Raw genomic sequence first — 54,964 nt, forward strand, 5'->3', positions numbered from 1 at the left:
ACCGTGCAGAACAGCAAGGTCACGGCGAACACCGCCGACCCGTGCGCGGGCGTCAAGCCGGACACCACCGCGCCGAGCGTGCCGGGCTCGGTGAACGCCTCCGCCACCGACACGTCCATCGTGCTGACCTGGGAGCCGTCCACCGACGACACCCGGGTGACGGGCTACCAGATCACCCGCACCGGCGGCACCATGGGCACCTCGGTGATCACCGCCGGCTCGACGGTCTACTCCGACACCGGCCTGGAGGCGCGCACCGTCTACACCTACACGGTGAAGGCCCTGGACGCCGCCGGGAACGTCTCGGCGGCCTCGGCCGCCGCGGTCGCCACCACCGGTGACGCCCCGCCGCCCGCCAAGGCCGGCGAGATGATCGGGACCGACCCGCGCAAGGACCCGATCTACTTCGTGCTGACCGCCCGGTTCTACGACGGCGACACGTCCAACGACCGGGGCGGCAACCAGAACGTCGCCTCCGGCAACGCGGCGAACAACGACCCGATGTTCCGCGGCGACTTCAAGGGCCTCGTCCAGAAGCTCGACTACATCAAGGGCCTCGGCTTCTCCGCGATCTGGATCACCCCGGTCGTGCTGAACCGCTCCGACTACGACTACCACGGCTACCACGGCTACGACTTCTACAAGGTCGACCCGCGCCTGGAGTCCGCCGGGGCGTCCTACCAGGACCTGATCAACGCCGCCCACGCCAAGGGCGTCAAGATCTACCAGGACGTGGTCTACAACCACAGCTCCCGCTGGGGCGCCAAGGGCCTGTTCGTCCCGACCGTCTACGGCGTCCGGGACTCCCAGTGGTCCTGGTACTACGACGAGAAGGAGGACGGCTTCGAGTACGACGGCCTGACCATCGACCCGAGGACCGGCAAGTCGTACTACAACGGCGACCTCTGGTCCTCCACCCAGCCCGCCGGCCAGACCTGCGTCGGCTGGGGCACCCCGACGCAGTACAAGGGCCCCGAGGGCTACACCATCTACAACTGCCAGTGGCCGAACCCCACTTCGGGCATGTTCCCGTCCAAGTACTACCACCAGTGCTGGATCGGCAACTGGGAGGGCGAGGACTCGCGCTCCTGCTGGCTGGCGGACGACCTCGCGGACTTCGACACCGAGAACGCCGAGGTCCAGAACTACCTGATCGGCGCGTACAACAAGTACATCGACATGGGCGTCGACGGCTTCCGCGTCGACACCGCCGTGCACGTCCCGCGGGTCACCTGGAACCGGCGCTTCCTGCCGGCCATCCAGCAGCGCGTCACGCAGGACTGGGGGCCGGCCAAGGCGCAGAACTTCTTCGTCTTCGGCGAGGTCGCCGCGTTCGTCAACGACAAGTGGAACCGCGGCTCGGTCAACCACTCCGCGCAGTTCTACACCTGGAAGGAGCGCAAGGACTACACCAGCAACGACGTGCAGGCCGCCCTCGACCAGTACACCTACGAGGAGCAGCTCGGCACCGGCAACCAGCCGACGTCCACCAACGCCTTCCTGGACGGCAACACCTACCATGCGCCCGACCACGCGAAGTTCTCCGGCATGAACATCATCGACATGCGGATGCACATGAACTTCGGTGACGCGCACAACGCCTTCAACAACGGCAAGGACTCCGACGACTCCACCAACGACGCGACCTACAACGTGGTGTACGTCGACAGCCACGACTACGGACCCAACAAGTCCAGCGTCCGGTACACCGGCGGCACCGACGCCTGGGCCGAGGACATGGCCCTGATGTGGACCTTCCGCGGCATCCCGACCCTGTACTACGGCTCCGAGATCGAGTTCCAGGCCGGCAAGCAGATCGACTGCGGCCCGTCCTGCCCGCTCGCCACCACCGGCCGGGCCTACTACGGCGACCACGTCGAGGGCAGCGTCACCGCCTCCGACTTCTCGGTGGTGTCGAGTGCGAGCGGAGCGGTGGCCACCACGCTGCAGCAGCCGCTGGTCAAGCAGGTCCAGCGGCTCAACCAGATCCGCCGGGCGGTCCCCGCCCTGCAGATGGGCCAGTACTCCACCGAGGGTGTCAACGGCGGCGGCATGTCCTTCAAGCGCCGCTACACCGACGCCACCAGCGGGGTCGACTCCTTCGCCCTGGTCTCCGTCACCGACGGCGCCACCTTCACCGGCATCCCCAACGGCACCTACAAGGACGCCGTCTCCGGCGACGTCAAGGTCGTCGCCGACGGCACCATGGCGATCGCCGCCCCCGGGAAGGGCAACCTGCGGGTCTACGTCCTCGACCTGGGCGGCAAGAACGCCGCCCCGGGCAAGATCGGCACCGACGGTCCCTACCTGAAGTAGGGGAGGGCCGAGGCAACGCTCCACCAGCTGTGGCCGCCGGGTCTCCCGGCGGCCACAGCCTGCTTCGCGGCCCGGTGGCGCCCGGTGGGGGAGCGACGTCAGTGGCAGGTGACGCCGCTGCTCTGCCAGGTGGTGGCGTTGACCATGGTGGTGGGGGCGAAGGCCTCGGCGGGCATGTCCTTGCCGTTCTTGAGCTTGTCGTACAGAGTCTGGACGGCCAGGGCGCCGACGTCCCTGCCGTTGATGAACAGGGCGGCCTTCATGCCGGTGGGCCTGCCGCCGGTCCAGTTCTTGCAGGCGAGGTAGGCGCCGAGGCCCACCCCGATGACCCGGTCGGGGCCGATGCCGGCGTTCTCCAGCGCGGTGACGCCGCCCTGGACGTTCTCGTCGTTGCAGCCCCAGACGACCCAGTTCTTCACCCCGGGGTTCGCGGTCACGGTCGCGGCGATCCTGTCCTGGGCGCCGGTCGGGGTGTTGTCGGTGGCGACGTCGATGTTCTGGACACCGGCGCTGGCGCCGGCGGCGAAGGCCTCCTTGGCCGCCTTGACGCGGTCGGTGCAGACGGTGACGTCCTGCTTCCAGGCGGAGATGGTGCGGGTCTCGGCCGGGTTCCAGCCGGCCTTCCTGAACTCCTCGGCGGCCCGCTTGCCGACCTCTCCGCCCATCTGGGCGCCGGAGAAGCCGATCCGGGGCACCAGGTTCTGCTTCGCGCAGGTGGAGGGGTCGGGGCCGGTGGCGCAGATCTGGTCGTCGGAGGTGAGCAGCGCGACCTTGGCGTCCCGCGTGGCCTGGACCACCTGCGGGCCAACCGCCGGGTCGGGGACGACGACGATCAGGCCGTTGCTCTTCTGCGCGATGGCGGACCGGACTTCGCTGACGGTCCTGTTGGCGTCGCCGCCGAGGTTGACGATCCTGAGGCCGACGCCGAGCTCGGCCGCTTTGGCCTTGGCGCCCTCGGCCTCGCCGACGAAGTACTCCTGGTCGCCCTGCTTCTGGAGGTAGGTCATGGAGATCTTCCCGCTGACCGGAGCGATCGGGGCGTCCGCCCCCGAGGCCGAGGTGGACTCCTGGCCGGTGGAACAGGCACTGCTCAGACCGAAGGTGAGCAGGAGGCCGGTGGCGGCCACGGCTCGGCGTTGGGGCGTGGTGAACATGACGGCTCCAGTGGGGGACGCGCGACTCTGCGCGGAAGGAAGGGTGCGTCGCAGGCCGGTAGGGCGGCCGGGCTGCTGGTGGTGATCGGGAAGTCACGGCGACGGGGGTAGGTGGCCGGACCCGAGGACCGGGGACGAGAGGTGCCCGGCGGAGGGGTGGGTGCCGGGCGCACACAGACGGAACCATGACAACAGAAGGAAACGAAATGCAACAGGTTCCGACGTGCAGTGACATGGAAGACCCTCATGCCGACAACCGTCAAGAGATCGGACGTGAAAGAGATCGCTTTGACATTCCCTCACGGTCTGTCGGGGGATGCTTCCGGGGGGCCTGGCGGGGGCGGCCCGACCGAGCCGTAGGATCCCCGCGCGCACCGGCACGATTCCCCCGAGTGCCGCCCCACCAGCGGAAAGCCGACAGCCCGGTGGGCCCTTGACCGACGGCCCACCGGGCTGCTGCTCTGCTCCTCTGCTCACCAGGAGGCCCGGCACCGGCGAGCACAACACGCCGGGCCGGCGTCCTTCCAGACGCGCTGCACCGCGGAGAGGCTCCGAGGGCGGCCTCCACCGCGTCCCCCCGGATGCTCACGGGCGGATGTTCGGTTTCACCACACGATCCCCCGTGAACGAACGTGTCACCGCCACGCCCTGGCAGCCGAAGCAGCGGAACCTCTCACCGTCGACGGCGACGACACGCTCCCGTACATCTCGCGCGCACCCGTCACGCGGTGGCGCTGGGCACCTTGAGGGGGTCGCGGGTGGCGGACTTCTTCGCCTCCTCCAGCTGTTCGCCGAGTTCGACCAGGCGGTTGCGGCCCATCGCCTTGCGGACCTCGGGGAACCACTCCTTCTCCTCCTCCTCGACATGGTGGCGGACGTTCTCCATCAGCACCGTCATCTTCGCGTCGAACCGCTCGTCCTCCGGGTCCATGCCGGCCAGCTCGGAGAGCATCCACACGACGACGTGGTGCTCCTCGACGCTCTCCAGCACGTGGTCCTTCGTGTCGGGCGCGGCCTCGCGGGCGGCCGGGTAGAAGACCTCCTCCTCGATGACGGCGTGCACCGTCAGCTCCTCGATCACCTGGTCGGCGATCCGGCGCTTCTCGGCGAAGGCCCGGTCGCCGGCCTTCTCGAAGGCCTTGAACAGGCTCTCGACGGTCTTGTGGTCTTCCTTCAGCAGCACGATCGCGTCCATGCGCGTTCCTTTCCGGGGTAGACGGCCCGTGGTCGGGCGCACGTGTACCCCGTGCGCCGCCGCGGACACCCGGGCGGCGCACGGACCACCCGCACGGCCCGTCCCACCGCGCGAACGGCCCCGCGCGGGGCCAGACTCGCCCCGAACCCGACGCACCCACTCCGAAGGAGCACCGGATCCGCCGTGATGAGCGACCAGCACACCCCTCAGGACCCCACCTCCCAGCAGCCGCAGCCGCCGTTCCCCGAGCAGTCCCAGCCCCACCCGGGCAGCGGTGAGACCATGCGCCCCAGCCCCGACCACGGGGAGGACAGCTACCGCGGCGCCGGCCGGCTGGCCGGCCGCGTCGCGCTGATCACCGGCGGCGACTCCGGCATCGGCCGCGCCGTCGCCCTCGCCTTCGCCCGCGAGGGCGCCGACGTCGCCTTCTGCCACCTCCCCGAGGAGGAGGCCGACGCGGCGGAGACCACCCGGCTGGTCGAGGACGCCGGGCGGCGCGCCCTCGCCGTCGCGGGCGACCTGCGCGACGAGGACTTCTGCGCCGAGCTGGTGGCCCGCTGCGTCGACGTGTTCGGCCGCCTCGACATCCTGGTCAACAACGCCGCCTACCAGATGTCCCAGCCCGACGGCCTCGCCGCGATCACCACCGACCAGTTCGACCGGGTGATGAGGACCAACCTGTACGGGATGTTCTGGATGACCCGGGCCGCCCTGCCCCACCTGCGCGAAGGCGCCTCGATCATCAACACCGCCTCCGTCCAGGCGTACAAGCCCAGCCCCCACCTCCTGGACTACGCCATGACCAAGGCCGCGATCGTCGCGTTCACCCAGGGCCTGGCCGGGCAGCTCGCGCCCGACGGCATCCGGGTGAACGCCGTCGCGCCCGGCCCGGTGTGGACGCCGCTGATCCCGGCGACGATGGACGAGGAGAAGGTCGCGCACTTCGGCGAGCAGTCCCCGCTCGGTCGCGCCGCCCAGCCCGCCGAGATGGCCCCCGCCTACGTCTTCCTCGCCTCCCAGGAGTCGTCGTACATCACCGCCGAGATCGTCAACGCCACCGGCGGCACGCCTCTGCCCTGACCAGCGGGGCCCCGGCCTCCGGACGCCCGGGCTCGCGGAGGCCCGGACGGCGGGCGGCCGCATCCGGTCGAGCCGGGCGGGTTTGTGGCAGCGTGCCCGTGAGCGGACGGCAGGCCCGCCGAGACGACCGCCGGCCCCGGCGGGGATCGCCCACCCCGGGGCCGACAGGCGCCGCACACCCCGCCCTCGATCACTGACGAGACGGGGCGGTGGACAGAGGCTTGGCGGGATCACCAGCGGTCGGCCCCCTCTAGGATCGCCGTGTCCATTCGATGCGAGACAGCGAAAAGAGGGGCCACCGTGAGCGATACCCCAGGGCGTGAGATCGCGGCCGTCGTCCGGGAGACCGGTACCGGGCCGGTGATCGAGGTCTCGGGGGACCTGGACATCGACCAAGTCGACGTCCTGCATGCCGTGTTCAACCGGGTCCTGCTACGCACCCCGGCCCCGTCCGTGGTGCTCGTCGACCTGTCGGCGGTCCCGTTCTGCGATTCCAGCGGCCTCAACGAGCTGCTCCGGGCCCGCCTGCAAGCCGAGCAGCGCGGGACTCTCCTGGCTCTCGCCCGCCCCTCGCACCAGGTGGTCCGGCTGCTCGACGTCACCGGCACGGACCAGGTGTTCGAGGTGACCGAGGGGCCGCCGGCGCGCACCGCCTGAGAAGGGTCGGGACGGAACAGGCGGCCTCGTCGCTGGGGACGGTGACATGAGCGAGGGCTGACTCTCCCACGGCTGATCCGGAATCGCCGGGCGGCCGGCGGTGTCCGGAACTGTTGCCCTGAAACCCGTAGCACGGGTGTGCTGTGGCTCTTCCCGCCACACCGTCCCGTCGGCCGCAGCAGCAGACCGCCGTCGACGCCCTTCATCCGGCCACCACTTCCCCTTCCCGGTCCGTCCGTCCCGTCGGTCAGGCCCACGAACTCCCCGCCGAGAGAAGGACAGAGTCGAGGAGGAACACTGGCGCCCCTACCTGATGGCGGTCGTCCGCCGGACCGCGATGGAGTGGAGCGCGCGGACCAGGGGCCGCGTCGTGCTGCCGGAGGACTTCACCGAATGGGCCGAGCGCCTGGCGGACGAGGTGGAGACCGACGGCGTGCTGCTCGCGGCCGAGGAGACGGCCCTGGTCGCCAGGGCCTACGGGTCGCTACCCGAGCGCTGGCAGGTGCTGCTCTGGTGCTTCGTGGTGAAGGGTGAGCCGGCCGCCACCGTCGCCCAGCGGATGGGCATGACCCCGAGCGGCGTCCGCTCCCTCGCCGCCCGTGCCCGCGCGGGGCGTACCCGCGCGCGCACGTGGACGAGGACGCCGCCCCCGGAGTACCGCTGCCGCACCCCGCTGCCGACCGGCACGGCCCGCCGCCCGGGTCGGCGGCGGGCGCCGGCCTGCCATTCGGGGGAGTGCCCGCCCCGCGGGCGGGTGGCCGGGGACTTCCGCCGGGCCGACCGTCGCCCGGAGGGCGAGGCGCCGTGGCGTGCGGGGCCTGAGCCGGTGCGGTCCTGCCGAGCCGGAGTGACGGCTGAGCGGAGGTACCGCACCGCGCGGGCCCGTGGGCCGCTGGGCGGCGGCCGGCGGCCCACGGGCGCCGAGCAGCTTCGCGTACGCGATCGGGGCGTCCGCGTGCGGCAGAGCGGTGACCGTGACCCGACCCCCTCCCGACCCCCTCGGCCGCGTCGACCGGGCGCGGCTGACCGCCGGCCGACAGCCTCGCGCTCGCCGCGCCGCCCATGGCGCTACGGGAGGCCGATGTGCTCCTACTGCGAGGCCGCCCAACTCCGCTGTGCCGTGGGTAGCTTGTGCACGGCCCGGCAGTCCGCCCTCCCGCCGCCCGGTCGGGAGGGGTGACCGCGGTCCGCGGACGCGGGAGTGTGACCGGTCTGACAGACATGGCGCGGCACGGACGGGTTACCCACTGGGAGTGGAGATTGCCGGCATGGACGTGGTCGCGCGCGGAGCGAGCGTGCGAGGGCCCCGGGGAGCGGTGTTCGAGAATCTGGACCTGGGGGTGGAACCCGGCGGGCTGCTGGTGCTCCACGGGCCGGGCGGCTCGGGCCGGACGACGGCGTTGCTCGCGCTCGCGGGGCGGATGCGGCTGGACGGCGGAGCGGTTCGGGTGGGCGGGCACGTCCTGCCCCGCGACGGCCGTCGTGTCAGGGACCTGGTGGCGGTGGCCCGTGCGGAGCCCGCCCTCGGCCTGGACCCGGATCTGCGGGTGCGGGAGCTGGTGGACGAACGCCGCTGGTTGAGCCGCCGGCTGAGCAGAGCACAGCTCGGGGAGGCGTTCTCGGTCCTCGGCGTCGACGTGGACCACCGGACGCTGGTCCGGGACCTGCCGCCGGTGGAGGCACTGGGCGTGGCCCTCGCGCTCGCTCTGGCCACGCGCCCCGCCGTGATCGTCGCGGACGACGTGGACCGCGGGTGCCCGGCGGACGAGCGTGTCCGGGCCTGGCAGCTCGTGGGGCGGGTCTGCCGGGTGGGCTGCACGGTCGTGGCGGGCGCCCTCGACCCTCCCGCCTCCGGTTCCGGCCTCGACCCGGCGCCGGTGCTGGTGGCGCTGCCCCGCCGCAGCCACCTGCCCGAGCGGCCGGCGCCGGCCGCCGAGGAGGACGGGGCAGGCGAGCCGGCCGAGCCAGACGGGGCGGACAGGGCAGCCGAGCCAGACGGGACGGACGCGTCGGCGCGTCGGTCGTGGCGGTTGCTCGGGCGGCGGGAACCGGACGGCGGGCGCACCGGCGCGCGCCGGGGCGAGGAGGACGCATGACCGCGATCAGGCTGGCCGTGTTGGAGCTGCGCGGCTTCCGGGGCCCACTGAGGCGCTTCGTCCCGCTCGTGCTGTGCCTGGTTCCGCTGCTGTACGGCGCCATGTACCTGTGGGCGAACTGGGACCCCTACGGCAAGACGGGGCACATCCCTGTGGCGGTGGTCAACGAGGACCACCCGGCCGAGACCCGGCAGGGACAGCGGGTGGACGCGGGCGCCCAGGTGGTGACGGAGCTCAAGGCCTCACGGCAGTTCGACTGGGCGTTCGTCGACGAGGCCGCGGCCCGCGACGGCCTGGAGCGCGGGCGCTACGCGTTCACGATCCGGATCCCCGCCGACTTCAGCGCCGGCCTCGCCACCGGCCCCGACACCCAGCCCGAACAGGCCCGGATCCACATCCTGCTCAACGACGCGAACAACTACATCGCGGGCGTCATGACCGAGGTCGTCGAAGCGAAGCTGCAGGAGCAGGTCAACTCCGCCGCGCACGAGGCCTACGTCCGCGGCGTCTACGGTCGGCTCGCGGACATCGGCGGGAAGCTGGACACGGCGGCGCAGGCGGCCCAGGGGCTGGTGAACGCCACCACCGTGGCCCAGCAGGGTAGTTCAGCCGCCGCGGGCGCGAGCGCCACGCTGCGGTCCGGCTCCACCCAGCTCGCCGACGGCGCCCAGAAGCTGAGCCAGGCCACGACCCAGGTGCACGCGGCGGCGACCGCCCTCGGCGAGGCCGCGCCGCCGCTGGGCGCGGCCGCCGACGCCGTGGTGAGCGCGGCCACTCTCGTCACCCAGGGCGTGGACGCCGTCCACACCGCGACGTCGACGGTGAAGCAGGGAACCGCCAAGGCGGTGACCGATCTGGACCACCTGGCCGCGGCGCACCCGGGACTGGGCGACGACCCCCTGTTCCAGCGCCTCCAACAGGACGTGACGGCGGCCGACGCCGCGGCCGGGCAGATCGACGGTCACGCCGCCACCGCCGCCGGCAACGCCCACGCGGCGCTCCAGCAGGCCGTCGGTCTCCGGAGGACGGCCGCGGCCGTCCAGCAGTCGGCCCAGAACGCGCAGACCCCGCTGGCCCTGGTCGACTCCGGCGCCCGGAGCATCGCCGCCGGGACGGCCACCGTGTCCACGGGGCTGTCCGCCCTTCAGCAGGGATCCGTGGCGCTGCAGACCGCCGCCGACCAGGCCCACAACGGCGCCACGACCCTGGCCACCGTGATCGACGACGGGAAGAAGCAAGTGCCCGTCCTGGACTCGGCCCAACTGGAACACGCCGCCGAGGTGTTGGGGACACCCGTCGCCATCGACCGGTCGAACCTCCACCCGGCCGGCGTGTACGGTCGCGGACTGGCCCCGTTCTTCTTCGGCATCGCGCTGTGGGTGTTCGGCCTCTTCGCCTACCTCTTCCTGCGACCGGTCAACACCCGGGCGCTGGCCGCCCGCACCCGGGCCTCCACCGTCGCCGTGGCGGGCTGGCTCCCGGCCGCGGCGCTGGGCGTGCTCGGGGCCGTGATCCTCTACGGCGTCGTCAGCGCCGGTCTCGGGCTGCACGCCGCCGCCCCGTGGACGACCGTCCTGCTCCTCACGGTCGGCGCCGCCGCGTTCATCGCCATCGACCACTGCCTGCGGACGGCGTTCGGTACGGCGGGCGACGTCCTGTCACTGGTCCTGCTCATCCTGCAGCTCACCGCCTCCGGCGGCCTGTACCCGATGCAGACCACCCCGGCACCGTTCCAGGCGGTCCACTCCTTCCTGCCGATGACCTACCTGGTCGACGGGCTCCGGGTGACGATCAGCGGCGGCCCGTCCTCCCATGTCATCCGGGACATCGCCGTTCTGGCGGGTTTTGGCGTCCTGTTCCTGGTCCTTACCTCGCTGGCCCTGCGCCGTCGGCGCGTGTGGACGGTCGCCCGGCTCCACCCCGACCTGGACCTCTGACGGACGGACCCGACCGCGGCCCCGAACGGGGGCGCCGTGCGGCTCGCCCTCACGTCGAGGGCGGGCCGCACGGCGCCCGGCCCTCCCCGTCAGCCGGTCGTGGGGATCCGGCCGACCACGGACCAGCCGGTCCAGCCTCCGCCGGCCGGGTCGGCGGCGTGGGCCATGACGCCGTCGGTGCGCAGGGCGAACACCTCGGCCGTCCTGGTGTCCGGGTTGTAGACCGTGGTGGGGGAGCCGCCGTACTTCCAGTCACCGGTCATGATCCAGGGCGTCCAGCCGGCGGCGCGGCTCCAGGCGGTGCGGCGATGTCGCGGACCTGGCCCGCGGCGGCGGAGGTGGTGCGGCCTATGGTGGCGGTGGTCCCGCGGGCGGGCGGGCCCGCGGGGAGGGTGGCCGGCTGACCGCGGTCACGCCGGGCCCGGACCGATGGTGGGCCGCGGAGGCGGCGGCCCCGCCTACCACATCACCGGGAGCCGTTCGGGAATCCGCTTCATGAAGCCCGTCCGCCAGACCAGTTGAGCGACGGGAACGGCGAGTTCGAGGTCCGGCAGCCGGTCGAGCAGGGTCTCCAGGGCGATCCGGGCGTGGACGCGTCCGAGCGCGGTGGCGGGGCAGTAGTGGGAACCGCCGCCGAAGGAGAGGTGGTCGGCGGCGTTGGCGCGGTCGAGGTCGAAGCGGTGCGGGTCGGGGAATTCCTCCGGGTCGAAGTTCGCGCCCTCGACCAGCACCAGGACCAACTCCCCCTGTTGGACGTCGACATCGCCGAGCCGCACGTCGGCGAGTGCGAGCCGGGGCAGGGCATCTCCGATGGAGAGGTTCACCCGCAGCAGTTCCTCCACGCCCGCGTCGAGCAGGTCGCGGCGGTCGCGCAACAGGTGCCAGGTGTCGCGGTGGGTGAGGAGGTGGACCAGGGCCATGGTGAGGAAGCCGGAGGTGGAGACGGTGCCGGCGCCGAACATGGTGACGCCGACGGTGGCCAGCATCTCGTCGGTCAGGTGCGCGTAGTCCGGGTCCTCGCGCAGGGCGGAGAGTTCGCCCACCAGGCCGGAGGTGGCGGGGTCGTCGAGCAGGACGGTCATGCGGGCGATGTCGCGATCCCAGTTGATCGCGGCGCCGGCGATCGGGCAGGCCGAGTTCATGAAGGCGATGTCCAGGCTGCGCAGGAACGCGCGGCCCTCGCTCTGCGCAATGCCGAGGATGCGGCAGTGCAGCCCCGCGGAGTACGGCTCGCAGAACGCGCCGCGCAGGTCGGCCGTGGGGCCGTCCTCGACGAGCCCGTCGACGAGCCGCTCGGCCTCCTGGCGCAGCCACCGCACCAGCCCCGGCGACTTCGGGTTCAGCGCCTTCAGCACCGCTCGGCGCAGTCCGGCGCCGGTGATGTTGCCCATGTTGTTGACGACCTCGGGCGGGATCGTCAGGGCGTACTGGCGCGGCACGCCCGGTGCCGAGGTGTCCTTCAGCGAGAACCGGTCGTCCGTCAGGACCTGCTTGCACAGCCGGTACGAGGACACCAGCCAGGCCTCGTCCCCGGCGATCGTGCGCACCCGCCGGACCGGGGTGGCCGCGCGCAGCCGCGCCAGGTCGGCGGGGAGCCGGGTGCCGTCCCGGGAGAACGGGAAGTCGAGCAGGTCGGGGCTGGCGACGGCCGGGTGCCCGGTCGTGGTGGTCGTGCTCATGCGCGGGCTCCTCCGGCGGGGGTGACGATGGCGTGGCCCTGGTTGCGGGAGGCGCGCAGGCCGGCGCCCCGGGCGTACAGGAGTTCGGCGAGTGGCAGGAGTTGGTGGTAGCAGTTGAGCGAGGACGGCACGCCGATGATCGCGGGGGTGTCGAGGAACAGCGGCGCCTCGGCGCACACGTACTCCAGGCACACGGCGCGCTGCCGTTCGGTGGGTTCCTGCCCCCGTGCGGTCAGGAACCGGCTCACCAGGTCGTCGCAGGCCCGGCGCAGGTCGGCGTCCGTTTCGAGGCGGCGCGTCAGCTGCCGGTGGATCTCCTGGTAGGCGGTGTTGGGGCGGAAGTCGGACATGGGCCGCCAGTGCAGCCGCGTCTGTCCCGGATCCGCCGTCGTCACGGCGTCGCGGACCTTCGCTCGAACGCTCCGCAGGTTCTTCGCCGCCTTTCTGCGGGCGTCGTCGGGGCCGTACCCGCACGCCTCGTACATCTCGGCCACGTGGAGGTCGGTGTAGACGAAGTCGACCCGGCCGTAATGGTCCAGGCCCCAGGCGGCGAGGTCGTGTAGGCGCTGGGCGGAGAAGTAGCTGTTGCCGGGCGAGACGCCGATGACGGCGTGCGCGCCCTCGTCGTGGATGACCTCGCAGTGGCGCGTGTAGGGCTTGACCCGGAACACGTCGGCGGCCTTCACCGGGGGTGCTGTGATCACACGCGTAGTCCTCCACCGCGCGCTGCTGCCGACCGGGCCCCGTGCCCCTCGGTGTGACGCCGCGACCCCGTCACTCTATCCGCAGTGTACGGGCACTGACAGTCACCGTCGGGCTTTGTCCGAAACGGTGGCCGGCGTCCGCACGCCGCGGACCCCGACCAGGGGCGGCCGGGACTCCCTCGCCCAGCGCCACGCGTCCGGGAATCGGCTGGGGGCCTTCACGGCCGAGGCCGGCCACGAGCCGCGGGCGCCGCCGGGGCCGGCCGGCGGGTGTCCGTCAGCTGTCGTCGGAGAGGTCCCGGGCGAGGAGCTGGGCCGTGAGTTCCATGCACCGCATCCGGGCTGGTGAGAAGTCGTAGGGCATCTTCGCGGCCGCCTCGAAGGCACTCATCCCGGTGTCCTCCTCGGCATGTGATGCGGCATGTGATTCAGCGTCTGGTTCGGCGTCCGGTTCGGCGTCGTAGAGCTCGCTGTACCGGCGGCGGCCGTCTCCTCCCCGCTCGGGCTCCGGCAGCAGACCGATCTGGTGGTAGTGGCGAACGGCGCGCGGGGTGGTCCCGGCGAAGGCGGCGGCGTCACCGATCTTGACCTGGCGAGGAGGCGTGAACGAGGAGTACATCGCAGACAGGGCCTTTCGTGCTGTGGTGCCCTCGACGACACCACATGCCGCTACGGCATCTGCAACACCCCCCATCCGGGCCCGTTGGTCGGGGCGCCCGGCCGTGGCCTGTCGCGCCGACCGGGCCGGGGAGAGCGGGTGGCCACCCGGCTCACAGCGCGCGGCAGGGCCTCGTGCCGTCGCTACGGAGTGCCGTCCTCCGCCGGACGGGCCTGCACGTCGTGTCCGTCATGCTCCTCGGGCCCCGGAAGCGCCGCTGGTCCTTCGAGTTGCCGGATCAGCGCCTTGAGCGCCGTGACCTCGTCGTGCAGCGCCTGCTTGCCCGCCTTGGTGAGATGGATCCAGGTGCGGGCGCGTCTGCCCTCGTAGCCCTTGTCGATCGTGACCAGGCCCGCCTTCTCCAGGACACCGAGGTGCTGGGAGAGGTTGCCGGCGGTGAGACCGAGCGTGTCGCGCAGGAAGGTGAACTCCACCCGCCGGGCTTCCTTGGCCACCGCGAGGATGCCCAGGCGCACCCGTTGGTGCACGACGTCGTCGAGGCTGCTGGTGGGATGCTCGCTCATCCGGCTGACCGGCTCTGGAACCGCTGCCGCAGGGCGAGGACGGCACTGCCGAGCAGCAGCACGCCCCCCGAGAGCAGGAGGTCCCAGCCGCCCCACGCGGAGGCGGCGGGGCGGTTGTCGAAATCGAGCAGCAGGGCCAGGTAGGCGCAGGTGATGGCGAGGAGCAGCCAGCTGCGTTCGATCCGGGCGAGCAGCAGCAGCGCCAAGCCGATCGATCCGGCCGGGCTCTCCACCGCGTTGTAGAGCGTGTAGAGGAACGTCGGTTCGCGGAAGTGGGGGTAGGGCGCCGTCCCCAGCGCCGCCCACACCTGGTAACCCGTGGTGAGCACGGCCAGGACGAGGCCGACGGCCAGGTAGGGACCGACCCGGGTGCCCACACCGAGCCGGGCGGAACGGCGCAGGTAGAACCAGCCGATCAGGGCGAACGCCAGCCCCAACGCCACCGGGTAGTACCAGATCGCCAGCCGGACGTTGTCGCCCTGGCCGAAGCGGACCACCGGCGCAGCGCCGAACCGCACCACGGCGAAGACCAGGAGCGGGAACCAGGCTCCGCGCTGCTCACGGCGGACGCGGCGGACCAAGTCCCTTTGCATCGTCAGGAGATGGCGAGGGTCGCCCGCGGCCGGGCCAGGATGAGTTGTCATGCAGACAGGTTTGCACAACAAACTTGTTCTGCATAGAGATCTCCTTGCGGTGCGCCCTCGGTGACGACGGATCCGGACCGGCGGCGTCGAGAGTGGCTCTGTCCGACCGGCTCGGGACGGCTTGCCTTCAACCGGACTTGAGGTTCTACGGTCTTCGTATGACCCGCCCGGCAGGTGCCGGGCCCGCGGATTCCACCTGAGCACCACGAGGGGACACCCCATGACGACCCAGCAGATGTCCGACGTCGAGCTCGCCGGCCAGCCCGCCGCGTACTGGACCGGTGTCGCCTACGAGTCGCTCATCGCGTTCACCCGGGCCCGGCAGGCCGAGAAGGGCTACACGCAGCCGCAGTTCTGGCTGCTGCGCAATCTGTCGGTGAACGACATCTCGCCCGACGGCGCGGGCATGACGCTGTCCGAGCTGCGGGAGGCGATGGCCTCGTACCTCCGGCCCGAGGACGACCTGGCGGCGGAGGCCGCGGTGCTCCTGGAGCGCGGCTGGCTGAGCCGGGACACCGGGGACCGGCTCCGGCTCACCGAGGAGGGGGAGCGGGCCCGCGTGGACCTGGCGCGCAACGCCCCCGCGATCCGCGCCGCGCTCCACGAAGGCATCGACGACGCGGACTACGTCACCGCCGTGAAGGTGCTCCGGCGACTGATCCGCAACGCGGGCGGGCGGCTCGCCTAGCGGCCCCTGGCCCGGGCGTCCGGCCCGGGCCAGGAGCGCACCACGGCCTCGGGCCTCCGCCCCGTGGCTCAGCCGCGGGTCTCGGCTGCGGGTCTCAGCCGCGGTGGAACACGACCTCCGGGCGGCACCGTCCGGTCGGCTGCCGGTGGCTCACGCCGCTCGTGGCCGCGCGAGGGCCGCTGCGCCGCCGTCGGTTCGCCCTCCTTCGGTTCGCCCTCCGTCGGTTCGGCCGCCGGACCGACGGCGGCGGTCGGGAACTCAGCCCGTGGCACGCTCCCAGCCCGGGTCGCGGCCGGAGGCGGCGAGGGCGCGGTCGAGGGACGAGGCGGTGGCGGCCACCGGCACCGCCTCGGCGAAGCCGCCGTACTGGCGGTAGATCTCGGCGTTCTCCTCGACCACCGTGAGAACCAGACGGGCCAGATCGTCGTCGACGTCCGCCTGCCGGCCGGTGGCCCGGGCGACGTCCCAGCCGTGGAGCACCATCTCCTTGACCACCATCCGGGCGACCGATGCCGCCGACACCGACATCCCGCCCAGATCGATCTCCCCCTCCCAGGCGGCCGGGTCCGACCAGGCCGCCACGGCACGGTCGAGCTGGTCCGCGTAGGCGAGCGCCCAATCGGGGTCGGCGGTGAAGTCGCGCGCCACCAGTTCCTCCGGCAGCGGCTCCCGGCGTGCCCGGCGTTCGAGGCCGTGGGAGGTGTACAGCACCCAGTGGTTGACCAGGGTCCTGGTGTCGAACGCGGTGCAGGGCGTCGGCCCGTCCAGGTGCTCCGGTCGGACACCGCGGGCGATGCGCGCGGCCTCCGCTGCGGCGCGGGACATGAGGGGGTGGAGTGCGTGACCGTTCATGTGCCGATCCTCGCCCCGGGGGCCGGGCGCAGTCTTGAACAAACGCGACGGCTAGCCTGGCGGCATGACCTTCCCGGACCTCGGACGCGGAGTGCTCCATCCCGACCGGGCCGCGGCCGCGATCAGCCTGATCCGGTACGAGCCCGCCCCGGAGCTGGCGCGTTTCGTCGAGTTCTACTGGCTGGTGCGCTGGAACCGTGACGGCCTGCCCGCCCACGAGCAGAAGGTGCTCGTCCACCCCAGCGTCCACCTCGTCCTGGAGGCGCCGGCGGCCCACGTCCACGGGGTCGGCAAGTCCCTCTTCGTCCGCAGGTTGGAGGGGACCGGCCACGTCCTCGGAGCCAAGTTCCGCCCCGGCGGCTTCCGCCCGTTCACCGACCGCCCGGTGGCCGACCTGACCGACCGGATCGTCCCGGCCGCCGAGGTCTTCGGCCCCGGGGCGGACCGGCTCAACGACGAGGTGCTCCGCGGTGCCGGGGACCTCGACGCCCTCGCCGCCCGGGTGGACTCCTTCCTGCTCGCCCGGACGCCCGCGCCCGACCCGGTGGCCGAGCAGGTCGCCGCGATGGTCGAGCGGATCGCCGGCACCACCGACCTGCGCCGGGTCGACCAACTGGCCGAGGAGTTCGGCATCACCGTGCGCCGCCTGCAGCGGCTGTTCGCCGAGTACGTCGGGGCCACCCCGAAGTGGGTGCTGCGCCGGGCCCGCCTGCACGAGGCCGCCGAGCGAGCCGACCGCGGTACCGACATCGACTGGGCGGCGCTCGCCGCCGACCTCGGCTACGCCGATCAGGCCCACCTCACCCGCGATTTCACGGCCACGGTCGGTACGTCACCGGTCCGCTACGCCTCGCGAAGGCCGTAACTCCGGCCCCCGGCAGGCGGGTTGCCGCCGCACCGAGGGCCCGGGCCGTTCCCTCCGCCGATGGGGTTCGAGCAGCGGGTGACCGGATCGCGGCCTGCCCGGAATCCACTCGCCGATACCGGGCCGATTCTGTCCGGTATCGGCCATAACGTGTGGTCGACAGCACGACGTACCCCAGGAGAAACACCCGTGAACCTCGTCTCGATCCGCGTCATCACGGCCGACGTCGCACGACTGGTCGGCTTCTACGAGCGCGCCACCGGCGTGACGGCGCAGTGGGCCAACGAAGACTTCGCCGAACTCACCACCGCCACGGCCGCGCTCGCCATCGGCAGCACCCGCACCGTCCCGCTCTTCGCGCCCGGCTCGGCCGAGCCGGGCGCGAACCGCAGCGTCGTCATCGAGTTCCTCGTCGACGACGTCGACCGCGTGCACCGCGACCTGACCGGCGTCGTGGAGGACTTCGTCAACGAGCCCACCACCATGCCCTGGGGCAACCGCTCGCTCCTCCTCCGCGACCCCGACGGCAACCTGGTGAACTTCTTCACCCCGGTGACCCCGGCCGCCCGGCAGAAGTTCGCCCGCTGACCTCCCCGGTCCGGAACGGCGAGCCGCGGCACCCGGAGGGCGGGGCCGCGGCTCGTCCGCACGGGCCGGGGCGCGGGACGTGGGCCGGTCGGTGGCCTGATCCGCTCGCGCGGGATCCGGTCATCGGCGGCCCGTCCGCGGCCGTTCCCCAGGGCCGGCGAGCGTGGCGTTGTATCGTCGCCCGATGGCGAGGACATTGCGGTTGGCGGTGGCGCAGAGCACGGTCCCGGAGGACCCGCGGGACGGGGAGGCGATCCGGGGCGCCGGGCGGCAGATGCGGGCGCTGATGCGTCAGGCGGCGGGTGCGGGCGTCCGGTTGGTGCAGTTCCCGGAGGGCTCGCTCGTCTACCCGGACAAGCACGTGGTCGCCGGCCGCCCGGAGGGAGGCCTCGGCCCGGCGAACTGGGAGGGAGCCGCCTGGGACGTCCTGCGCGAGGAGGCGGAGGCGGTCGCCGGGCTCGCGGGGGAGCTGGCCCTGTGGACGGTGTTCGGCTCGATCCACCCCCTCACCGCCCCCGGCCGCCCGCACAACAGCCTCTACGTGGTCTCGGACCAGGGCCGCCTCAGCGCCCGTTACGACAAGCGTTTCCTCTCGCACACGGAGCTCTCCCACCTCTACACCCCGGGCACCGACCCGCTCGTCTTCGACGTGGACGGCATCCGCTTCGGAACCGCCCTGTGCATCGAGGCGAACTTCCCCGCCCTGTTCGCCGAGTACGAGGCCCTGGACGTCGACTGCGTCCTGCTCTCCGTCATGGTCGACGACGCCGCCCGCGCCACCCTCGCCCAGGCCTACGCAAACCTCCACTCCTACTGGCTCGGTTACGCCCTGCCCGCCCAGTACAGCGCCACCGTCCCCGCCGGCCTGGTCGCCCCGGGCGGCCGCTGGCTCGCGCGCTGCCCCGGCGACGGCCGGCCCGGCCTCGCCATCGCCGACCTCGACCTCGACAGCACCGAGCCCGACATCCACACCGCCCTGCACCTCGTCCGCCCCTGGCGCCGCCTCGCCCGCACCGGCCTCTACGACGGCCACACGGCGGCCGACGACCCCCGCAGCGTCGATCGCACCGCGTTCTGACGGCAGACGATCCCGTCCCGCGGGCACGGGCTCCCGGTGTCCCCGGCCCGGCGCCCCCGCGCGTGGGACGACCTGCGGCGGCCGGCCCGTCGAGGGGCCTCCACCGGGAGCGGCGGCGCCTCAGCGACGAGGGCCTCCGGACGGCGCCGGCGCCGCGCCCGGACGGGCCCGGCGGGCCACGGGTGGCAGGCCGAGCCGGTGGGCGCCCGCGATGGCCAGGCCGGCGGCGAAGGCGAGCACATGGCCCACCGCGGACACCTCGCCGTCCCCGAGCCCGGACAGCAGGTCCGGTGCGGCCACCGCCAGCATCACCAGCCACACCGCCCGCGACCACGCCGGACGGGCCACTACGATCGCCACCGCCAGCGCGGCGACCACCACGTAGGACGGGCCGGTGTCCAGCACGTGCGCCTCGGCGGCGGGCAGTTCGCCGTGCTCGATGCGCCACCACACCAGCGCCTCCGTCAGCCCGGTCGCGGTCAGGTGGGCCAGGGCCAGACCCGCCACCGCGCGGCGGGCGCCGAGTGCCGACACCACGGCGAACACGGACAGCGCGAAGACCGGCCACACCCAGAGGGTGCTCTGCGGTACGAACACGGACACCGTCAGGGCTTCCACGGGGTGCCCCGACGGCCAGAGGCGCAGGTTGTCGAGGTTGGTCGACGCCCACTCCCGCAGTGCCAGCACCCGCTCGGGCGGCAGCAGCCGCAGGACCGGCCACATCACGGCGAGCACGGCGACGAACCAGAACGCCGGGTTCCGTATCAGCCGCCGCAGCGAAGCGCGCGTCGGGCGCGGGCCGGCCACTACCGGGCGCGCCGCGGCCGCGGACCGCCGACGAGCGCGGCGCCCGCGGCGACGGCCACCGCACCGGCGGCCATCAGCCCGTGGCGGGAGCGCCAGGACAGCACCGACCAGCGCGAGTTGGCGGACAGCAGTGACCCGAGGGAGAGCCACGACCCGGCGGACAGCACGGACAGGGCCGAACCGGCGGAGCCGATCGACAGCACGCTGCCGACCGACCCCACCGAGAGCACCGAGCCGACCGAACCGATCGACAGCACCGAGGCCACCGAGCCGATCGAGAGGGTGGAGTCCTCGGACCACCGGGACCACGAGGGCGAGGACGACACGGACGAGGCCGCTGCGGCCACCGAAGCCGACAGAGCCGATGACGAGGGATCGTTGCGTTCCGACATCCGCCGATCGTATGCCGCCCCGGCTCCGCCCGCCCCGCCCCGGCGGCCCCTGGCCGTGGACGGCCCGCGAAGATGGTCGGCCCCCTCGCGCTCGTCGACGCGAGGGGACCGGCCACCAGCGTACGGGTGGTGCGGGCCGGAGCCGGCCCCGGCTCCTCCGCTGCCCGCGGGAGACCGGCCCTTGCCGACCGGACGGGGCACCGGTGCCACCGGCCGTCCCGTTACCGGGCTTCTCCGTCCGCCGAGGGGAACCCCGGCCGACGGGCTTCTCCGTCCGCCGAGGGGAACCCCGGCCGCCGCCGTCGCACCGGGACGCCCTGCGTCACAGCGGGGTGAGGACGTCCTGGTGCAGCCCGTCGAGGACGAAGCCGCTGTCCAGCCGGACCCGGACCGTCACCCGCCGCCCCCGCTCCCGGTACGCGGCCCACGCCGGCTCCAGCGCGGCGATCTCCGTCTCCAGCCGCTCCCGGCTCGCCGCCGGCATGGTGTGTCCGTAGTCCTCGAACAGTGCCTTGAGCCGCTGGTACTCGCGGACCTCCGTGCTCTCCGGGAGCTCCCCGTCCACCCACTCCACGGTGCCCTCCGCCCCGGCCCCCAGCGAGAGGAACCCGACGGCGGCCCCGGGTTCCCCGGCGACCGCCTCGCCGATCGCCAGGTCCTCGGCCAACCTCACGCGTCGGCCCTCGTCCAGGGTCATCCGTTCTCCGCCTCTCCGTCGGTCACTGCCACCGGCGCGGGCGGCCTGCGGCCAGGCCATTATCCGTCGGTCCCCGGCCGTCGACGCCGGGCGCCCCCGGGCGGGCACGCCCGCCCGGCCTCCGGTTGTCCGGTGCGGCGCAGCGTACGCCTGGGGGCGGTTTGGGCTGGGCCGTTCGAGTGGCGGCGGGGTTCGGTGCCCCGGCGACGTGGGCAGAGCCTGCGGCATGACGACTCCTTCGACCAGTGGTCCACTACGCCGGCGCCGTCCGGCCTCCCCGGCCTCCCCGGCCGCCCCGGTCCGCGTGGCGAGGCCGGCGGCACCGGCCCGGCCGCGCGTGACGGGCGGGTGCTGTCGGACCTGGTCCAGCCAGCACTTCACGCCGGGCGGCGCGGCCGTGCGCACGACCTGGCACGAGATGGCGTGCCGGGCCTGGACCCGGCGGTGACCACCGGGCGGGGGTGCGGGGGAAATCCAGCAGCCCGGATGCCCGCGCGGTGCTACGGTCGGGCGCCATGAACTGGCTTCCCGACGACTTCGTCCACCCCGTCCTGGTGCCGCTGCCGGGTGGCGGTCATCATCTGCGGCCGATCCGGGAGGCGGACACCCCGCTGGACTATCCGGCGGTGATGGGCTCGCGCGAGCGACTGTGGACCCTCTTCGGTCCGGCCTGGGGCTGGCCCGCGGCCACGATGACCTACGAGGCCGATCAGGCCGACCTGTTGCGGCACGAGAAGGAGATCGCCGCACACCAGTCCTTCAACTACGCGCTGTTCGACACGGCGGAGACGGCCCTGCTGGGCTGCGTCTACATCGACCCGCCGGAGCGGGCCGGCGCGGACGCCGAGATCTCCTGGTGGGTGGTGGACGAGCTGGTGGGCAGCGGGGTCGAGCGGGCGCTGGACGCGCTGGTACCGGAGTGGATCGCCGCCGACTGGCCGTTCGGGCGGCCGCGCTTCGTCGGCCGCGAGATCTCCTGGTCGCGCTGGCTCGCCCTGCCGGCGCACCCCGGCGCGTAGCACCGGGGTGCGCCGGAGCGTCCCGCGGCGCTGTCGGGAGTCCGGGCCCGCACGGGAGAGCGTGACGGTGTGGTGCGCCCGACCGGCCCGGCCGGGCGCACCACACCGCGGTGTCAGGCCAGGCCCTGGGCGATGACCAGCCGCTGGATCTGGTTGGTCCCCTCGACGATCTGCAGCAGCTTGGCCTCACGCATCCAGCGCTCCACCGGGTGGTCGGCCACGTAGCCCGCGCCGCCGAGCACCTGGACGGCGTCGGTGGTCACCTTCATCGCCATGTCGGTGGCGAAGAGCTTCGCCTTGGCCGCCTCCAGCGAGTAGGGCAGGCCGGCGTCCTTGAGGCGGGCGGCCGCCAGGGTGAGCGCCCGCGCGGCGGCGACCTGGGTGGCCATGTCGGCCAGCATGAAGCCGATGCCCTGGAAGGAGATGATCCGCTCGCCGAACTGCCGGCGCTCCTTGGCGTACCGCACCGCGTAGTCGACGGCGGCCTGGGCGAGGCCGACCGCGCAGGCGGCGATGCCGAGCCGGCCGCAGTCCAGCGCGCCCATCGCGATCAGGAAGCCCTTGCCCTCGCGGCCGATCAGCCGGTCCGCGGGGACCTGGACGGAGTCGAAGCCGATCTGGGCGGTGGGGGAGGACCAGACGCCGAGCTTCTTCTCCCGCTCGTGCACCACCATGCCGGGTGTGCCGCCGGGCACCACCAGGCAGGAGAGGCCGCGGGCGCCCGGCCCGCCGGTCCGGCTGAACACGTTGTAGAAGTCCGCGTAACCGGCGTGGGTGACCCAGGACTTGGTCCCCGAGATCCGGTACCCGCCGTCCTCCTTGACCGCCTTGGTGGTGAGCGAGGCCGCGTCCGACCCGGCCTCCGGCTCGGACAGGCAGTAGGCGCCGAGGAGTTCGCCGCCGAGCATGGCGGGCAGCAGTTCCTCGCGCTGGGCCCGGGTGCCGTAGGTGGCGGTGCCGAAGCAGGCGAGGTTGTGCACGTTGACCGACTCGGCCACGGCGAGCCAGTGGTAGGCGACCTCCTCCAGCGCCTGGAGGTAGACCTCGTACGGCTGCCCGCCGCCGCCGTACTCCTCGGGGTAGGGCAGGCTCAGCAGTCCGGCCTTGCCGAGGGTGCGCACGGCCTCCCGGGGGAACTCGTGGTTGGCCTCGAACTCGGCGACCCTCGGGGCGAGTTCGTTGGCGGTGAGGTCCCGGACCAGGTCGAGCAGGTCGGCGGCCTCCTCGGTGGGCAGGATGCGCTGGACCTTCATCGGGCCACCTCGGTGAGCGTCGGGTGCTGCGACCGCAGCAGGTTCTCCAGGACGACGGCGACGCCGTCCTCCTCGTTGGAGGGCGCGATCAGGTCGGCCTCCGCGTGCAGGGCGGGGTCGGCGTTCGCCATGAACACCCCGCGGCCGGCCCAGCGGATCATGTCCAGGTCGGTGCGGGCGTCGCCGAAGGCGATCACCTCCGAGGGGGCGATGCCGCGCCCGGCGCAGAGCTTCTCCAGCGCGGCGATCTTGCTCACCCCGTGGGCGACCAGGTCGACCACACCGCTGTGGTGGTGGGAGACGGTGACCAGCCCGCCGAGGATCTCCTCGACCTCCGCGGTGTCGATCTCGCGCAGCCGGGGTGTGACGGCGAAGAGCTTGAGCACCGGGACGTCGATGGTCTCGGGGTCGGCGCGGTAGGACTCGCCGATCAGCAGCGGCTCGGGGTAGTCGGGTGCGTAGCCGACCCGGCGGTCCGCCAGCATCCAGCCGATCCTGGCGTCCGGCAGCGCCCGCTTCAGCCGGGCGGCCGTCTCGCGCGCGGTCGCGGCGTCGATCGTGGACGCCTCGGTCAGCTCCATCGACGGCACCTGCCAGAGTGCGGCGCCGCCGCAGCAGATCGCCTCGCCGGTCAGGTCCAGGGCCTCGACGATGTACTCGATGGCGGCGGCGTGGCGGACGGTCACGAAGACCGTCTCGATGCCCTGCTCGTGGGCCAGGGCGACGGCGCGGCGGGTCCGCGGGGCGACCGAGTAGTCGGGGCGCAGCAGGGTGCCGTCGAGGTCGACGGCGATCAGTCGGGGCAGGTCGGGGGTGGCGGTCATGCGGGGAGCTCCTCGATCGGGGTGCCGGGCGCGTCCACGCCGTGCTGCAGGAACGCGTGGATCAGGCGGACGAAGCGCGTGGACCAGTCGCGGCCGTAGAGGTCGTGGCGGTACCGGAGTTCGAGCGCGATGCCGTCCTTGCGCTGGTAGCCGATGACCCGCAGGCCGCCGCGCGGGACTTCGGGCATCGGGATGCCGATCGGCTGCACGCCGAGGCCGGTGGGCTGGAGCAGCGGCTCGCGCTCGTCCTCCACCATGTCCATGTCGAAGTTGAGGTAGATCGGCACGCTGCCGGGCTCGCGGAAGCGGATGCCGTACTGCTCGGGGGCGAGTTCCCGGCTGATCAGCGAGAACGGGATCCGCTGGTGGCGCATCGCGTTGAACAGCGTCTGCGCCTCCAGGCGGACGAGTTCGCCGAACGGCGTCGCGCCGGTGAAGCGGGTGCGGAAGGTGGCCGGGGTGGCCACGTAGCCGACCATCGCGTCGGTCTCCGGCCGGGTCCGGTTGGCGAGCGAACCGAAGGTCGCCACGTCGCCGGCGGCGTCCTCGCCCACCGTCTCCAGGCGCAGCCGCCACATGGCCGCCTTGAGCGCCGCGGAGACCACGACGGCCGAGGTCACCCGCTCCTGGGCGGCGAACTCCTCGACGGTGGCGCTCAGTTCCGGTCCGATCGGTTCGAGCAGTTTGGTCACGCCCGGCTCGGCGCCGGTCGGCGCCTGCGGGTCGGCCAGGCCGGAGGCGGGGATCGGGGTGATGCCGTCGAGCTGCTTGCGCCAGTAGCCGAGCTGGCGCTCCAGCTGGACGCCGTCCAGGTGGCCGTGCTGCCAGAGCGCGAAGTCGGGGAACTGGACGCCGAGTTCGGGGAGCGCGGGGACGGCGTCGCCCTGCTCGGTGGCGTAGATGGTCAGCAGATCGTTGATCATGATCCGGGCCGACCAGGCGTCGAAGACGATGTGGTCGGTGGTCATCGAGAGCACGTGCAGGCTCTCGCTCACCCGGCCGAGCACGGGGCGGAACAGCGGTCCGGCGGCCAGGTCGAAGGGCTGGTTGGCGTGCTCGGCGAGCAGGGCCAACACCCGCGGCAGGCGGGTCTGCGCCGGCTCGTCGGGCGCCTCCAGGACGGGTAGGGCGCGCGGCTCCGGCGGGAGCAGCAGCATCACGTGCTCCTCCCCGGCCGCCTCGTCCACCTCGGGGAAGACGGTGCGCAGGGTCTCGTGGCGCTCGGCCAGCAGGTTCAGACTGCGCTCCAGCAGGGCGACGTCGAGCGGCCCGTCGAAGCGCAGGCCGAGCGCGATGTTGTTGTTCACCTGGTGCACGTGCCGGCCCCAGAGCAGGCGCTCCCGCTGGGTGTGGGTGGCCGGGACGGCCGCGCCCCGGGTGGCGGGGCGGACCTCGGTGGAGGTGTTGGGTTCCGGCCGGGTGACGTGGACGGTGGTGGGGATCGTCATGGTGTGGCGGTCCGTTCGCAGGGAGAGGCCCGGGGCGGCCGGGGAGTCAGGCGGATCGGTCGGACTTCGGGTGCAGCGCGGGGTGGGCGAGCAGGGGCAGCAGCAGGACGATCGCGGACAGCGCGCTCAGGGTGGCGAAGCCGAGGCGTTCCAGGACGACGCCGGACAGTGCGGCGCCGGCGGCCGCGGCCAGGTTCATCGCCATGTCGGAGAACCCCTGGGCGGCCGGGAGTTCGGCGACCGGCACGCTCTCGGAGAGCAGGACCGAGGCCGCCACCAGCACCGCCGACCAGGAGAGCCCCAGCAGCGCCAGCGCGATGGAGAGCTGGACGACGTCGTCGCCGTCGGCGGTGCCGCAGAGCCACAGCGACAGCAGCATCGCGGCGGTGCCCCCGTAGAGCACCGGGGTGCTCCGGAAGCGGTCCACGGCCCAGCCGAACAGGGTGGAGAAGCCGTACATCCCGGCCAGGTGGCCGCTGAGCACCATGCCGATCACGCCCAGGCCGGTACCGGCGTGGTGCATGTGGATGCCGGTCATCGACATCACGGCGATCATGACCAGGTGTCCGGCGACGATGCTGAGGATCGCCAGGACGGCCGGCCGGTTGCCGCGCAGCGCCTTCAGCATGGTGCGCAGCGGCGGCGGCTTCTCCCGTTCCCCGGCCTCGTCCTGCCCGCGGGCCAGCAGCAGCGGGTCGGGGCGCAGCAGGACGGCGATCGCGGTGAACGCGATCGCGAAGCCGACGACCGCGAACAGGTAGGTGCCGGAGAGCGGCGGCAGGCCCAGGTGTTCGGCGATCGCCGCGCCGGGCCCGGTGAGGTTGGGGCCGATCACGGCGCCGACCACGGTGGTGGTGAGCACGAGCGACATCGCCCGGCCCCGGTGCTGCGGTTCGGCCAGGTCGGCGGCGGCGAAGCGGGCCTGCAGGCCGGTCGCCCCGGCGGCGCCGTAGAGCACCATGCCGACCAGGAACAGCGGGAAGCTGTGCGCCACGGCGGCCACCACGCAGGCCACCGCGCCCACCGTGGCGGCCAGGTAGCCGGTGGCCAGCCCGGGCCGGCGCCCCCGGACGTGGGTGATCGCCGCGATCGCCCCCACCGCGGCCGCGCCGCCGAGCGTCGCCGCGGTCTGCGACAGGCCGGCGAGGGTGGCGCTCCCGCCGAGGTCCTCGGCCAGCAGGCTGGTGACGGCGAAGCCCGTGGCGATGCCGCTGCCGCTGATCACCTCGGCGACGACGAGCGTCCGGACGGTCCGTCGCTGCACCCGGGCGCGGTCGTGGCGCGGCGGGTCGGTGGTGGTGGTCAAGGTCGGCATGGCGCTCCGGCTCTGTGTGTGTCTGCGGGGTCTGTGCGTGTCTGCGGGGGTGGTGGGGGGATCTCCGGCCGCCCCGAGGGGCGGCCCGTGGCGGGCCGGGCCCGCGGGTCAGCCGCGGGCCCAGTCGGCGGTCTCGGGCCAGTGCCGGCCGACCCGGCGGACGGCGTAGTCCCAGTACGAGCGGACGGAGAGGTCGGCGTAGATGAAGTCCTGCTTGGCGGCCACGTCCTGCTCGGTGGACCAGGCGTACGGGACGCCGGTGCCCTCGGCGGTCAGCTGAAGCCGGCAGGCGCGCTCCAGCACCTGGGCGAAGACGGCGGCGTGCCGCACGCTCTTGCCGACGATCACGCCGCCGTGGTTCCGGAGCAGGACGGCCGGGTGGTCGTCGAGGTCCTTGGCGATGTGGTCACCGGTCTCGATGTCCAGGACGGTGTTGCTGGTCTCGGTGAACAGCCCGATCCGGTCCCGGAAGTACGCGCCGTCGTGCGAGATCGGGCGCATCGGCAGGTCGGTGGCCCCGAACAGCAGGGTGTACGGCGCGTGGCTGTGCACAATGCCGTTGACGTCCGGGCGCGCCCGGTAGATCGCCTGGTGGAGCGGCAGCTCCGGGGGCGCCAGTGGCGGGGCGGGCAGCGTGTGGTCGACCGGGCAGCGGACCACGTCGGCGGGGGCGGCCTCGTCGAAGCCGACCAGGGCGCCCTTGATGAAGAACTCGTCCCGGCCGGGGATCCGGGCCGAGATCTGGCCCTGGTTGAAGTCGTCGTGCCCGTCGAGGGAGAGCATCCGCGCGCCGACCGCGACCTGGAGGACGAGCCGGCGTTCGGCGGGGCTCAGCGGCCGCCCCTCTGCGGTGGTCATGGCGTGCTCCTTGCTGTCAGGTCGTCGTAGACGGTCCGCATGGTGACCAGGCCGGGAGGCGCGGTGCGGGCCCAGTCGGCGGCCGTCAGCGCACCCCTGGCCGGCACCGCCCAGCTGCCGACGTGGTGCCGTACGTGCAGCGACTCGCCGTCCCAGGTGTGGGTCAACTCGTGTTCGCTGACGGGGAGTCCGGCGCGCTCGTCGGCGATGTCGGCCACCTCCCGGCCGCTCGCGCCGGCCCAGGCCCGGGCCAGGACCACGGCGGTGGCGCTCGGCCGGTGCGCCTTGCCGATCGGGTGCCGCTCCCGGACGGTGGTGGTGGCCGCGCCGAGCGGACCCCTGGTGAGGGCCGCGGTGAACTCGGCGATGCGCAGCTGGAGGTAGTGGGCGAAGGAGAGGTTGGTGGCCCGGACCACCGGGACCACCGTCGCCAGCTCCGCCAGGGACGTCCACTGGGCGTCCGTCAGGTTGGAGACGCAGGCGACGAGCGGCACCCGGTGCGCCGCGCAGTAGTCGAGCACGGCCGGGTGCGCGTCGGGCGCGCTGGCGTCCACGAGGACGTCGGGCACGGCGTCGACCTGCCAGCCGCCGGCGCGGGAGGCGGTCAGCGAAACCCGCGTGCCGTCCGCCCGGCAGGTCGCGAGCAGCGCCGCGCCGAGCCGCCCGCGACCGACGACGCCCAGGGTGGGGCCGCCGGTCGCGGGTGCCTCAGGCATCGGCGCCGACACCGCTGGCGACCACCAGCGCCGCGACGCTGTCGATGGTCTCGTAGTGCTCGGCGTCGACCTCCGGGTCCAGGTAGACGCCGAGGTCGTTCTCGATGCTGTCGATCAGGCGCATGTAGGAGAGCGAGGAGAAGCTGACCGCGCGCAGCGAGTAGCCGGCCTCGGCGAGCTCGCGGGCGGTGAAGCTGCCGTCGCCGGCCGCGACCGCGAGGTCGAGGATCTTGGTGTGGAGGGAGCTGTTGTCCATGGGGTTCTCCTGGGCTGGGGGAGGGGGTCAGTTGCTCTGGGCGTCGGCGAGCAGCCGCCGCAGGCGCTCGACGGAAGGCTTGCCGATCGAGTTCACCGGGATCCGGTCCACCAGGTGGAGGACCGAGGGCACCTTGAAGGAGGGCAGCACCGCCGAGCAGTGGCTGCGCAGGGACTGCGCGGTCGGACCGGGCCCGACGGCGACGACGGCGGCCAGGATCGGCTCGCCGTGCCGGCTCTCGGCCTCGAAGGCGACCGCGTCCAGCACCCCGGCGGCCTCGCGCAGCACCTCGGTGACCTCGATCGGGTCGATCTTGCGCCCGCCGACGTTGACCAGCCGCCCGGTGCGCCCGGTCAGGTGGAGCACGCCGTCGACCAGGTGGCCCTGGTCGCCGGTGCGGTAGCGGCCCTCGGCGTCGATCCGCTCCTCGAAGACGCCGGGCGCGTTGAGGTAGCGCGAGCCCATGGACTCGCTCCGGACCCGGACGCCCTGCTCGTCGGCGATCAGGTCCACGCCGGGCAGCGCGCTGCCGAGCCCGGTGCCGTCACCGTCGGCCGCGTAGGTCAGGGGCCCGGCCTCGGCCACGCCGTAGTAGTTGTGGACCGGTACGCCGGTGAGCCGGGTGAACTCCTCGCGGACGCTGTCGCGCAGCGGGGCGCCGGAGGAGATCGCGGCCCGGACACCAGTGAAGCCCCCGGTCGAGGAGCGCCGCACGATCGACTCGTACAGTGCCGGGAACGCCACCAGGCGGGTGGCGCCGGTGCTCTCCAGCAGCCGCACGATCCGGGAGGCGGTCGGCAGGCCGCGTGACAGGTGCAGCGAGGCACCGGGCAGGAAGGCCGCCAGCAGCGAGGTGTTGAAGGCCAGGCCGTTGGAGAGCGCGGCCAGGCAGGCGATCCGGTCCGGGGCCGAGAGTCCGGTGCCCTCGGCCCAGTTGCGGGCCGCCGCGAGCACGGCCGTGCCGGAGAACTCGATGCAGTTGGGCCGGCCGGTGGAGCCGGAGGTGAAGCGGCACACCTCGGTGCCGGGCAGCAGCGGCGGGGGAGGGGTGGCGGAGCGGCGCACCCGGCTGACCGTGAGGGCGCCGAACTCGCCTCCCGCCGTCAGGACTTCCGCGGTGACCTGCTCGACGTCGGCGTCCGGCGCGTGGATCAGCAGGTCCAGCCCGCAGTCCTCGGCGATCCGGGACAGCTCGAACGGTCCGAAGGCCGAGTCGGCCAGGAAGGGGACCGCGCCGGCGAACAGTGCCGCCAGGTAACCCACCACGTAGTCGGTGGAGTTGGTGGCGTACAGGCCGATCCGCAGTCGGTCGCCGGCCACGCCGTACGGGGCGAGCCGGGCGGCGGCGGCCCGGGCCCGGTCGGCCAGTTCGGCGTAGCTGAGCGACGCGTCGGGGTCGGTGACCGCCACGCGGTCGCCGTGGCGGGCGAGGGCGTCCGTGAAGGCGTGGGGAAGGACGGCGTTCATCGTGGCCTCACCGCTCGTTCTGGGCATGGGCGGTGGCGAGCCGGTCGAGCTTGACGCCGGAGTCGTCCGGGCGGCCGAGCATCAGGACGTAGAGGATCTCGTCGCTCTCCGGCAGCCCGGCCAGGGTGTGCCAGAGCGCCGCGTCGAACCCGCCGACGCCGGTCACGCCGATCCGGGCGCGGTTCGCTCCCAGATAGAGCAGCTGCCCCAGGGCGCCGCAGCGGAAGGCCAGCTCGCGGAGGTCCTCGGCGCCGGCGGCCGAGTCGCCGGCGCTGTCGGTGAGCGCGGTGCGCGGTGCGTGGAGCAGCACCACGGCGGCGGCGCCGGCGAGGGTGCGCTGCCGCATGCAGGCACGCACCACCTCGTCGGCGGAGGGCAGCCGGCCGGTGCGCCGCGCGCCCTCGCCGGTCAACGGGTGCACGGCGTTCTGCCCGGGTTCCTCGGCCGACCGCAGGACCAGGGTGGCGCCCATCGGCGAGGCGGCCGGCAGGTCCGTCCGCACCGGCGTGGAGAGGGCCGAGACGGCCTGCCAGACGTCGGCCGCGGGGACGGTGCCGGGAACGAACGCCTTGCTGGAGGCCCGCGTGGCGAGCAGCTTCGGCCACTCGGAAGGATCGCCCAGACCAGGCTGCCCACCGCCCGCCCGCCGGCGGTCGCGCAGGTCCGCGAGGGGGGCGAGGGCGTCGGGTGCGCCGTCCGTCCCGGGGTGCTCCGCCCGCGCGGAGAGGGAGTCCCAGCAGGTCTGCTCCAGCCAGGACCGCCAGGTGGGCGCGTGTCCGTCCCGGGCGGCGCCGTCGTGCACCGTCCAGCGGGTCCAGGCGTCGTCGGCCTCGGCCGCCGGTACCAGGAGGGCGGAGTGCACCTCCCGGCAGTTCTCGCCCGCCTCCAGCAGGTCCGAGAGGGGCAAGCGGGGGAAGCGCAGCCGCAGCGTCCCCGGCGCGCCCCGGCCGGTGGTGGCCAGCAGCAGGTTCCCGGCGGCGTGCCCGGCGTCGAGCTGGGTGTACAGGTAGCCGCGGTCGCCGTACTTGCGCATGGACAACCAGGGCCGGGTGAGGGTGACGATGACCGCGCCGCCGTCTCCGGGGATCGCCAGCGTCGAGGCGTGCAGTGCTCCGGCGACGTCCCCGGTGGCCAGCCGGGTGCAGGTACGGCGGTCGGCGTCGACCCGGAAGGCGGCCGGCGCGCCGTTCTCCATGGTGAGGACGGCGAACTCGTAGGGGTACACGGCCCCGGCGGACGGGACCGCCCGAGCCCCGTGCGACCTGCGGGAACGGTCGGCCCGGCTGGTCAGCGCGCCTTCCTCCAGCAGGGACAGCGCGAGTCTGAGGCCCGGAGCCGCGGCCGGCTCGGCGGGCGACTCGGACGGTGCCGCGGGCAGGGCCATCCGGGCCCACATGTCGGCTTCGAAGTCCGGCGGCGCGTGCTCGGGTCTACGGGCGAGGGGTACTGCTCGTACGGCGGGTATGGCTGATGTGTCTGCATTGCCTTGCACGTCTGACGAAGCCTCATCTCGTCTGGTGGCACGGCCGACCGGGCCTGCGAGAGGGCAGGCGAAAGCCCCCCGGCCAGTTCGGCAGATGGCATGCGGCGGCTACAGGGAACTGTGTACAGACTTCGACATGACTGTGCCGCCCGCGTCATTGCGGGCGTCGACAGCCCGTCCCCCGTGAACGGCCTGTGTGAAGTGGATGAATCACCTGTTCCGCGCCCTGGGTAAGCGGCGGCTGGCGATCATCCTGTGGCACCCACGTGAGCGCTGTCAAGGATTGGCGTAGACCATCGAGGGACTGTTCGGCGGCCCCCGGCGGGGCGGTCGCGACCTGCCGAAAGTGACCGTGGCGCTGAGCTGGCGGTCACTCAAATCGCTTGTCGCGGAGGTCGGTTCGCGGACAATACCGACATTGGACCCAAGCCCCCCGTCCCGGGCGGCGCGACCGGCGCCGGCCGGAGCGCTCGCTCCCGGCGGCGGCGGAGACCCACCCACGCGGTCGCTTGACGACCCGCGTGTCCGCCCCCGGTGTCCGCCCCGCCGGCCGGACGCCGGGCCGGCGCAGACCGGTCGGTCCGCGCCGCCCCCGCCGATACCGCGGGACAGGTATCAGCGGACCGGCCCGACGGTGATTCGAACCGGAACGGAGCCGGACGGAATGTCCCTCGGCCTCGGCCGAGAATCCGTCAAATACCCTGGGTGAAACGGCGCGAAGTGTGTCCGAGGAATTTCCGGTGATCGCCGGAACGGGCGATATCCGGCGTGGGCCGGATTCCCTGGTCGCGGGGAATCGGTATCGGTCGGAACGCCGCGCATCCGCCCGCTCCGAGACGTGCCCGACGGCGCCGGTGATCCATCGTCACGGGCCGCCCGGGCGCGGGGTCCGGTCGGCGCCGACCGGGGAATTCCGGACCGGCTCCGAGCGGCCCGGCGACTCGTCGGCCGACCGCCTCTGCCCAGCGGATTCCGAGGCCGGGGACGGCGGAACCGAACCCGCGCCGACGGACCTGCGGAGCGCTGCCGAGCAGGGCGCCCACCTGGGCGACCGCGCCGGGGAAGGCGGGCTGGAGATCCCCGCGGGCGCCCTCGGGTCGGACCGGCCGGGATTGCGCCGAACCCGGCCGGTCCGCACGCGCGAACCGGCCGCGCGTCCCGCATTCCCGCACGGGGAGCGCGCCGACATCACCGACCGGTCCATGACGCCCGCCGAAGCGCCGGAGGTTTCCTTCGTCGGCGATCGGCTCCCCGTTCCGCGGCGTTCGGCTCGCCGTTGTGCCGCGTTCGGCGCCGGTGGGCGTGGGCGGCGGGGCGGCCCGGTCGCGCGGCGCGGCACCACCGGCCCCACGACTCGGCCCGCCCGTCGTGGTGATGCGCACTCGTGCGAGTGCGTACGGTCCCCCTGGGATCGGCGCAGTTCGTACGGGCCAGGACGCGTCCTGGTGTCCTGGCGGTTCCGGGTCCCGGTGGACTCCGCCGGGCGGCGCCCGACCGGGCCGGCCGGACCGCTACCGCGGGGTGGTGTCGTCCGCCACGAAGGGCCCGCCGTGGCCTGGCACGATCAGGTCCGCCGCGGCCAGCACCCGCAGCCGGGAGGCGCGCAGCACCTCGCGGTCCGGGGCCACCGGGTCGTCCGCCGGGCCGTCGGCGTGCCACCACAGGTCGCCGGCGAAGGCCACCACGCCCGAGTCCGTGCCCGCCAGCAGGGTGATGTCCTCGGGGCTGTGGCCCGGGGTGCGGATCAGCCGCAGCGACGGGGTGAGTTCGTAGCCCTCGGCGTCCCGGTTGGTCCAGTGGTCGCCCAGGTACTCGACCTTGTGGTCGTGCACCCGGGCCCGGCCGAAGAGGCCCACGTTCATGGTGTTGTCGGGGTGGTGGTGGCTGAGCACCACGTCGGTGATGTCGTCGGGGCCGAGGCCCAGTTCCGCGAGCGGGGCGAGGATGTGGTCACGGCTCGCCACCATGCCCGGGTCGAAGATCACGTGCCGTCCGGCGTCGGAGATGTAGGAGACGGTGGCGGCGACCCCGGGGCCGGTGGAGCCCACATAGCCGGTGGTCAGGACCTTGAAGGCGGCGCTGCGGCCGAGCGGTGCGTCTGTCATGGCTTCGATCCTTCCGGTCTTGACGGCGGCTCACGAGTGGCACGTCTGCCGGTGACCGCAGGATTCGTGCCAACCCTGTGCGACACTGCCTGCGTGCCGCCTTTCCGGACCGTCGCCGCCTACGTCCCGCCCGGCGCGGGCATGCTCGCCGTCGGCATCGTCACCGAGGTGTTCGGTCCGCACGGAGCGGCGGTGCCCGGTTTCGACTTCGCCCTCTGCTCCGACCGCCCCGGACCGGTACCCACGGACTGCGGAGTGCCGCTCGCCGTCCCGCACGGACTGGACCGGTTCGCCGGCGCCGATCTGCTCATCGCGCTGCCCGGGGCCGGATTCCGTGAACCGCCCGCCCCCGCCGTGCTCGACGCGCTGCGGGCCGCGCACGCGCGCGGCGCCGTGGTCGCGGCCCACTGCGTCGGCACGTTCGCGCTCGCCGCCGCCGGACTGCTCACCGGCCGGCGGGCGACCACCCACTGGCGGTTCGCCGACCTGCTCGCCGGCCGCTACCCGGACGTCACGGTGGACCCGGACGCGCTCTACATCGACGACGGAGACGTCGTCACGGGCGCCGGAGCCGCCGCGGGTTTCGACCTCTGCCTCCACCTGCTGAGGCGGGAGTACGGCGCCGCCCTGGCCAACGCCGTCGCCCGCGACATGGTGCTGCCCTCCCACCGCGACGGCGGGCAGGCCCAGTACCTGGCCGCGCCCGTCCCCGGGAACGGCCAGGACGAGCGGCTCGCCGAGGTCCTCGGCTGGGCCCGCGAGCACCTCCACGAGCCCCTGCCGGTCACGGAACTGGCCCGCCGCGCCCTGATGAGCAGGCGCTCCTTCGCCCGCCGCTTCACCGCCGCGACCGGCACCACCCCGCACGCCTGGCTGCGGGACCTGCGCCTGAGCCGGGCCGAGGAACTCCTCGAAGCCACCGACCTGCCGGTCGAGGAGATCGCCCGCCGGGTCGGCTACGGAAGCGCCGCCGTCCTGCGCGACCAGTTCGTGCGGCGCCGGGGAGTCCCGCCCCGCGCCTACCGGCGCGCTTTCACCGGCACGCCGTGACGGTCCGGCAGGTCCGCCCCGGCCCCCGGCGTCCAACGTCGCCATCCGCCGGGCGGACGTCCGGCCGTGCGCCGTACGGGGCACGAGGGCGTTCGCGGACGGCGGCCGTGCTGTCGGACCCTCCTCCTATCCCCCGCGGGTACGGGGACTCGCCGCTCTGGAGGGTGCGCAATCTTCGCAGAAGCGTCACAGCTGGGTCTGGAACCCTCACAGCTGGGCTGCCTAGGCTCCGCATGCGCACGACGACGTGCGCGGAGCCGCCGACGACCGGTGTGGGCCGGCCACCCCGGCAGCACGGGAAGACCACATGGACTACTGCGCACCCTGCCGCCGCCATCTGAACGGCGCGATGACCTGCCCCGGCTGCGGGGCCCCCGCGGCGACCCGGGAGACCCTGCCGGACGCGACCCTGACGCTGCCCCAGGGACCACCGGCCGCCGTGCCACCGCCCGCTGTGCCACCGCCTCCGGCGGCCGGCCGGTCCGCCGCACCGGCCCGGTCCCGGCGTTCCGGGCGCCGGCCGGCGCGGCGGGCCGGCGTGCTCGCGCTCTCCGTCGTCGGCCTGGCAGTCGCGGGGCTCGGTGTCGCGGCCCTCGCCGCGAACGGCAGTGAGGGCGCCTCGCCCGCGCCGGCCGCGGGCGGGCCGGTCGCGACGCCCACGCCGAGTGCCCCGACCTCCGCCGCGCCCCCCACCGCGACGGGCGGGACCACGGTCCCGGCCGCGCCGACCACACAGCGCACCGGCGCGAGCCGTACCGCCTCCGCCACCGCCACGGCCACCAGGAGCACCGCCCCGCCCGCGCCGACGAGCAGTCGTGCCCCGGAGTCGCCGCCTCCCGTCCCGGCCGCTTCGAGTACGGCCCCACCCACCGTTCCGCAGCCCTCGACAGCCGCTCCGCACCCCTCGGCCACCGTCACCGCGAAGCCGACGCCCACCTGCACGCCGTTCCTCTTCTGGTGCACGTAGCGGGCCGCCCGCTCACCGCCCGCCCGGTCAGTCGCCGGGGGCGGGCACGCAGTCCCGGCAGACCGGTTGCCCGTCCTCCTCACGGGAGAAGCGGCTGCGGTGGTGGACCATGAAGCACCGCGCGCAGGTGAACTCGTCCCCCTGGACGGGCACCACCTGGACGGTGAGCTCCTCCCCGGAGAGGTCGGCGCCCGGCAGCTCCACGGACTCCGCCTCCTCCGCCACGTCCACGTCCGGCGTCCCGCCGGAACGCTCGGCACGCTGCCTCTTCAACTCCTCGACGCTGTCGACCTCCTCGTCGTCGCTGTTCGTACGCGGGGCGTCGTAGTCGGTTGCCACTGCTGCACCTTCCGTCGGAGGGATCCGGTACGCGCGGGGGGCGGACCGGATCGTCACGCCTCGGACCACTGTCCCCCGCGCCCGCCGATCACGCAGGCGGGGTCGCCGACCGGGGCGTCCGCGACGGTCGCCGACGGCCCGCCGCCGCCGAACAAGCGAGGCCCTTGCCCCGGACGGCCGGAAAGATTCGTACGAATAGGCGAGCGGCCCCCGGGGCAGTCGGGTGCTCGACACCGACTGCGGAGGTTCCGATGGTTCCCCTTCTTCTCGTTCTCCTGCTCGCTCTGCTCCTGTTCGGCGCCGGGTTCGCACTGAAGATTCTCTGGTGGGTGGCGATCGCCGTACTGGTGCTGTGGCTGGTGGGCTTCGTGGCCCGTGGCACGCACTCCTCGGGCCGGCGCCACCGGTGGTACCGCTGGTAGGTCACGCCCTCAGGATCCGGCCCGGCGGCGGGGCGCACGCGTGGAGCGTGCGCCCCGCCGCCGTGTGTGCGGACCAGGTCCTCCCCGAAAGGGCGGTCGCCGCGGCAGGCGGCCGTGCTGGGACAGCTCACCCGGGAGGGGAACGCCGCACCGGTGCGGCTCGGGCGTCGCCCGAATGATCGCCTGGAGTGGCAGTCGGCGTAATGCGGGCCAGGCTTGAACCGGGCAGATCCGTTTGCTTCCTTCGCCGGCCCGGCCCGGCGCCGGCCCGTTCCCCCGATCCAGGAGACCTCGATGTCCCGCCCCCTGACCATAACCCTGCCTGTCTCGGGGTCGGGTTCCGTACCCGACACCGCCGCCCCCGACCTCACCCCCGTTCCCCTGCGGGTGAACCAGCCGTCCCCCGTCCCGCTCGGCGGCGACCTCGCGGCGGCGATGATGAGCGCCGCGGCCAGCCGCCCGGTGGAGGAAGTCGCCGATCTGCTCTGCCACCTGAACCCGGCCCACACACCGACCCTGGCCCCGGTCCTCCACGGAGCGGTCGCCGCCCGCCCGGTCGAGGACCTGGTCCGCCTCCTGATCCTCCTGAGACCCCGCGACAGCACCGGCGCCGACCAGATCCTGCGCGCCGCCGTCCTCACCAGACCCACGGGCGACGTCGCCCACCTCACCGCCTTGCTCGCGGCCGAAGCCGACAGCGGCATCCAGGCGGCCCTGCACGCGGCCGCGTCGCTGCGCCCGGTGGCCGATGTCGCCCACCTCGTCCAGCTGCTCCGGCCCGCCCCGGTCGCGGACCGGCCGGCCGGGCCCTCGACGAGCGGTGACGACACGGAACCCCTGGCGGCCGCCACGGAGCAGGCCGCGCCCGACGCCGCCGCTCTGCCGCCGGCGCGGGTGCTGTCGAGGGCACGGCCCCGCGAGGAGCGCCCGCCGCTCCGGTGGCCCGCCGCGGCGGCCCTGGTGATGACGGGTGCGCTCCACGTGCCGCTGGTGGCCGCTCTCTGGGGCCAGAACCCGGACGTCTCGATGGTCGCCGGCCTCAGCGTCCTGTGCCTGCTCCTCGCCGTCCCGCTCGGCGTGCGCGGCACGCCGTGGACGTGGATCGCCGGCGTCGTGCCGGCCGCGGCCGCGTTCGCCGGCTACCTGCTGTTCGACACCATGGTCCCCGTGCGGGTGGCGGTCGGCATCATCGAGTGGCAGGGCCGGTTCGGGCCGGCCGCGCTCGTCTGCGAGGCCGCCGTCCTCGTGCTGACGCTCACCCACGCGCTCACCCCCCGGCGTCGCCGTACGAGCGTCGGAGCCGGCCGCCGGGCCGTCCGTCGTACCTGACACCCGTGGCGGGCCGCGCGGGCGCGTGATCCGCTCGCCGTCGCGGCCCGGTGGCGCCGCCGCCCGGTGGGCGGCTCGTCCCGGGTCGGCGCCCGGCCGCGGTGACCGCGCCCCGGCCCACACCCCTGACGGGGGCGTGGGCCGGGGCGGGTGTGTGGGTAGCGGCCTCAGGCCCGGGGACGCGGCCGCGCCGCCCTTCGGCCGGTGACGGTCGGTGATGGCCGGAGGGCGGCGCGAGGGGGCCGGTCCGTCAGGTGGCGATGGTGGCGACGGGCTCCAGGCCGTAGGTGCGGGCGTAGCCGTTCTCGGTGCCGACGAGAAGGTCGACGACCTCGAAGTAGCGGTCCCAGAACGGTGTTTCGCGCAGTGCGTCGATGAGCAGCTGGTAGGCGTGGTGGCTGTCGGCCTCCCACACCCAGACGTCGGTGACGCGCGCGGAGTAGAACTCCGTGTCGTAGAAGCGTGACCGGACACCGGTGGTCCTGGCCTCGATCGCGGGCAGGACCTGGGTGGTGAAGGCCTCGACGCGTTGCGGGACGGTCAGCGCGAGCCACTCGGGGGTGGTCTTGACGAGCATGAACGCCGTGACCGGCGGTTCGGTGACTTCAGCGGACATCGGGGTGCCTCCAGAGCGGCAGGTGGTCTCGGTACGTCGCGCCACCGGGTGTCCCGGCGGCGGACGGTGGGGCCTCGGGAGAGGCCGGCGGGGCCTCAGGAGAGGACGGCGGGCTTGAGGGTCCGGGCGCACCACTGCTCGAAGCCGGTGGGGGAGGCGGTGTCCGGAGTACGGACGACACCGGCGTCCAGGCCCTGGTCCTTGGCCCGCTTCATGTCGACGATGCCCCGGACGAACGCCTCGTTGAGGCCGTAGTGGACGAGGGTGGTGTACAGGTCGTCGAAGGCCTGGCGCTCGTAGCGGACCGGGCGGCCGAACTGCTCGGTCATGATGCGGGCCAGGTCGTTGGGGGACAGGTCCTGCGGCCCGAGGACGGGCACGCTGCCGTTGCCGGTCCACGAGCGGTCCAGCAGCAGACCGGCGGCGACGGCCGCGATGTCGGCGGCGGCGACCAAGGGGGCCTTGCGGTCGGCGTCGACGACGTCGGTGAAGACGCCGGTCTCGCGGATCGAGTCGGCCTCCTCCAGCAGGTTCTCGAAGAAGGACGGGTTGGCCAGGGCCCGGTAGGCGACACCGCTGTGGGCGATGAGGTCGTCCAGCGCGAGCGAGGCGGTGACCAGGCCGGCCCGGTCGGCGAGCGGGGTGCCGCGGCCGAGCGCCGAGACGCCCACCACATGGCCGACGCCGTGGTCGGCGAGCGCCCGCACGGCGGGTCCGCTGAAGCCGCTGTAGGCGTCGTGCGGGGTGAGGGAGGCGTCCGGCGGGGCGAGCCAGAAGACGGCGTCCGCGCCCCGGAAGGCCCGGTCGACGACCTCGGCGTCCCCGTGCGAGCCGGCGATCACCTCCACGCGTCCGCGCGCCGTGTCCGGAAGCCGGGCGGGGTCGCGCACGACGACGCGCAGTTCCTCGCCCGCGGCGGGGGCGGACTCCAGGAGCCGGGACAGCAGCGGACGGCCGATGTTGCCGGTGGGAGCGGTAATGACGATCATGAAGAACCTCGTGGTTCGTGCCGGTCGGTAGGCCCCCATCCTGCTGACGACTCCAGTGCTGCCACAATGGGAACTTCGGCACGCAATCATTGACTGAAATGGAATGATGCTGGTGAGCAGCCCGAATCCGGTCCTCGACGCCAATCTCGCCGTCGCCCTGGACGCCCTGCTGGCCGAGCACAGCGTGACCCGCGCCGCCGCCCGGCTGCACACCTCGCCCGCCGCCATGAGCCGCACGCTGGCCCGTCTGCGCCGCACGCTGCAGGATCCGCTGCTGGTCCGGGCCGGCCAGACCATGGTCCCCACCCCGCGCGCCCAGGCCCTGCGCGAGGAGGCCGCGGCCGTGGTGCAGCGCCTCGGAGCCCTGCTCAGCCCCGGGACCGGCGTCGACCCCGCCACCCTGCGCACCACCTTCACCCTCCAGGCGGCCGACCTGGTCGGCGCGGCCCTGGCCCCCGGGCTGCTGCGCCTGGCGGAGCGGGAGGCGCCGGGAGTCTCGTTCCGGCTCCTGGCCGAGGAGTTGGAGGCCGGCCCGGCCCTGCGTGACGGGCGGATCGACCTGGAGGTCGGGTCCATCGACCACGTGGACCCCGAGACCAGGGTCGAGGAACTGGTGGGCCTGCGAATGGTCGCGGCCGTCCGGCCCGGCCATCCGCTGACCGAAGGACCCCTGACCGCGGCTCGGCTCGCCGCCGCCCCGCACGTCGCGGTCAGCCGCCGGGGCCGGTTCACCGGCCCCCTCGACACCGCTCTGGCCGAGCAGGACCTCCAGCGGCGGGTCGGCGTCGTCCTCCCCAGCCACCTGGCCGCCATGACCCTCGCCGCCCGCAGTGACGTCGTCTGCCTCGTACCGGCCGCACTCCCCGGTGCCGCGCCCTCGCCCCTGACCGACGACGCGCTCGCCCTCGGACTGCGCCTGCTGGACATCCCGCTGGCACTGCCGCCCGTGACGATCGGCATGGCGTGGCACCCGCGCCATGCGGCCGACCGGGCCCACCACTGGCTTCGCGACGCCGTCCGCCGGACCTTGGGCCCACCCGGGAACCCCGCTGCCACCTGAGAGGCCGTCCGCGTCCGCGTCCGCGTCGGTGATGGGTGGCCGGGGGGCCGTGCCGCCCCGGCCACGCCCGACGCGTGGCGGTCGGGCAGGGCGGGCCCAGGGCCGCCGCCAGGGGGGACGGCGACGGTCCTGGGAACCGCACGGGCGTCGCGCGCTCATCCCGGCCGGCCCGGGGGGATGGCCCGGTCGGGAGGTGCGACGCCCCGACGCTCTTCTGACCCCGATCACGTCGGGCAAACACCGTCGGGCGACCGAGTTCGACACCGCCCCACCACGCTCCGGCCGGCGTCCTGCCCCCCGCGCCGGGGGCCGTCGTCGGCGCACGGTCCGCTTCGGCGCCCGGCAGCCCGGGGCGGATCCCGGCCCGCGACTCCGGCGGCATCGGCATCAACGGCACTTCGCCGCACACTGGACACGCCGGTCGGTCGCTCCGGGCCCGCGGCATTCCTGACCAGTACGATCGGCGCCGGTGAAGCGGTGCGGGGCGGAGCCACGGACGGCGCCCGCCGAGGACCCGCCTCCGTCGCCGGAGCCGCGCGCGAAACCAGTGCTCGGCACGCCCGCCGGTCGAGCCGTTCCGCGCCGCTTCGGGGGCGTGACCTCGCCCTTCGCGCGGACCGCCCCAAGCCCCTGCCGTCCGCCCGTGCCCCTGGGAAGGAATCCGCCATGACCTACGCCGTGGACTTCGGCACCGTATCGACCGTCGGTCTGGAGTCGTCGCCCGTCGCGGACGCACTCGCCGGCCTGCGGGCGAACGAGGCCCGCTACTTCAAGAACAAGTACGACCACGTCTTCACCGTGGAGCCCGCGGACCAGGCCGCGGAGGTCGTCGACTGGGTGCACCGGATCCTGCGGGAGGAACGCGAGATCGTCATCGCGTCCAGGCCCCTGGAGGCCACGTCCTTCCAGGTCGAGGACATCCGGATGGCCTACGTCTTCTACGAGAGCGGACTGTCGGTCAACGTGATGTACACCGTCGACGACGCCAGGAAGCGAGCGGTCGGGTTCAAGCTCTCGGACGGGATGGACGTGCCGGAGGAGCTCGCCCAGCGGTTCAAGTTCGCCCGCCAGAAGTCGAAGCTCGCCGGGACGATCCGTGGATCGTACTTCGTCATCAAGAACGAGTACTGAGCCGCGCCCGAGCCGGAAAGGGATCTTGCGGAACCCGACACAGGGCCCGAGGCCTGCCGCTGTGGGCGCACCTCGTGAGCGGCGGTCGCCGGCCTGCCCGGCGGCCGTCGCCGGCGTCGCCGGTGGCCCCGGGGAGCTATGCGGACCGCGAAGCGCTGTGCCGGGGGCACGCGCAGGGCGGCCAGGTGCTCTTGGCGAGCGGCACCGGGGCCACGGGCGCGTACTCCTCCCGCCGCTCGACGGCGTCCAGCGGTCGCCCGTCGGCGTCCACCCGGTACGTGCGGATCCACATCCGCCCCGTCGTCCGGCCGGACCTCGCCGTGGGCCTCCCGCCGCGGACCGGGCCGTCGCCGGCACTGCTGACCATGGAACCCTCCTCTGACCGCCTCGGCCTTGAGTTCAACAAGTGGACGAACAAACTGTTCGATTGGCCTCTGCTTCCTTGAAGGTACGCCAGAGCTTGCCGATTTCGAAGGATTCCGCAGCACCTTCTCAGTCGATCATTCGACTCATGAAGCAAGCCGCCGCCGAGGGTGATGGAGCGAATACGGCAGGTGAGAGCGCGGCCCGGCCGAGTCCCGCGGCCCGCCCGCCGCGCCGGGCGCGGACGGTCGGCTGGGGACCGGGCGCCGCAGCCCAGCCGGCGGCGGTCAGGAGGTGCGGACGAGGGTGTCGTCCACGGTGAAGGTGGTCTGGAGCGAAGGGTCCTCGGCACCGGTGAACGTGATCGTCACGGTCCGGCCGGCGAACGCGGACAGGTCGTAACCGCGCAGGGTGTAGCCGGGAGCGGCGTCGAGGTTGCTGAAGGCGGCCAGCGTGGTGCCGTCGGCCGACACCGTCAGCCTGTCGTACGCGGTCGCCCCGGACTCGGCGGTGCCGATGTGCAGGTAGAAGCCGAGGGTGGCGCGGCAGCCGGCCGCGAGGGCGACCGACTGGGACAGCGTGTCGGTGTGGGACGAGCCGTAGCCGCCGAGCCAGGCCTTCCAGCCGCCGCTGTGGGCGGGCTCCCGACCGGCGTTGTCGATGACGCCGGCGGTCGTGGTCCAGGGCGCGGCACTGCCGGTCTCGAAGCCGGGATTGCCGAGCAGCTGGATGCCGGTACAGCTGTCGCCGGTGCCGGTGGCCGTCCACCCGGAGGAGGGCGATCCGGACGCGTCGGAGGTGGCGGCCGCCGCGCCGGGTGGGGCGACGGCGAGCAGGCCGGTGGCCGCCACGGCGAGCGCGGTCAGGACGGCTAGGAGTCCGCGCGGCCGCGACGGACGCGGGCTGCGGGGGGAGTGGTGGCGCAAAGGTCGACCCTCCGTGGGGCGAGGGCGCGGCCGGTGCCGGCGGGGGTGCGCGCCGGTACGGGCTCGGGCCCGTGCTGACGGTACTCGGCATGTGCGGGCCCGCCCCGGCGGTCGGCCGCGGGCCGGCTGGTGCGGCGCGCTGTACTGGGACCGGGGCGCCCTGAGTCTGAGGGGGCGCCTCTCACCGTCGGGGCCGTGACATGCGTGCGGGATGTCGGCGGACCCACCATCTGCTGAAGTGGCCATGACGTTACTGACGGGCCGTCGGATCCCTCAAGGAGCTGCGCACAGCCTTTACCGCGCCTTGCCCATCACTTGCCCGGCGGATGGGACGGGTTCGCCCGGCGGGCCGGAGCGGAGCCCGGCCGGTGTGCGCCCCGTCCCCGAATCGGCATCGCGGCAGCCGGGTTGGGGTTAGCCTGTCGATATGGTTGCAAACTACAAAGAAGAAGTGGCCATGTACGACGCGGAGTTCGTCAGCGCCCCCGCGCTGATCCTCCGGTCCCTCGCCCGCGACCCCGATCGGCCGGCCGTCACCACCGCCGACGGTGCCACGGTCACCGCGGGCGAACTGGTCGACGCCACCTACCGCCTGGCCCAGGAACTCCTCGCCCGGGGCGTCACCCGGGGCTCTACCGTCTCGCTGCTCACCGGCAACACACCCGAGGCGCTCAGCGCCCGTTACGCCGCCGGACTCGCCGGCGCCCGGCTGGTCAACCTGTACGACGGCATGAGCGCCCCGGTGCTCGCCGAGATCGTCACGAGCGTCGACACCGCCGTCCTCCTCGTGGATGCCGAACGGTACGCGAGCGCACCTGAGTTGCTCGCCCTGGTCGACGTACCGACCGTGCTGACCCTGGGCCCCGGCCCGGGGGCGGTCGGCGGGGACGCGATCGGTGCGGACGTGATCGCCGCCGCCGCCCGCCGGCCCGCCGAGCCCCCGGCCGTGCGGGTCGGCCCGGACGACGACCTGGGCATCCGGCACACCGGTGGTACCACGGGCATCCCGAAGGGCATCCTCAGTCTGCACGGCCCCTACCGCAGGGTCTTCGACGTCCCGTTCGGCCCGCAGGGTGACGAGCGCCGCCTCCTGGCGGCCACCTCGCTGGCCCATCTCGCGGGCGTGCTGGTCGATCTGACGCTGTACCACGGCGGCTCGGTGTTCCTGCAGCGCTCCTTCGACCCCGGGGAGGTGCTGGCCGCCGTCGAGCGCGAACGCATCACCGATCTGTGGGTCCTGCCTCCGCTGCTCTACCGGCTGCTGGACCACCCGGCGATCACCGGCACCGACCTGTCCAGCCTGGAGCGGATCCTGTACGGCGGCTGCGTCGCCTCACCGACCCGGGTCCGCGAGGCGATCAAGGTGTTCGGGCCGATCCTGGCGAGCGGCTACGGGATGTCGGAGGCGCAGAACATCGCCGCCCTCGGCCCGCACGAGCACGACCGGGTCGGGCACGGCGGCCGGCTCTCCGTCGGCCGCCCCCTCCCGGGCGTCGAGGTGGCGATCCGCTCCGGCGACGGCACCGAGCTGCCGGCCGGTGAGCTGGGCGAGATCCACGTCCGCTCGCGCACCCTCATGGCGGGGTACTGGAAGCGGCCCGACCTCACCGCCGAGGTGCTGCGCGAGGGCTGGCTGAACACCGGCGACATCGGCCACCTCGACCAGGACGGCTTCCTCTACCTGGCCGACCGCCTCACCGACAAGATCATCGTGGTCGGCGGGCACGTCTACCCCTCCGAGCTGGAGGACCTGCTCCTCACCCACCCGGCCGTCGCCGAGTGCGTCGTCCTCGGCCTGCGCGACGCCCAGCAGGCCGAACACGTCCACGCCGTGGTCGTCCCCGCCCCGGGACACCGCCCGGAGCTGGACGAGATCCGGGCCTTCGTCACCGCCCGCCAGGGCCGCATCTACGCCCCGGAGGCCCTGCACCTGGTGCCCGAGATCCCGCTCACCCCCGTGGGCAAGCCGGACAGGAAGCGCCTGCGCGACACCCTTCCGGGCTGACCGGGCCCAGGTGTGGCGCTCGCTCCGCACCGGAGGCGGGCGCCACACCCGGGGTGGTGCCCGCGGCCCCGGCGGCCGCTCCCGAGCCCGCGGCCCCGCTTACGCCCTGCCGCCGAAGTAGACCTGCACCTCGTGGATCAGGCCGTCCCGCACGGTGATCGCCTCGACATTGCGGTACCGGCCGCCGGTGCCGAGCTCGTATTCGTACTGGACGAGGACGAGTTCCTCGTCGGCGGGCGTGACGCGCAGCAGCCTCTGCTCGCTGAAGCGCCCGGCGGTGGGGAAGCACCGCTGGAAGAACGCCTCCTTGTCGATGTGGTCGTCCTGCGGGCTGGTGAAGGTGAAGTCGTCGGCGTACAGCGGCAGGGCTGCTTCCCGGTCCTGTGCCCGGTAGTGGCGGAACGCCGCTTCGACCACCGCGGCGGGGCTGGTGTTCATCGAACCTCCGTGGTTCCTCGGCCGCCGAGTACTCTGCCCGGCGAAGCTTCGGCAGACGTACCTCGCCCACCGCCGGGCAAACCCGGGCGCCCGCCCGCGGCCGGTTCCGCGGCCCGAGGGGTGGCCCGGGCCGTCAGCGGGTGGCCGTCACCGGGGATCGTCTCGCCGGTCCCCTGTGCCGGCGAGACGATCCTGGGTCGGCGCCGGCTGTCAGCGGGCGCTGCCCAGGTTCCGGTCACCGTCGGCGCCTTCGAGCATGAGGGTGGTCTCCTCGATGCGGCGGAAGCGGCCGTCGGGGGCGAGTTCGGCGAAGACGTAGACCTCGATGCGGACGACGGAGGCGTCGGCCTTGACGATCTCCATGGTGTGGCGGTCGGCGTACCGGTCGCCGTCGACGAGCTCGTCGTGGACCTCGACGGAGCCGCCGGTGACGACCGTGCGCAGGTGGGCGATGTGGGCGAGGAACTCGGTGCGGTCCGCCCACTCCCCGTCGGTGCGCTGGCGGTAGTCGGGGGCGAAGTGCCGGTCGGCGGCCTCGGCCAGGTCCAGGCCCGGGGTGAGCAGCAGGTCCGTCAGGGCGGCGCGGATGTCGGTGCGGAGAGTGGTGCGGTTCATGGGAGTTCCTTCGGCCGGGTGCGGGCGCGTCCCGCTGGGGACGGTTCGGAGAAGCGTGCTTGAAGCACGCTTATCACTGTAGCGGAAAAGCGTGCGCAACGCACGTAATTCCCGGGGGATGAAACGGCCGCCGGGGTCTACCAGTTCGCCCAGAGGACGTTCCAGCCGCCCAGTCCGTTGTCGGGCGCCACGGTCTTCTCCTTGGTGTTCACGACCGTGACCACGTCGCCGATCAGGGAGTTGTTGAAGAACGCCCCCGCGACGGAGGTGTCGCTGCCGCCCTCCACGTCCTTGAGCGAGACGCAGCCGTGGCTGGTGTTCGCCTTGCCGAACGGGTCGCCCTTGTACCAGTAGTTGCCGTGGAGGTAGGTGCCGCTGCTGGTGAGCCGCATCGCGTGCGGGGCGGCGGGGATGTCGTACTCGTCGCCGAGGCCGACCGTCCGGGAGTTCATGTGGGTGACCTTCTCCTTGGACATGATCACCATGGTGCCGCCCCACGAGGGGTGCTTGTCGTCGCCGAGCGTGGCGGGCACGGTGGTGCTCCTGCCGTCCCGGACGGTCGTCAATGTGTGGGCGGCCGAGTCGGCCGTGGAGACCTGGGAGCGGCCGACGGTGAACGGTTCGTCCTTGTCCACGTCGCCGTAGACGCCGGGCGAGACCTCGACGTTCTTCAGCCGGTAGTGGATCGTCACCTTGGTACCGGGCTTCCAGTAGTCGGCGGGGCGGAAGTCCAGCCGGTCGTCGCCGAACCAGTGCCCCTTCACCTCGGTGCCGTTGTCGGTCTCGAAGGTGATGCCCTTGGCGACGGCGTCCTTGTTCGTGATCTTCTTGCTGAACTCCACCTTGACGATCATGCCCACGCCGTAGGTCTGGCCGTCGGCGATGTTGTCGTTGGTGGAGACCTGCTTGTCGGGCGTGCGGGTGGTGAAGGTGCTCGTGGAGGCGGCCGCGAGGCCGTCGGCGTCCAGCGCCTGGGCGTTCACCGTGTACGCGGTACCGGGGGCGAGTGCGGCGGCGGGCTTCCAGCCGGTGCCGTCCGCACTGATCGAGCCGGGGACGGGCGTGCCGTTCTTGTCGGTCACGTCGACGTTGGTGAGCCTGCCGTGGGAGACGGACACCTGGAGCGCGTCCGGTGCTGCGCCCCGGGCGCCGTCCTTCGGCGCGACGTCCAGCACGGCGGCCGAGGTCTTGGGCAGGGCCGTGGCCGTGGCCGCCGGCCCGTCGGCGGCGGCGGTGCCCGCTGCCCGGGGGGCCTCGTCGCCCTTGCCCCCGTCGTCGCCGCAGGCCGCGGTCAGCAGCAGGATGCCGCCCATCGTCAGCGCCACCGCGCCGCGGTTGAAACGGTCGCCGGGGCGTATCGCGGTCCGGGGTGCCTGAACAGTGCTCACTTGTGCTCCTCTTCGGTGTTCGCCGGAAGCTTCTCGGCCGCTTCGTCCCAGCCGCAACGGCAGCCGGGCGATCTGGGACGCGGGGACGGCTTTACCGGCTTTGAGCTGGGAGGACGTAACCTTCCTGGGACGCGTCCACGGGACGGCGCAACGGCGAGACCGGCCTCGGGAACCGTGGGACGGTGAGCGGCGTGCTTCTCTTCCGAAGATCGCTTCACGGTGATCCGGCCGCGGCGGGGCGCCACAGCGCCGAGTCCGACCGCCGGAAGCGGCCGGAGACCGTACGGCGCGAGCACTGCGGACAGGGAAGAGCGGGGCGGAGGAACGGTGGCGGAGGGGTTGGGGGAGATGGGGGAGCGGGACGAGCTCGCCCGGCTGCTCGGGGAGCTGAAGAGCCGCTCGGGGCTCAGCTACGGGGCGCTGGCGAAGAGGCTGCATCTGAGCACCTCGACGCTCCACCGTTACTGCACCGGCGACGTGGTGCCGACGGAGTTCGCCCCGCTGGACCTCCTCGCGCGGCTGTGCAGGGCGACGCCGGAGGAACTCGTCGAGCTGTACCGACTGTGGGTCATCGTCCACGCGGCGCGGGGGAGCAGGACGTCACCGGGGTCCGGACCGGCCGATCCGGCGGGGACTCGGACGGAAGCGGCGACCTCGGTCGCTCCGGTGGCACCGGTGATCTCCGTGACGCCGGAGGCTCCGATGGTCTCCGTGACGCCGGAGGCTCCGGACCCGGGAGGTGCCGTCGAGGTGGGGCCGGTGGTCGCCGACCGCGTCGGACCGGACCCGGTTCCCGGGGCCGCGCAGCGGCTCAGGCGGGTCCGCCGGCGGGGAATCCTGGCCGCGGTGACGGTCACCGCGGTGCTGGCCGCCGTCGGGGCCGTCGCCACGGGGCTGGAGTCGTCCGCGGGCTCCCCGGCCCCGGGCGCTGACGACTCGCCGTCCGCCCCGGCCCCGGTCTCCGCCCCGGCCCCGGTCTCCGCCTCCGCCTCCGCCCCTGCCTCCCCGTCCGCCGGAGCGGGTCCGGGCTCGCCGGGGCCGACCGGCGGGGCGGACACGAGCCCCCCGTTCACGGTCTCGGTCCGGCCGTCCGGCTGGGACAGCGCCTGCGACCAGTACGTGGTGGACCGCCCGCCGTCCGAGGTCCCCCGCCCGCCCGAGCTGCCGGACGTGGCGGGCTGGGTCTCCCAGGTCGGCGCGGTTCCCGGTCACTACCAGTCGATCGAGGTCGTCGTGCAGGGCACCGGCAAGGACACCGTGGTGCTCTCGAAGCTCAACGTCCGGGTCGTCCGGATCGGGCCTCCCCTCGCCTGGAACGCCTACTCCATGGGCGAGGGCTGCGGCGGTGGAGTCGACGTCCACTCCTACGACCTCGATCTGGACGCGGTCCGCCCGCGGGCGGTGGTGACCGAGGGCAGCACCGGTCTGCCGGTCAAGGTGAGCGAGAACGACCCGGAGGTCATCGAGGTCTCCGCCGAGACCACCTCGCACGAGGTGAGCTGGTACCTCGAACTGGAGTGGTCGAGCGGCGACCGGAAGGGGACGGTCCCGGTCGACCTGGGCCACGGCACGCCGTTTCGCACCAGCGCGGTGAAGGGCCGGCCGCTGTTCGTCTACCCGATCGGCGGGCACGCCTGGGAGCCGAGTCCGTTCCAGCAGTGACGGCGGCCCGGCGCGCCGCGCACGGACGGCAGCGGGGAGTCTGAGCCGGCGGGGCATGGGCCCGGAGGTGTGGGGCAGACGGCCGGTGTCCGTTCCGGAACCCCTGGGAGGCGCACATGACCGTGAACCTCGTGCTGTTGCTCGGCCCCCTGGTGCTGGCGGCGATCCTGGCCGCCACGGCTCCGTCCCCGGCGCATCACCACCGGCGGCCACGGGCGGCGGTGGTCCGGGACGACCGGATCCGCAGGCCGAGGCACGCCAGGCCCTCCCGCCGGGGTGGTTCCGCCTGACAGCCGCTCGCTCCGGAGCCTGACGTCGGCCAGCTCCGGCGCTCCCCACGCCCAGGGTGCGGTCGTAAGCGCCGCGGACGTGGTCGACGCAGGGCGACTGCCCGGACGAACCGCTGCGTGTGCTCGGACTCGCCGTCCCCGGAGCCGTCCCCGGAGCCGTCCCGGAGCCGTCCCGGAGCCGTCGCGCGGAGCCGGCCCCGGGGCGGTCGGCCGCGCCCGCTCGGTGCCCCGTCCTCACACGATGGTGAAGATCTGGGTGAGACCCGTGATCGCGAGGATGCGCAGGGTGTTCTCGGGCACCGCGGTCAGGGTCAGCTCGGCACCGGCGGCCTGGGTGTGGCGGCGGGCGGCGAGGAGGGCGGTGATGCCGCTGGAGTCGCAGAACTCCACGCCGGACAGGTCGATGACCAGGCACTGGCCGGGGCGCAGCGCGAGGTACTCCACGCGTGCGCGCAGGGTGGGAGCGTGTTCGTAGTCGAGGTCGCCGACGACCTGCAGAGCGGGGCCGGTGGGCGCGTCGCGGTGGGTGATGTTCAGTGGGTTCATCGCCGTGGGTTCGTCGTCGGGCGGATGGGGGAGTCGGTGGCGGGGACGCCGAGGGCGAGCAGAGCGGTGTCGTCGTCCAGGCCGTCGCCGAAGCTCTTCAGCAGTGCGGTGAGGGCGCTGATCGTCTCGTCGGGTGCGGCGGGGGCGTGGTCGGCGGCGAACGCGAGCAGGGCGTCGTCGCCGAAGAGGCTTTCCCGGGTCGGGCCGGTGCGGGCCTCGGTGAGGCCGTCGGTGTAGAGGAGGATCGTCTCGCCGGGCGCCAGGGTGGTGCGGGCGGTGGTGAACGGGGCGTCGGGCAGGATGCCGATGAGCAGGCCGCCCGGGGTGGGAAGGTACTCGGTGCTGCCGTCGGCGCGCAGGACGAGGGCAGGGGGGTGGCCGCCGGAGGCGATGCGCACGCCGACGCGGCCGTCGTCGTCGGCGGGTTCGACGACGCCGAAGACGGCGGTGCAGTAGCGCGGGTCGCCCGCGGCGGCGTAGTGCTCGTGCAGGACGGCGTTGAGGGTGGTCAGTGCCATGGCGGGTTCGGGGTCGTGCAGGGCCGCGGCGCGCAGGGTGTAGCGGGTGAGCGAGGTGAGGGAGGCGGCCTGGGGTCCCTTGCCGCACACGTCACCGAGGAAGAACGCCCAGCGGCCGTCGTCGAGGGGGAACAGGTCGTAGAAGTCGCCGCCGAGCCGGTCGGGGGAGGCGGTGTGGTAGTAGGCGGCGGCCTCCAGCCCCGGTACGGCGGGCAGTGACGAGGGGACGAGGGACTTCTGCAGGACGGTGAGGGCCTCGGCCAACCGCTGCCGGTCGGCCTCGGCCTGCCGCAGGGCGGCTTCGGCCTGCGCCCGTGCGCGCTCGGCCTCGGCGCCGGCCCGCTCGGCCTCCGCCCGGGCCCGTTCCGCCTCCGCCCGGGCCCGCTCGGCCTCCGCCCGGGCCCGCTCGGCCTCCGCCCGGGCCCGCTCCGCCTCGGCGCGGGCCCGCTCGGCGTCCTGGCGGCGGTGCAGGAGTTCGGCCTCGTAGGCGCGGCGGTCGGACGCGTCGAAGACGGTGCTGCGGATCAGCAGCGGCTTCCCGCCGGTGCCGCGCTTGACCACGGAGGACACCAGCACCGGCAGGCGGCCCCTGGCCGCGGTCCTCATCTCCAGCGCGATGCCGTGCAGTTCGCCCTGCATCTGCAGCAGCGGCGCGAAGTGCGTCTCGTGGTACAGCTTTCCGCCGACGGTCAGGAGGTCGGCGAAGCGCATCCGGCCCACCACCTCCGCGCGTTCGAGGCCCAGCCAGTTGAGCAGGGTGGTGTTGATCTTGGCGATGGTGCCGTCCATCAGCGTCGACAGGTAGCCGCAGGGCGCGGACTCGTACAGGTCCTCGGCGCTGTCCTCCAGGAGAGCGCTGAACGCGGCCGTCGTCGCGGCCTGATCGCCGGCTCCCGCCCGCTCCGGTCCGTCACCGGGGCGGGTCATCACCGGCACTCCTCCAGGAAGGCCAGGATCGCTTCGGCGGTGGCCTCGGGCGCGCTCAGCTGCGGGCAGTGTCCGGTGGCGTCCAGGGTGACCAGGCGGGAGGAGGGGATCGCGGACCGCACATACGCGCCGACCTCGCGTGGGGCGATCACGTCCTGGGAGCACTCCAGGACCAGGGTCGGCACCCGGACGCTCGCGAGGTCCCCGCGGCTGTCGGTGAGGAAGGTGGTCCGGGCGAAGACCCGGGCGATGTCCGGGTCCGTGGCGCAGAAGCTGTTCGTCAGCTCCTGCCCCAGCTCCGGCCGCTCCGGGTTTCCCATGATCACCGGTGCCATGGCGGAGGACCAGCCCAGGTAGTTCGACTCCAGGGAGGTCAGCAGTTCCTCGATGTCCTCCGTGCTGAAGCCGCCCCGGTAGTCCTCCCCGTCGATGTAGCACGGTGAGGGGGCCACCATCACCAGCGCGCCGATCCGCTGCGGCGCCGCCTCGGCGGCCAGGACCCCCACCATCGCGCTGACCGAGTGCCCGACGAAGACCGCGTCGTGCAGGTCCAGCTCCTCGCACACCTCCACCACGTCCTGCGCGTAGCCCCGGAGCGAGGAGTACCGCTCCTCGCTCCAGGTCGAGAGGTCGGACCCACCGGAGCCGACGTAGTCGAACAGCACCACCCGGTACCGCTCTGCCAGGGCCGGCACGATCAGGCGCCACATGTTCTGGTCGCAGCCGAACCCGTGCGCCAGCACGACCACCGGCCCGTCGGCGGGGCCGGCGAATCTCACGTTGTTCCTGCGGCGAATGTCCATGCCACGCATCCTGCCACCTCGCCGGGGAGGTGACCGCCGTCGGCCCGACGAGAACGGCCCGCCCGGCCACCGCGCCGGCTGCGGGACCCGGCCGGCCCCACCCTTTCGTGGGGCGGATACACAGGGAATGTTCGCTGCGCCCGGTCGTGGGGGTGCCCCGCGTCCCGACCCCGCCCACTCCTCCGCCCCGCTCCGCCGGGCCCCGCTCCGCGGGGCCGAGGGGTGGGCGTGGGCCGCGTTCGAGGGCCGTCCCCGCCGGGCAGCGGGGACGGCCCTCGTCGGGGGCGGCACGGCGCCCGGCGCGGCTTTCGCTACCCGCGCATGATGGCGGGTTCGTGGCGGCGCAGCAGTCGGCTGACCAGCACCCCGCAGAGCACCGAGAGGACGACCATCATGCCCAGGTCGAGCAGCAGGGTGCCGACGGAGTGGGTGAAGAGCGGGTCGTCGCTGAAGGTGGCCGGGAAGGCCGCGCCGAGGTCGAGGGTGGCGGCCATCGCGGCGAAGGCCCAGCGCGAGGGGACCAGCCAGGAGAGCTGATTGAGCACCGGCGCGCCGTTCAGCTGGAGCAGCGCGCCGCAGAAGACGACCTGGACGATGGCGACCAGCACCAGCAGCGGCATGGTCACCTCCTCCTTCTTCACCAGCGCCGAGATCACCAGGCCCAGCATCATCGCGGTCACCGAGAGCAGGGCGACGGCGAGGGTGATTTCGAGCAGCGGGGGCAGCAGGACGCCCTCGGTGCCCGGTGGCCCGAGCTGCACCCCCGCCAGGGCGACCATGGTGAGGACCACCGACTGGACGACGGTGATGGTTCCGAGCACCACGATCTTCGAGCAGAGGTACGCGGATCTGGACAGGCCGACGGCTCTCTCGCGTTGGTAGATACTGCGTTCCTTGACCAGTTCGCGCACCGCGTTGGCGGCGCCGATCAGTACGCCGCTGACGCAGAGGATGAGCAGGGTGTTGAGGGCGGTGGAGTCGTCGAGGCGGCTGCCGGCCAGGGCCCGGGTCAGGGCGCCCATGACGAACGGCAGAGCGATCATGACGGCGAGGAAGGTGCGGTCGGCGGAGAGCGCGGTGGCGTACCGCCGTACCAGGGTGGAGACCTGCTTGCTCCAGCCGCTCGGCTTGGGCTTGGGCAGGGGCGGCACCACGGCGGCCGCCGGAGCGGCGCCGCCGGGCTGCCCGGCCTGTCCGAGCTGCCCGGGCTGGGGCGGTCGTGCGGTCGCGCCCGCGATGTAGCGCTTGTACGGCGGCGAGGCGCGGTACTGGCCCGCCCAGTCGCGGTCGGTCTCGTTCTCGAACGCCTCGAAGGCCTCGGACCAGTGCTTGAACCCGAAGTGGTCGAGGGTCTCGCCGGGCGGCCCGTACCAGGCGAGGCGCCCGCCGGGGGCGAGCAGCAGCAGGCGGTCGCACAGGTCGAGGCTGAGCACGCTGTGGGTGACCACGACGATGGTGTGCCCGTCGTCGGCCAAGCCGCGCAGCATCTGCATCACCGAACGGTCCATGCCCGGGTCGAGGCCGCTGGTGGGCTCGTCGAGGAAGAGCAGGGACGGCTTGGTGAGCAGTTCGAGGGCGACGCTGACCCGTTTGCGCTGGCCGCCGGAGAGGGTGGAGATCACCTGGTCGGCGCGTTTGGTCAGACCGAGTTCGGTGATCACCTCCTCGACCCGGGCGGAGCGTTCGGCGGGGGCGGTGTCGCCGGGGAAGCGCAGCTCACCGGCGTAGCCGAGGGCCCGGCGGACGGTCAGCTGGGTGTGCAGGATGTCGTCCTGCGGCACGAGGCCGATGCGGTGCCGAAGTTCCGCGTAGTCGTGGTACAGGTCGCGGCCGTCGTAGCGCACGGTGCCGCGGTCGGCGGGACGCAGGCCGGTGAGAGCGTTGAGCAGGGTGGACTTGCCGGCGCCGCTCGGACCGGCGACGGCGAGCAGGCAGTGCTGGCCGACCGGGAAGGAGACCTTGTCGAGCAGGACGCGGCCGTCGCCCACCTCGACGGTGAGGCCTTCGACGTCGAGGTCGATGTCGCCGGTGTCGACGAACTCCTGCAACTGGTCGCCGACCAGGCAGAAGGCGGAGTGGCCGATGCCGACGATGTCGGCGGGACCGACCAGGGCCTGCCGGATCGGCAGGCCGTTGAGGTAGGTGCCGTTGTGGCTGTCCAGGTCGGCGATCTCGTACCGGCCGTCGGAATGGGCGCGCAGTTCGGCGTGGTGCCGGGAGACGGACAGGTCACCGAGCACCAGGTCGTTGTCGGGCGCCCGGCCGATCCGGATCACCTTGGCGGGCAGCCGGCGGACGCTGGTCGGCGGCCGGTCCAGGCCGGTGATGGCGGTCAGCGCGGAGGGCTGCGGGTCCCTGACCACGGTCGGCCTGTGCAGGGCGCTCAGGGTGCAACAGGGGCCGTCGGAGGCGTTGCCGAACCGCAGGATGTACCCGGGGCCGACGTCCAGGTGCTGGACGCGGTGGCCCTGGCAGAAGGTGCCGTTGGTGGAGCCGGCGTCGTCGAGCATCCAGTGGCCGTCGTCGACGTGCAGGACGGCGTGGTGCCAGGACACCCTCGGGTCGGTGAACACGACGTCGCTGGTGGGGTCACGCCCGACGGCATAGCTGTGCCCCGGGCTCATCACCTGCGAGTCACTGTCGGTCTCGATGAGGAGCTGCGGCGCGGTGAGCGCGAATTCTCGCTCTGCCATACCACCGATGCTAGACGAGTCGGCCCGATAGTTCCCCAGCCGGCCGGGCCCCCGGCGGAGCCGCGGACGTGGGGGCGGCGCTCGGCCACGGCGGGTGACGGCCGGGGTTCCGGTCACCCCCCGGGACCGGGACAGCGGCCCGCGTACGAGCCCGCCCGTGCCCCGGTCGGCCGCCCGGCGCGGACCGGCGCCGGAGGGCGTCTACGATCCCGCTGGTGAAGACCTGGACGGAGCTCCCCGCCGAGACCGATGTAGAAGCCGTCGTCCGCCGCTACTTCGGCCTGCTGCGGTTCGGAAGGATCTCCGAGGCCGAACAGCTCGTCGAGCACGCGCCGGTCCGGCACGTGCTCACGTCCCTGTGGGCGGGCGCTCGCGAAACCGGCGCCGAGGAGGCCGGGGCGGGGCGCGGCCCCGCGGCCGACGCGTGGGAGCGGGACCTGTCCTGGCTGGGCGACCTCGACCTCGCCGACTTCAGTTGGGGGCCCACCGGCAGCCACCTCTACGTGGAGCTCACCTGCCGCGGCCGGAGGAT

General features: G+C 73.5%; 52 protein-coding genes and 1 pseudogene (2 of these 53 only partly in view). 19 read left to right on the top strand and 34 right to left on the bottom strand.

Annotated features, from left to right (window positions below; all coding sequences use genetic code 11):
• Positions 1-2,316 carry the 3' portion of a carbohydrate binding domain-containing protein gene (locus tag ABZ497_RS19215; RefSeq protein WP_359806675.1) on the top strand. The gene continues 1,170 nt to the left of window position 1, outside the view, so 2,316 of the gene's 3,486 nt are visible here — the last part of the coding sequence; the start codon falls outside the window, past its left edge; it ends in the stop codon at positions 2,314-2,316.
• A gap of 98 nt (positions 2,317-2,414) precedes the next feature.
• Here ABZ497_RS19215 and ABZ497_RS19220 read toward each other — a convergent pair whose 3' ends face one another.
• Positions 2,415-3,470: a substrate-binding domain-containing protein gene (locus tag ABZ497_RS19220; protein WP_359806678.1), complete on the bottom strand. Its 1,056-nt coding sequence runs from the start codon at positions 3,468-3,470 to the stop codon at positions 2,415-2,417.
• A gap of 721 nt (positions 3,471-4,191) precedes the next feature.
• Entirely contained in the window at positions 4,192-4,665 is a 474-nt protein-coding gene (locus tag ABZ497_RS19225; protein ID WP_329485275.1) for a hemerythrin domain-containing protein, read from the bottom strand.
• Between the two features lie 186 nt (positions 4,666-4,851).
• On the opposite strand from ABZ497_RS19225, the gene ABZ497_RS19230 reads away from it, so the two are divergent.
• The 4 genes from ABZ497_RS19230 to ABZ497_RS19245 all read left to right on the top strand — a co-directional run bounded on the left by ABZ497_RS19230 (position 4,852) and on the right by ABZ497_RS19245 (position 10,435).
• On the top strand, positions 4,852-5,745 hold the full coding sequence (locus ABZ497_RS19230; protein WP_352292732.1) for an SDR family oxidoreductase: 894 nt from the start codon (positions 4,852-4,854) through the stop codon (positions 5,743-5,745).
• Positions 5,746-6,045: 300 nt separating this feature from the next.
• Positions 6,046-6,402 carry an STAS domain-containing protein gene (locus ABZ497_RS19235; protein ID WP_359806682.1) on the top strand — a complete coding sequence of 119 codons (357 nt, stop codon included), beginning with the start codon at positions 6,046-6,048 and terminating at the stop codon, positions 6,400-6,402.
• Between the two features lie 1,316 nt (positions 6,403-7,718).
• Positions 7,719-8,498, top strand: coding sequence for an ATP-binding cassette domain-containing protein (locus ABZ497_RS19240; protein ID WP_359806685.1), 780 nt, complete (start codon positions 7,719-7,721; stop codon positions 8,496-8,498).
• Complete coding sequence (locus tag ABZ497_RS19245; protein WP_359806687.1) at positions 8,495-10,435, top strand: YhgE/Pip domain-containing protein; 1,941 nt, start codon at positions 8,495-8,497, stop codon at positions 10,433-10,435. The genes ABZ497_RS19240 and ABZ497_RS19245 overlap by 4 nt, the downstream gene beginning before the upstream one ends.
• A gap of 89 nt (positions 10,436-10,524) precedes the next feature.
• Here ABZ497_RS19245 and ABZ497_RS19250 read toward each other — a convergent pair whose 3' ends face one another.
• The 6 genes and pseudogenes from ABZ497_RS19250 to ABZ497_RS19275 all read right to left on the bottom strand — a co-directional run bounded on the left by ABZ497_RS19250 (position 10,525) and on the right by ABZ497_RS19275 (position 14,593).
• Positions 10,525-10,698, bottom strand: coding sequence for a hypothetical protein (locus tag ABZ497_RS19250; RefSeq protein WP_359806689.1), 174 nt, complete (start codon positions 10,696-10,698; stop codon positions 10,525-10,527).
• Positions 10,699-10,893: 195 nt separating this feature from the next.
• The gene (locus ABZ497_RS19255; RefSeq protein ID WP_359806692.1) at positions 10,894-12,114 is read right to left on the bottom strand and encodes a cytochrome P450; all 1,221 of its coding nucleotides are present in this window, start codon (positions 12,112-12,114) and stop codon (positions 10,894-10,896) included.
• Positions 12,111-12,818 (bottom strand): tRNA-dependent cyclodipeptide synthase, encoded by a 708-nt coding sequence (locus tag ABZ497_RS19260; protein ID WP_359806694.1) that lies wholly within the window; start codon positions 12,816-12,818, stop codon positions 12,111-12,113. Before ABZ497_RS19260 ends, ABZ497_RS19255 begins: the two co-directional genes overlap by 4 nt.
• Positions 12,819-13,290: 472 nt before the next feature.
• Positions 13,291-13,437: pseudogene (locus ABZ497_RS19265) on the bottom strand (MerR family transcriptional regulator); the annotation flags it as partial.
• Positions 13,438-13,619: 182 nt separating this feature from the next.
• Positions 13,620-14,000: a transcriptional regulator gene (locus ABZ497_RS19270; protein WP_359806696.1), complete on the bottom strand. Its 381-nt coding sequence runs from the start codon at positions 13,998-14,000 to the stop codon at positions 13,620-13,622.
• On the bottom strand, positions 13,997-14,593 hold the full coding sequence (locus ABZ497_RS19275; protein ID WP_359806698.1) for a hypothetical protein: 597 nt from the start codon (positions 14,591-14,593) through the stop codon (positions 13,997-13,999). Before ABZ497_RS19275 ends, ABZ497_RS19270 begins: the two co-directional genes overlap by 4 nt.
• Before the next feature lie 271 nt (positions 14,594-14,864).
• On the opposite strand from ABZ497_RS19275, the gene ABZ497_RS19280 reads away from it, so the two are divergent.
• A complete protein-coding gene (locus ABZ497_RS19280) occupies positions 14,865-15,332 on the top strand; it encodes a MarR family winged helix-turn-helix transcriptional regulator (RefSeq protein WP_359806700.1) in 468 nt (155 codons plus the stop codon).
• Positions 15,333-15,590: 258 nt separating this feature from the next.
• Here the strand turns inward: ABZ497_RS19280 and ABZ497_RS19285 are convergent, their stop codons facing one another.
• On the bottom strand, positions 15,591-16,184 hold the full coding sequence (locus ABZ497_RS19285) for a TIGR03086 family metal-binding protein (RefSeq protein WP_359806703.1): 594 nt from the start codon (positions 16,182-16,184) through the stop codon (positions 15,591-15,593).
• Positions 16,185-16,248: 64 nt separating this feature from the next.
• Here ABZ497_RS19285 and ABZ497_RS19290 point away from each other — a divergent pair, with 64 nt between their 5' ends.
• The 3 genes from ABZ497_RS19290 to ABZ497_RS19300 all read left to right on the top strand — a co-directional run bounded on the left by ABZ497_RS19290 (position 16,249) and on the right by ABZ497_RS19300 (position 18,715).
• Complete coding sequence (locus ABZ497_RS19290; protein ID WP_359806705.1) at positions 16,249-17,049, top strand: helix-turn-helix domain-containing protein; 801 nt, start codon at positions 16,249-16,251, stop codon at positions 17,047-17,049.
• Positions 17,050-17,238: 189 nt separating this feature from the next.
• A complete protein-coding gene (locus tag ABZ497_RS19295) occupies positions 17,239-17,637 on the top strand; it encodes a VOC family protein (RefSeq protein ID WP_352292756.1) in 399 nt (132 codons plus the stop codon).
• Positions 17,638-17,821: 184 nt separating this feature from the next.
• Positions 17,822-18,715 carry a carbon-nitrogen hydrolase family protein gene (locus ABZ497_RS19300; RefSeq protein WP_359806708.1) on the top strand — a complete coding sequence of 298 codons (894 nt, stop codon included), beginning with the start codon at positions 17,822-17,824 and terminating at the stop codon, positions 18,713-18,715.
• Between the two features lie 120 nt (positions 18,716-18,835).
• On the opposite strand, the gene ABZ497_RS19305 is transcribed toward ABZ497_RS19300, so the two are convergent.
• From ABZ497_RS19305 to ABZ497_RS19315, 3 genes are all read right to left on the bottom strand, one after another.
• Positions 18,836-19,522: a rhomboid-like protein gene (locus tag ABZ497_RS19305; protein WP_359806710.1), complete on the bottom strand. Its 687-nt coding sequence runs from the start codon at positions 19,520-19,522 to the stop codon at positions 18,836-18,838.
• The gene (locus ABZ497_RS19310; protein ID WP_359806713.1) at positions 19,522-19,914 is read right to left on the bottom strand and encodes a hypothetical protein; all 393 of its coding nucleotides are present in this window, start codon (positions 19,912-19,914) and stop codon (positions 19,522-19,524) included. The genes ABZ497_RS19305 and ABZ497_RS19310 overlap by 1 nt, the downstream gene beginning before the upstream one ends.
• 322 nt (positions 19,915-20,236) lie before the next feature.
• Positions 20,237-20,611 (bottom strand): hypothetical protein, encoded by a 375-nt coding sequence (locus ABZ497_RS19315; protein WP_359806715.1) that lies wholly within the window; start codon positions 20,609-20,611, stop codon positions 20,237-20,239.
• A 515-nt stretch (positions 20,612-21,126) separates the two neighbouring features.
• On the opposite strand from ABZ497_RS19315, the gene ABZ497_RS19320 reads away from it, so the two are divergent.
• Entirely contained in the window at positions 21,127-21,630 is a 504-nt protein-coding gene (locus tag ABZ497_RS19320) for a GNAT family N-acetyltransferase (RefSeq protein WP_359806717.1), read from the top strand.
• Between the two features lie 113 nt (positions 21,631-21,743).
• Here ABZ497_RS19320 and ABZ497_RS19325 read toward each other — a convergent pair whose 3' ends face one another.
• The 10 genes from ABZ497_RS19325 to ABZ497_RS19370 form a co-directional block, all read right to left on the bottom strand.
• A complete protein-coding gene (locus ABZ497_RS19325; protein WP_359806720.1) occupies positions 21,744-22,883 on the bottom strand; it encodes an acyl-CoA dehydrogenase family protein in 1,140 nt (379 codons plus the stop codon).
• Positions 22,880-23,707: an HAD family hydrolase gene (locus ABZ497_RS19330; RefSeq protein WP_352292765.1), complete on the bottom strand. Its 828-nt coding sequence runs from the start codon at positions 23,705-23,707 to the stop codon at positions 22,880-22,882. Before ABZ497_RS19330 ends, ABZ497_RS19325 begins: the two co-directional genes overlap by 4 nt.
• Complete coding sequence (locus tag ABZ497_RS19335; RefSeq protein WP_329485258.1) at positions 23,704-25,155, bottom strand: condensation domain-containing protein; 1,452 nt, start codon at positions 25,153-25,155, stop codon at positions 23,704-23,706. The genes ABZ497_RS19330 and ABZ497_RS19335 overlap by 4 nt, the downstream gene beginning before the upstream one ends.
• Before the next feature lie 46 nt (positions 25,156-25,201).
• Positions 25,202-26,470, bottom strand: coding sequence for an MFS transporter (locus tag ABZ497_RS19340; protein WP_359806723.1), 1,269 nt, complete (start codon positions 26,468-26,470; stop codon positions 25,202-25,204).
• A 108-nt stretch (positions 26,471-26,578) separates the two neighbouring features.
• The gene (locus ABZ497_RS19345; RefSeq protein WP_359806725.1) at positions 26,579-27,328 is read right to left on the bottom strand and encodes a class II aldolase/adducin family protein; all 750 of its coding nucleotides are present in this window, start codon (positions 27,326-27,328) and stop codon (positions 26,579-26,581) included.
• Positions 27,325-28,044 (bottom strand): dihydrodipicolinate reductase C-terminal domain-containing protein, encoded by a 720-nt coding sequence (locus tag ABZ497_RS19350; protein WP_359806726.1) that lies wholly within the window; start codon positions 28,042-28,044, stop codon positions 27,325-27,327. The genes ABZ497_RS19345 and ABZ497_RS19350 overlap by 4 nt, the downstream gene beginning before the upstream one ends.
• Positions 28,037-28,300 carry a hypothetical protein gene (locus tag ABZ497_RS19355; protein WP_329485254.1) on the bottom strand — a complete coding sequence of 88 codons (264 nt, stop codon included), beginning with the start codon at positions 28,298-28,300 and terminating at the stop codon, positions 28,037-28,039. The genes ABZ497_RS19350 and ABZ497_RS19355 overlap by 8 nt, the downstream gene beginning before the upstream one ends.
• Positions 28,301-28,327: 27 nt before the next feature.
• The gene (locus ABZ497_RS19360) at positions 28,328-29,794 is read right to left on the bottom strand and encodes a class I adenylate-forming enzyme family protein (RefSeq protein ID WP_359806729.1); all 1,467 of its coding nucleotides are present in this window, start codon (positions 29,792-29,794) and stop codon (positions 28,328-28,330) included.
• A complete protein-coding gene (locus ABZ497_RS19365; RefSeq protein WP_359806730.1) occupies positions 29,775-31,151 on the bottom strand; it encodes a nitroreductase family protein in 1,377 nt (458 codons plus the stop codon). The genes ABZ497_RS19360 and ABZ497_RS19365 overlap by 20 nt, the downstream gene beginning before the upstream one ends.
• A gap of 1,610 nt (positions 31,152-32,761) precedes the next feature.
• Complete coding sequence (locus tag ABZ497_RS19370; RefSeq protein WP_329485251.1) at positions 32,762-33,355, bottom strand: MBL fold metallo-hydrolase; 594 nt, start codon at positions 33,353-33,355, stop codon at positions 32,762-32,764.
• Between the two features lie 141 nt (positions 33,356-33,496).
• On the opposite strand from ABZ497_RS19370, the gene ABZ497_RS19375 reads away from it, so the two are divergent.
• A complete protein-coding gene (locus ABZ497_RS19375) occupies positions 33,497-34,405 on the top strand; it encodes a helix-turn-helix domain-containing protein (protein WP_359806810.1) in 909 nt (302 codons plus the stop codon).
• Positions 34,406-35,399: 994 nt separating this feature from the next.
• Here ABZ497_RS19375 and ABZ497_RS19380 read toward each other — a convergent pair.
• Positions 35,400-35,711, bottom strand: a complete 312-nt coding sequence (locus ABZ497_RS19380) for a DUF4193 domain-containing protein (protein ID WP_329485247.1) — start codon at positions 35,709-35,711, stop codon at positions 35,400-35,402.
• Positions 35,712-35,962: 251 nt separating this feature from the next.
• On the opposite strand from ABZ497_RS19380, the gene ABZ497_RS19385 reads away from it, so the two are divergent.
• Both ABZ497_RS19385 and ABZ497_RS19390 read left to right on the top strand, forming a co-directional pair.
• Entirely contained in the window at positions 35,963-36,133 is a 171-nt protein-coding gene (locus ABZ497_RS19385; RefSeq protein ID WP_329485246.1) for a hydrophobic protein, read from the top strand.
• A 294-nt stretch (positions 36,134-36,427) separates the two neighbouring features.
• Positions 36,428-37,462, top strand: a complete 1,035-nt coding sequence (locus ABZ497_RS19390; RefSeq protein WP_359806736.1) for a hypothetical protein — start codon at positions 36,428-36,430, stop codon at positions 37,460-37,462.
• 250 nt (positions 37,463-37,712) lie between these two features.
• Here ABZ497_RS19390 and ABZ497_RS19395 read toward each other — a convergent pair whose 3' ends face one another.
• Positions 37,713-38,078: a darcynin family protein gene (locus ABZ497_RS19395; RefSeq protein ID WP_329485244.1), complete on the bottom strand. Its 366-nt coding sequence runs from the start codon at positions 38,076-38,078 to the stop codon at positions 37,713-37,715.
• Positions 38,079-38,173: 95 nt separating this feature from the next.
• On the bottom strand, positions 38,174-39,067 hold the full coding sequence (locus ABZ497_RS19400) for an NAD(P)H-binding protein (RefSeq protein ID WP_359806739.1): 894 nt from the start codon (positions 39,065-39,067) through the stop codon (positions 38,174-38,176).
• Positions 39,068-39,170: 103 nt separating this feature from the next.
• On the opposite strand from ABZ497_RS19400, the gene ABZ497_RS19405 reads away from it, so the two are divergent.
• Positions 39,171-40,127 carry a LysR family transcriptional regulator gene (locus ABZ497_RS19405; RefSeq protein WP_359806741.1) on the top strand — a complete coding sequence of 319 codons (957 nt, stop codon included), beginning with the start codon at positions 39,171-39,173 and terminating at the stop codon, positions 40,125-40,127.
• A gap of 666 nt (positions 40,128-40,793) precedes the next feature.
• Entirely contained in the window at positions 40,794-41,258 is a 465-nt protein-coding gene (locus tag ABZ497_RS19410; RefSeq protein WP_352298337.1) for a phage tail protein, read from the top strand.
• Positions 41,259-41,394: 136 nt separating this feature from the next.
• On the opposite strand, the gene ABZ497_RS19415 is transcribed toward ABZ497_RS19410, so the two are convergent.
• Both ABZ497_RS19415 and ABZ497_RS19420 read right to left on the bottom strand, forming a co-directional pair.
• Positions 41,395-41,625 (bottom strand): hypothetical protein, encoded by a 231-nt coding sequence (locus ABZ497_RS19415; RefSeq protein WP_359806744.1) that lies wholly within the window; start codon positions 41,623-41,625, stop codon positions 41,395-41,397.
• A 283-nt stretch (positions 41,626-41,908) separates the two neighbouring features.
• Positions 41,909-42,547 carry a hypothetical protein gene (locus tag ABZ497_RS19420; protein ID WP_359806747.1) on the bottom strand — a complete coding sequence of 213 codons (639 nt, stop codon included), beginning with the start codon at positions 42,545-42,547 and terminating at the stop codon, positions 41,909-41,911.
• Positions 42,548-42,974: 427 nt separating this feature from the next.
• Between ABZ497_RS19420 and ABZ497_RS19425 the strand changes: the two genes are divergently transcribed.
• Positions 42,975-44,552, top strand: coding sequence for an AMP-binding protein (locus tag ABZ497_RS19425; RefSeq protein WP_359806749.1), 1,578 nt, complete (start codon positions 42,975-42,977; stop codon positions 44,550-44,552).
• 99 nt (positions 44,553-44,651) lie between these two features.
• On the opposite strand, the gene ABZ497_RS19430 is transcribed toward ABZ497_RS19425, so the two are convergent.
• The 3 genes from ABZ497_RS19430 to ABZ497_RS19440 all read right to left on the bottom strand — a co-directional run bounded on the left by ABZ497_RS19430 (position 44,652) and on the right by ABZ497_RS19440 (position 46,993).
• On the bottom strand, positions 44,652-44,990 hold the full coding sequence (locus tag ABZ497_RS19430) for a nuclear transport factor 2 family protein (RefSeq protein WP_359806751.1): 339 nt from the start codon (positions 44,988-44,990) through the stop codon (positions 44,652-44,654).
• A 210-nt stretch (positions 44,991-45,200) separates the two neighbouring features.
• Positions 45,201-45,605, bottom strand: a complete 405-nt coding sequence (locus ABZ497_RS19435) for a nuclear transport factor 2 family protein (RefSeq protein ID WP_359806753.1) — start codon at positions 45,603-45,605, stop codon at positions 45,201-45,203.
• A 137-nt stretch (positions 45,606-45,742) separates the two neighbouring features.
• Positions 45,743-46,993, bottom strand: coding sequence for an Ig-like domain-containing protein (locus ABZ497_RS19440; RefSeq protein ID WP_359806755.1), 1,251 nt, complete (start codon positions 46,991-46,993; stop codon positions 45,743-45,745).
• Positions 46,994-47,341: 348 nt separating this feature from the next.
• Here ABZ497_RS19440 and ABZ497_RS19445 point away from each other — a divergent pair, with 348 nt between their 5' ends.
• Both ABZ497_RS19445 and ABZ497_RS19450 read left to right on the top strand, forming a co-directional pair.
• Positions 47,342-48,655, top strand: a complete 1,314-nt coding sequence (locus ABZ497_RS19445) for a helix-turn-helix transcriptional regulator (RefSeq protein ID WP_359806757.1) — start codon at positions 47,342-47,344, stop codon at positions 48,653-48,655.
• A 116-nt stretch (positions 48,656-48,771) separates the two neighbouring features.
• On the top strand, positions 48,772-48,945 hold the full coding sequence (locus ABZ497_RS19450; protein WP_329485234.1) for a hypothetical protein: 174 nt from the start codon (positions 48,772-48,774) through the stop codon (positions 48,943-48,945).
• A 234-nt stretch (positions 48,946-49,179) separates the two neighbouring features.
• Here the strand turns inward: ABZ497_RS19450 and ABZ497_RS19455 are convergent, their stop codons facing one another.
• The 4 genes from ABZ497_RS19455 to ABZ497_RS19470 all read right to left on the bottom strand — a co-directional run bounded on the left by ABZ497_RS19455 (position 49,180) and on the right by ABZ497_RS19470 (position 54,432).
• On the bottom strand, positions 49,180-49,491 hold the full coding sequence (locus ABZ497_RS19455; RefSeq protein WP_329485233.1) for an STAS domain-containing protein: 312 nt from the start codon (positions 49,489-49,491) through the stop codon (positions 49,180-49,182).
• The gene (locus ABZ497_RS19460; RefSeq protein WP_359806761.1) at positions 49,488-50,936 is read right to left on the bottom strand and encodes a SpoIIE family protein phosphatase; all 1,449 of its coding nucleotides are present in this window, start codon (positions 50,934-50,936) and stop codon (positions 49,488-49,490) included. The genes ABZ497_RS19455 and ABZ497_RS19460 overlap by 4 nt, the downstream gene beginning before the upstream one ends.
• Positions 50,936-51,739, bottom strand: a complete 804-nt coding sequence (locus ABZ497_RS19465; protein WP_359806763.1) for an alpha/beta hydrolase — start codon at positions 51,737-51,739, stop codon at positions 50,936-50,938. Before ABZ497_RS19465 ends, ABZ497_RS19460 begins: the two co-directional genes overlap by 1 nt.
• Before the next feature lie 311 nt (positions 51,740-52,050).
• Positions 52,051-54,432, bottom strand: a complete 2,382-nt coding sequence (locus tag ABZ497_RS19470) for an FHA domain-containing protein (RefSeq protein WP_359806766.1) — start codon at positions 54,430-54,432, stop codon at positions 52,051-52,053.
• Positions 54,433-54,647: 215 nt separating this feature from the next.
• Between ABZ497_RS19470 and ABZ497_RS19475 the strand changes: the two genes are divergently transcribed.
• Positions 54,648-54,964, top strand: partial view of a hypothetical protein gene (locus tag ABZ497_RS19475; protein ID WP_359806768.1) — the 5' portion only. The gene runs 76 nt beyond the window's last position; 317 of the gene's 393 nt are visible here — the first part of the coding sequence; it begins with the start codon at positions 54,648-54,650; its stop codon lies beyond the right edge, outside the window.

The organism is Kitasatospora sp. NPDC005751 (assembly GCF_040630835.1).
Lineage (GTDB): Bacteria > Actinomycetota > Actinomycetes > Streptomycetales > Streptomycetaceae > Kitasatospora.

Excerpts from the sequence above, each read along its gene's own strand:
- ABZ497_RS19225 (WP_329485275.1), bottom strand. The coding sequence starts at position 4,665 with ATGGACGCGATCGTGCTGCTGAAGGAAGACCACAAGACCGTCGAGAGC.
- ABZ497_RS19280 (WP_359806700.1), top strand. The coding sequence starts at position 14,865 with ATGACGACCCAGCAGATGTCCGACGTCGAGCTCGCCGGCCAGCCCGCC.
- ABZ497_RS19320 (WP_359806717.1), top strand. The coding sequence starts at position 21,127 with ATGAACTGGCTTCCCGACGACTTCGTCCACCCCGTCCTGGTGCCGCTG.
- ABZ497_RS19425 (WP_359806749.1), top strand. The coding sequence starts at position 42,975 with ATGGTTGCAAACTACAAAGAAGAAGTGGCCATGTACGACGCGGAGTTC.
- ABZ497_RS19430 (WP_359806751.1), bottom strand. The coding sequence starts at position 44,990 with ATGAACACCAGCCCCGCCGCGGTGGTCGAAGCGGCGTTCCGCCACTAC.
- ABZ497_RS19435 (WP_359806753.1), bottom strand. The coding sequence starts at position 45,605 with ATGAACCGCACCACTCTCCGCACCGACATCCGCGCCGCCCTGACGGAC.
- ABZ497_RS19450 (WP_329485234.1), top strand. The coding sequence starts at position 48,772 with ATGACCGTGAACCTCGTGCTGTTGCTCGGCCCCCTGGTGCTGGCGGCG.
- ABZ497_RS19385 (WP_329485246.1), top strand. The coding sequence starts at position 35,963 with ATGGTTCCCCTTCTTCTCGTTCTCCTGCTCGCTCTGCTCCTGTTCGGC.
- ABZ497_RS19360 (WP_359806729.1), bottom strand. The coding sequence starts at position 29,794 with ATGCCCAGAACGAGCGGTGAGGCCACGATGAACGCCGTCCTTCCCCAC.
- ABZ497_RS19245 (WP_359806687.1), top strand. The coding sequence starts at position 8,495 with ATGACCGCGATCAGGCTGGCCGTGTTGGAGCTGCGCGGCTTCCGGGGC.
- ABZ497_RS19290 (WP_359806705.1), top strand. The coding sequence starts at position 16,249 with ATGACCTTCCCGGACCTCGGACGCGGAGTGCTCCATCCCGACCGGGCC.
- ABZ497_RS19370 (WP_329485251.1), bottom strand. The coding sequence starts at position 33,355 with ATGACAGACGCACCGCTCGGCCGCAGCGCCGCCTTCAAGGTCCTGACC.
- ABZ497_RS19395 (WP_329485244.1), bottom strand. The coding sequence starts at position 38,078 with ATGTCCGCTGAAGTCACCGAACCGCCGGTCACGGCGTTCATGCTCGTC.
- ABZ497_RS19470 (WP_359806766.1), bottom strand. The coding sequence starts at position 54,432 with ATGGCAGAGCGAGAATTCGCGCTCACCGCGCCGCAGCTCCTCATCGAG.
- ABZ497_RS19350 (WP_359806726.1), bottom strand. The coding sequence starts at position 28,044 with ATGCCTGAGGCACCCGCGACCGGCGGCCCCACCCTGGGCGTCGTCGGT.
- ABZ497_RS19340 (WP_359806723.1), bottom strand. The coding sequence starts at position 26,470 with ATGCCGACCTTGACCACCACCACCGACCCGCCGCGCCACGACCGCGCC.
- ABZ497_RS19355 (WP_329485254.1), bottom strand. The coding sequence starts at position 28,300 with ATGGACAACAGCTCCCTCCACACCAAGATCCTCGACCTCGCGGTCGCG.
- ABZ497_RS19325 (WP_359806720.1), bottom strand. The coding sequence starts at position 22,883 with ATGAAGGTCCAGCGCATCCTGCCCACCGAGGAGGCCGCCGACCTGCTC.
- ABZ497_RS19315 (WP_359806715.1), bottom strand. The coding sequence starts at position 20,611 with ATGACCCTGGACGAGGGCCGACGCGTGAGGTTGGCCGAGGACCTGGCG.
- ABZ497_RS19270 (WP_359806696.1), bottom strand. The coding sequence starts at position 14,000 with ATGAGCGAGCATCCCACCAGCAGCCTCGACGACGTCGTGCACCAACGG.
- ABZ497_RS19310 (WP_359806713.1), bottom strand. The coding sequence starts at position 19,914 with ATGTCGGAACGCAACGATCCCTCGTCATCGGCTCTGTCGGCTTCGGTG.
- ABZ497_RS19300 (WP_359806708.1), top strand. The coding sequence starts at position 17,822 with ATGGCGAGGACATTGCGGTTGGCGGTGGCGCAGAGCACGGTCCCGGAG.
- ABZ497_RS19390 (WP_359806736.1), top strand. The coding sequence starts at position 36,428 with ATGTCCCGCCCCCTGACCATAACCCTGCCTGTCTCGGGGTCGGGTTCC.
- ABZ497_RS19345 (WP_359806725.1), bottom strand. The coding sequence starts at position 27,328 with ATGACCACCGCAGAGGGGCGGCCGCTGAGCCCCGCCGAACGCCGGCTC.
- ABZ497_RS19375 (WP_359806810.1), top strand. The coding sequence starts at position 33,497 with ATGCTCGCCGTCGGCATCGTCACCGAGGTGTTCGGTCCGCACGGAGCG.
- ABZ497_RS19275 (WP_359806698.1), bottom strand. The coding sequence starts at position 14,593 with ATGCAAAGGGACTTGGTCCGCCGCGTCCGCCGTGAGCAGCGCGGAGCC.
- ABZ497_RS19255 (WP_359806692.1), bottom strand. The coding sequence starts at position 12,114 with ATGAGCACGACCACCACGACCGGGCACCCGGCCGTCGCCAGCCCCGAC.
- ABZ497_RS19285 (WP_359806703.1), bottom strand. The coding sequence starts at position 16,184 with ATGAACGGTCACGCACTCCACCCCCTCATGTCCCGCGCCGCAGCGGAG.
- ABZ497_RS19250 (WP_359806689.1), bottom strand. The coding sequence starts at position 10,698 with ATGACCGGTGACTGGAAGTACGGCGGCTCCCCCACCACGGTCTACAAC.
- ABZ497_RS19330 (WP_352292765.1), bottom strand. The coding sequence starts at position 23,707 with ATGACCGCCACCCCCGACCTGCCCCGACTGATCGCCGTCGACCTCGAC.
- ABZ497_RS19405 (WP_359806741.1), top strand. The coding sequence starts at position 39,171 with ATGATGCTGGTGAGCAGCCCGAATCCGGTCCTCGACGCCAATCTCGCC.
- ABZ497_RS19415 (WP_359806744.1), bottom strand. The coding sequence starts at position 41,625 with ATGGTCAGCAGTGCCGGCGACGGCCCGGTCCGCGGCGGGAGGCCCACG.
- ABZ497_RS19400 (WP_359806739.1), bottom strand. The coding sequence starts at position 39,067 with ATGATCGTCATTACCGCTCCCACCGGCAACATCGGCCGTCCGCTGCTG.
- ABZ497_RS19365 (WP_359806730.1), bottom strand. The coding sequence starts at position 31,151 with ATGGCCCTGCCCGCGGCACCGTCCGAGTCGCCCGCCGAGCCGGCCGCG.
- ABZ497_RS19465 (WP_359806763.1), bottom strand. The coding sequence starts at position 51,739 with ATGGACATTCGCCGCAGGAACAACGTGAGATTCGCCGGCCCCGCCGAC.
- ABZ497_RS19335 (WP_329485258.1), bottom strand. The coding sequence starts at position 25,155 with ATGACGATCCCCACCACCGTCCACGTCACCCGGCCGGAACCCAACACC.
- ABZ497_RS19460 (WP_359806761.1), bottom strand. The coding sequence starts at position 50,936 with ATGACCCGCCCCGGTGACGGACCGGAGCGGGCGGGAGCCGGCGATCAG.
- ABZ497_RS19455 (WP_329485233.1), bottom strand. The coding sequence starts at position 49,491 with ATGAACCCACTGAACATCACCCACCGCGACGCGCCCACCGGCCCCGCT.
- ABZ497_RS19220 (WP_359806678.1), bottom strand. The coding sequence starts at position 3,470 with ATGTTCACCACGCCCCAACGCCGAGCCGTGGCCGCCACCGGCCTCCTG.
- ABZ497_RS19410 (WP_352298337.1), top strand. The coding sequence starts at position 40,794 with ATGACCTACGCCGTGGACTTCGGCACCGTATCGACCGTCGGTCTGGAG.
- ABZ497_RS19445 (WP_359806757.1), top strand. The coding sequence starts at position 47,342 with ATGGGGGAGCGGGACGAGCTCGCCCGGCTGCTCGGGGAGCTGAAGAGC.
- ABZ497_RS19230 (WP_352292732.1), top strand. The coding sequence starts at position 4,852 with ATGAGCGACCAGCACACCCCTCAGGACCCCACCTCCCAGCAGCCGCAG.